The organism is Microbacterium timonense (assembly GCF_900292075.1).
GTDB lineage: Bacteria > Actinomycetota > Actinomycetes > Actinomycetales > Microbacteriaceae > Microbacterium > Microbacterium timonense.
Map to the genome: position 1 here is coordinate 922977 of NZ_OLMV01000001.1, position 56352 is coordinate 979328.

A 56352-nucleotide genomic window follows, 5' to 3' on the forward strand; every position below is an offset into this window, starting at 1 on the left:
AAACGAATATCAAACTGACATCCATGAATTGATCCAAAAACCCCCACCAACCACAAACGTGGCCGACAGAGAAAAAATTGGCATTTGACAAGTGCACGCTGTTGAGTTCTCAAAGATCGGACGCACCAGCCAGCAACGGATCACAGACCCGCGCCCCGGCAGGGCAACTTCACCATCTTATCTCGGCGGAGCCGCTCCGTCAAACCGACCGGAGCCCCATCCGAGTCCCCCACACCGTCCGCGAAGCGGGCGATCCGACGAGCGGATCCGATGTGTTGGGAGGTGGTCCGCTGCTTGAGGGGAGCCAGACCTTCCGGCCTTCCGCTCTACCCTTTGGGGCGAACAACAAGAACATTACGTCAACCCGCGCCCCACGTCGAATCCACCCCGCACCCCGGGCGTGTCGCACCCGATGAGGCCCCGGCTGACGCGTGATTTCGGTGGCCCAGGGGGCGCGCTAGCGTGGAATCCATGACCGAAGAACGCTGGGTATGGGGCGTGGGCCTCGCGACGATCGCCGACGACGGGACCGTGCTGGACACATGGTTCCCCTCCCCCGCGACCGGACGGATCCCGCTCGGCTTCGATCCGCAGATGCCTCCCGATGAGCTGGACCGCCTCGCCGTAGCCGATCCGCGGCGCGCCGTCTCCGTCGAGGTCGTGAGCCTCGAGGCGGATCTCGACGAGCCGCCCGTGTCGACGTCGGACGCCTACCTGCGCCTGCACGCCCTGTCGCACCGACTCGTACGACCGAACGAGGTCAATCTGGACGGCATCTTCACCCACCTGCCGACCGTCGCCTGGACCAACGCGGGCCCGATGCACCCCGATACGCTCACGCGACTGCGGCCGTTCCTCGCGCGGGACGGCATCCAGGTGCAGGGCCTGGACAAGTTCCCGCGCCTTCTGGACTACGTGACACCGCCCGGTGTCCGTATCGCCGATGCATCCCGCGTGCGACTGGGCGCGTACCTGTCCCCGGGAACAACGGTCATGCACGAGGGCTTCGTCAACTTCAACGCCGGCACCCTGGGCCAGAGCATGGTGGAGGGCCGCGTCTCGCAAGGCGTGGTCATCGGCGACGGCAGCGACATCGGCGGCGGCGCGTCGATCATGGGGACGCTCTCGGGCGGAGGCACCCACAAGGTCTCGGTGGGTGCCCGCACCCTGCTGGGCGCCAACGCCGGCATCGGCATCTCGCTGGGCGACGACTGCGTCGTCGAGGCGGGCCTGTACGTCACGGCCGGGACCAAAGTGGTTCTGGTCGACGAGGCCCGACGCGCTGACGGCTCCCTTCCGACGGTCAAGGGTGCCGAACTGTCCGGCGTGTCAGGGCTTCTCTTCCGCCGCAATTCCGTGACCGGCGCCGTCGAGGCGGTCCGTCGTGCAGGCGTCGGCGTGACGCTGAACGAAGCGCTGCACGCCTGACGGCGCGGGCAGTCGTCAGCGTCGGATGGCGTTGATGGCGAGATTCAGAACCCGCTGACGCTGCGCCTCGTCGTCGAAGGAGGCGACGGCGGCGACACCGGAGACGAGTTTGACCACGTCGCCGATCGAGACATCGGGATCGACCTGGCCGGCCGCCTGCGCGCGCTCGAGCAGCGGCTCGCCGGCCGACAGCATGATCGAACGACACTCGGTCAGCACGGGTGATCGACGGTTGAGCCCGTCCAGCAGCGCGTGCTTGGTGCCGACGTAGGTCACGAACCGGTCGAGCCATGCCCGCAGGGCCTCCCACGGCTCCAGATCGCGCACTTCGTCGGCGGCGCGGGCGAGGGCGTCGACCTCATCCAGGTACAGCGTCTCGATGAGGTCGTCGCGCGTCGGGAAGTTGCGATACAGCGTGCCGATCCCCACGCCGGCGCGACGGGCGATGTCTTCGAGGGATGCCGTCGACCCGTCTTCGGCGAAGGCCTCGCGTCCGGCGGCGACGAGCGCGTCGAAGTTCCGCGCGGCATCGGCCCGCTGGGGACGACGTGCGGCCAGCGCGGGCATCCGCTCCACGACGGACATGGCAGGGACCTCCGGGGTTGCGGTGGCCGTCGGACGGCCGACGGCGACTCGTGGTTGCGAAGCGGAGGCATCCTCCGCTAATCTCAAAACCGGAGGCAACCTCCGTTCGGAGACTTCCCTCCACTTTACTCCGCATTCACCGGATCCGCATCCATCGGAAGGCCTGTCGATGCCTACTGTCCCTTTCACTCCTCGCGCAGCGTTTGCGGCGATCGCGATCAGCGTCGCCTCCCTCGCGCTGCTGCAGAACCTCGTGATCCCCGTCATCCCGCTCATCGCCTCAGACTTCGGCGTGACCGCCGACGCGGCATCCTGGACGATCACCGCCTGGCTCATCGCCGCCGCCGTCGCCACTCCCCTGCTGGGCCGGATCGGCGATCTGCGCGGACGCCGCAACACCTTCCTCGCCGTCCTCGGCGTTGTCGCGGTCGGTGACATCGTGGCCTCGTTCGCCCCCAGCCTCGAGGTGCTGATCTTCGCCCGCGTGCTCCAGGGCGTCGGCGGCGCCCTGTTCCCGCTCGCGTTCGGACTGCTGCGTGACGTGATGCCGCGCTACCAGCTCACCGGCGCCATCGGTGCCACCAGCGCCATCATCGGCATCGGGGGCGCGGCGGGAAGCGTGCTGGCGGGACCGCTGGCGCAGCTCCTCGGCTGGCACGGCATCTTCGCCGTTCCCTTCGTCGCGGCCGTCGCGGGCATTCTCCTGACCGTGATGCTGGTGCCGCCGGCGGGCCTGCGCGCGGTCGGACGGGTGAACGTGCTGTCGGCCACGCTCCTGTCGGGGTGGCTCATCGCCCTTCTCGTGCCGCTCAGCTCCGGAGCCCGATGGGGCTGGACCGCGCCGGTCACCCTCGGGCTGTTCGCGGCCGCGGCGGTGCTGATCGTGGCGTGGGTCATCGCGGAGCTGCGCTCCACGGAGCCGCTGGTCGATCTGCGTCTTCTCGCGGGACGCGCCATCTGGCCGGTCAACGCCGCCGCACTACTGATCGGCGCTGCGGCCTTCGGCTTCTGGGGCTACCTGCCGCAGTTCCTGGAGACCCCGGTGGCCTCCGGCTGGGGACTGGGATTGAACGTCCAGGCCGCAGGGCTCGCACTGCTGCCGCTACTCATCGGCATGTCGAGTGTCGGGTTCGCGACCGGTCTGATCGCACGAGTCATCCCGCTGCGGATGATGATGGCGCTCGGCGCGCTGCTCATGGCGGGCGGCGTCGTGTTCGCGGTCTTCGACCATGGCGCGCTGGTGACCCTCGCCATCGCGGGCGGCGTCTTCGGCCTCGGCATCGGCCTGGCGTACGCGGCGGCCGCCAGCATCATCGTCGAGTCCGTGCCCGCCGATCGCACCGGCATCGCCACCGGCGTCAACGCCAACCTGCGCACCATCGGTTCGGCGATCGGCTCGGCGTTCACCACGGCCCTCGTGTTCGGCTCGGTCGCCCCCGGCGCCACGCCGACGCTCGACGGATACGCCGTCGCGTGGCTGACGCTTGCCGCGGCGGCGGTCGTGGCGGCCGTCATCGTGCTCGCCGTGCGGCCCCGCGGCACGGCTGACCGCGACGCGCCGGGCTCGCTGGATGCCGTCGAGGAGCCGGCCGCCCTCGCCGACGTCGCCTGAGCTCCCACACACAGCGGATGCCGCGTCCCTGCGGGGGCGCGGCATCCGTCGTGTGTGCTCCGATCGCGGCGTCGAGCGCCGGCGGCCGTCAGGAGAGACCGGGGTAGTTGCGCTCGGACGCGCCGACGTACAGCTGCTGCGGGCGGCCGATCTTCGTCTGCGGATCGCCGGCCGCCTCACGCCATTGCGCGAGCCAGCCGGGCAGCCGCCCGATCGCGAACAACACGGTGAACATGCGCGTCGGGAAGCCCATCGCCTTGTAGATCACGCCGGTGTAGAAGTCGACGTTCGGATAGAGCCGGCGCTCCTGGAAGTACGAGTCGTTCAGCGCGATCTCTTCCAGCTCCTTCGCGAGATCGAGCAGCGGGTCGCTGACGCCGAGCGCCGAGAGCACCTCGTCGGCGGACTCCTTGACGAGCTTCGCGCGCGGGTCGTAGTTCTTGTAAACCCGGTGCCCGAAGCCCATGAGCTTGACGCCGTCTTCTTTGTTCTTCACCCGCTCGACGAAGCGCTGGACGCTCTCGCCGGACTCGCGGATGCGCGCCAGCATGTCGAGCACGGCCTCGTTCGCGCCGCCGTGCAGCGGGCCGTAGAGCGCGTTGATGCCCGCAGAGATCGACGAGAACTGGTTCGCCCCGGTGGAGCCGACCAGGCGCACCGTCGAGGTGGACGCGTTCTGCTCATGGTCTTCGTGCAGGATGAGCAGCCGCTCGAGCGCCCGCGACATGACCGGGTCGACCTGGTAGACCTCCGACAGCACGCCGAAGTTGAGCTTGAGGAAGTTGTCGACGAACCCCAGCGAATTGTCGGGGTACAGGAACGCCTGGCCGATGCTCTTCTTGTGCGCGTATGCCGCGATCACCGGCAGCTTCGCGAGCATGCGGATCGTGTTCAGCTCGACGTGCTCGGGGTTGTTCGGGTCGGACTGGTGCTCGTAGTAGGTCGACAGCGCCGACACCGCCGACGAGAGCACCGACATCGGGTGAGCGGTGTGCGGCAGCGCGGAGAAGAACCGCTTCAGGTCTTCGTGCAGCAGCGTGTGGCGGCGGATCTTCTCGTCGAACTCGGCGAGCTGGTCGGCGGTCGGAAGCTCGCCGTAGATCAGGAGCCAGGCGACCTCGAGGTACGTGCTGTTCTTCGCCAGCTGCTCGATCGGGTAGCCGCGATAGCGCAGGATCCCCTGGTCGCCGTCGATGTAGGTGATGGCCGACTTGGTGGCCGCCGTGTTGACGAAGCCGTAGTCGAGGGCCGTGTAGCCGGTCTGGCGGGTGAAGGTGGAGATGTCCACGCTCGGCGTGCCGTCGGTCCCCCGCAGCAGCGGGAAGTCGGCGGTCGTGTCACCGATCGTGAGGGTGGCCTTCTCCTGCTGGGTGCCCGCGTCGCTCACGGCGCCTCCTCGCGATTTCTGGTCGTGCCGGGGGTGTCGTCCTGTCCCGCGTCGTCGTGACGACGTCTTCCTCAGGACTCAGAAGCGGGACGGGGATGCCGCGTCGCCGCGTTCCTACAGCCTAGTCCGCCGCCGCGCCTACTGTTGACACGGCCAAAGGGATGCGGCATCGCATAGAGGAATCCTCAGCGGTCGTTCCCGGCCGCTGCCCGCAACCGGGCGGCCGCGGCATCGATGCGCTCGTCGGTCGCCGTCAGCGACAGCCGGATGTGCTGCGGGAAGTGCGTGCCGTAGAAGTGCCCGGGTCCTGTCAGGATGCCGAGCTCGGCCAGACGCGCCACGCTCTCCCACGCGTCGCGCCCCTCGGTTGCCCACAGGTACAGGCCCGCCTCGCTCGCGTCGACGCGGAAGCCCGCCGCCTCCACTGCGGGACGCAGCACTTCGCGACGACGGCGGTAGAGCTCCTTCTGCGCCGCGACGTGCGCGTCGTCGTCGAGGGCGGCGGCCATGGCCGCCTGAACCGGCAGCGGCAGCATCAGACCCAGGTGCTTGCGCGCCGTCAGCAACCGCGCGATGAGTACCGGGTCCCCGGCGATGAACGCCGCACGGTACCCGGCGAGGTTCGACTGCTTGCTGAGGGAGTACACCGAGAGGATGCCGCGCAGGTCGCCGTCGGTCACACGGGGGTCCAGCGCCGAAGGCACCGGCTGGTCGTCCCACGGGGCGTCCCAGCCGAGCTCGGCGTAGCACTCGTCCGAGGCGAGGACGGCGCCGAGGTCCCGTGCGCGCGCCACGGCGGCACGCAGCGCGTCGACGTCGAGGACTCGCCCGTCGGGGTTGCCGGGCGAGTTGACCCAGGCCAGTCGCGTGCCTTCGGGCCAGTGCGCCGGGTCGTCTACGGCGACGGGGGTCGCGCCCACGAGGCGCGCGCCGACCTCATAGGTGGGGTATGCGGCGCGGGGATGCACGACCACGTCGCCGGGGCCGAGGCCGAGCAGGAGAGGCAGCAGCGCCACGAGTTCCTTGGAGCCGACCGTGGGCAGCACGTTCTCGACGCCGAGGCCCGGAACGCCACGTCGCCGCTCGTACCACCGGACGATGGCGGAGCGCAGCGCCGGCGTGCCGATCGTCTGCGGGTAGGCATGGGCATCCGTTGCGGCGCGCAGCGCGTCGGCGACCACCGCGGGGGTGGCATCGACCGGTGACCCGATGGAGAGGTCGACGATCCCGTCGGGGTGGGAACGGGCCTGCGCGGCATAGGGGGCGACGACATCCCAGGGGTAATCGGCGAGGTCGGCGACTCCCACGTCAGTGTTCCTGCGGCGGCAGGGCGCTGATGATCGGGTGGTCCTTGTGGATCACCCCGACCTTGGCCGCACCGCCCGGGGAGCCGATGTCGTCGAAGAACTCGACGTTGGCCTTGTAGTAGTCCTGCCACTCGTCGGGCAGGTCGTCCTCGTAGTAGATCGCCTCGACCGGGCACACCGGCTCGCACGCACCGCAGTCCACGCACTCGTCCGGGTGGATGTACAGCGACCGTTCGCCCTCGTAGATGCAGTCCACCGGGCACTCGTCGATGCAGGCGCGGTCCTTGACGTCCACGCAGGGAAGGGCGATCACGTACGTCACCTCTTCAGTCTAGTTCGCGTGCCGGTGACGCTCGGCCGTGCGACGAGCTCAGTCGGCGCGGTCCGCGGTGCGAGGCATGCGGGGCAGCGACTCCGGCCACGCGATGACGATGACCGCGGCGAGCGGGACGAGGATCGTCCACAGGATGCCCGGGTTGAACGCGCCCTCGGGCGTCTGCGGCACGACGACCGAGCCGCCGGGCCCCGCGCCCGAGAAGACCAGCGTGGCGATCATGACACCCAGTGCCGTCGCCAGCGTCGCCCAGCGATCGCTGGTGAGCAGGCGCACGGCGATGAGGAGCGCGACGACGCCGATGAGCCCCAGGGTCAGCCCGAGCGGGAACCATCCCAGCATGTACGCCTGCGCGACGGTGCCCGCGACGCCGTAGAACGCGCCGACCACGAAGGCCACGACCCAGGCGGCGACGCGCGACCACGAGAACGACACCGGTCCAGTGTAGGCGCCGGCCGGGAGCCGGCCGCGCACGCCGGCGGACCCGGCCGGGCACGCCGGCGGATCAGGCGGCCCAGCCCCACAGGCGCAGCAACGCCGCCACCAGCGCCGCCCCGATGACCACGACGAGGAACGGGGCACGAAGCAGCAGCAGGCCGGCGGCGACGAGCACGGCCGGCACGCGCGCGTCGACCACGACCGCCTGGCCGGCGCCGAGCGTCTGCACGGCGACGAGCGCCGACAGCAGCGCGACGGTGAGCAGGTCGGCGATCCGCATCGGCCGCGGCGCCTCGACCCACCGAGGAGGAATGAGGTACCCCACCGTCTTGAGAGCCACGCACACGATCGACGCCACGAGGACAGCGGTCCACATCGTCACGGCAGCCCCTCTCGCTCGGCCACGTCGTCCGGCTCGGCGGCATCCGCCTCGTCGCCTCTTCCGAGCCAGTTGGTCCACCCGACGATGATCGCCACGACGGCCGCCACGATGACCGGCAGGCCCGGCATCAGCACCGGTGTCAGCACCGTCGCCACGACGGCCGCAGCGATGCCCACCACGATGGGCTGGCGGGCTCGAAGACGCGGCCACAGCAGCGCCAGGAAGGCGGCCGCCGCCGCGGCGTCCAGCCCGTAGGCGCGTGGATCGCCCAGCACGTCGCCGAGGAGCGCCCCGGCCAGCGTGGACAGGTTCCAGCCGATGTAGATGCCGATGCCCGTGACCCAGAACCCGACGGTGCGCGCCCGCGGCGCCTTCTGGGCGAGCGAGACGGCGGTGGACTCGTCGATCGTGAACTGTGCGGCGGCCGCGCGCCGCCAGAATCCCGCGCCGATCACCGGAGACATGCGGATGCCGTAGGCCACGTTGCGCACGCCCAGCAGGGCGGCCGAGGCGATGGCGGCGGGCGCGGCGCCCAGACCGCCCGCACCCACGATCCCCGCGAAGGCGAACTGCGACCCGCCGGTGAACATGACCAGACTCAGCACACAGGTCTGCCACACGTCCAGTCCGGACGCGACCGCGAGGGCACCGAACGAGATGCCGTACGCGCTCGTGGCCAGGGCGACCCCGAGGCCCGCGCGTGCCGCCCGCTTCACCTCGCCCGCGCTGTGCGCATCGGCGAACTGCGGGTCGAGCGTCATCTCGTCATGCTATCCACGGGGGTGCGACATCCCGTCGGCCACCCGAAGGGAGGTGGCCCGGCGGGGACGGCGGTCAGGCGTTGGCGTCCTGGCGCTTCAGGCGCGAAGCGGCGCGGGCGCGCTCGGTCTGATCCAGGATGACCTTGCGGATGCGCACCTTCTCGGGCGTGACCTCGACGCATTCGTCGTCGCGAGCGAACTCGAGGCTCTCCTCGAGCGACAGCTGCCGCGGCGGAGTGAGTCGCTCCAGCTCGTCGGCGGTCGACGAGCGCATGTTGGTGAGCTTCTTCTCCTTGGTGATGTTGACGTCCATGTCGTCGGCGCGGGTGTTCTCGCCGACGACCATGCCCTCGTACACCTCTTCCGTCGGCTGCACGAAGAAGGTCATCCGCTCCTGCAGCGCCATCATCGCGAACGGCGTGGCCACCCCCGCGCGGTCGGCGACGATCGAGCCGTTCTGGCGGGCCTGGATGTGCCCGGCCCAGTCGTCGTAGCCGTGCGAGATGGCGTTGGCGATGCCGGTGCCCCGCGTGATGGAGAGGAATTCGGTGCGGAAGCCGATGAGGCCGCGCGAGGGGACGATGAACTCCATGCGCACCCAGCCGGTGCCGTGGTTGGTCATCGTCTCCATGCGGCCCTTGCGCGCCGCCATCAGCTGTGTGATCGCCCCCAGGTACTCCTCGGGCGCGTCGATGGTGAGGTGCTCGAACGGCTCCTGCACCTGCCCGTTCGGTCCCTTCCGCGTGACGACCTGGGGCTTGCCCACCGTCAGCTCGAAGCCTTCGCGGCGCATGTTCTCCACGAGGATCGCCAGCGCCAGCTCGCCGCGGCCCTGCACCTCCCACGCGTCCGGGCGCCCGATGTCGACGACCTTGAGCGAGACGTTTCCGACGAGCTCGCGGTCGAGGCGATCCTTCACCATGCGCGCGGTCACCTTGTGACCCTTGACCTTGCCCACCAGCGGCGACGTGTTCGTGCCGATCGTCATCGAGATGGCGGGATCGTCGACGGTGATGGCCGGCAGCGGGCGGACGTCCTCGGGGTCGGCGATGGTCTCGCCGATCGTGATGTCCTCGATGCCCGCGATGGCCACGATGTCACCGGGACCCGCCTCTTCGGCGGGGTACCGCTCGAGCGCGCGCGTCTTCAGCAGCTCGGTGATGCGTGCGTTGGAGTGTGTGCCGTCGTGGCGCACCCACGCGACCGTCTGGCCCTTCTTCAGGGTGCCGTTGAAGACGCGCAGCAGCGCGAGGCGCCCGAGGAACGGGCTGGAGTCCAGGTTCGTGACCCAGGCCTGCAGCGGGGCGTCGTCGTCGTAGGAGGGTGCCGGCACGTGCTCGAGGATCGCCGCGAACAGCGGCTCCAGGTCGGGGTTGTCGGGCAGCTCGCCGTTGGCGGGACGATTGCGGGATGCCGCGCCGGCACGCCCGGACGCGTACACCACCGGCACATCGAGGAGGGCGTCGACGTCGAGGTCGGGGACGTCCTCGTGGAGATCCGACGCGAGCCCGAGGAGGAGGTCGTGCGCCTCCTCCTCGACCTCCGCGATACGTGCGTCGGGGCGGTCCGTCTTGTTCACGAGCAGGATCACCGGGAGCTTCGCCTCCAGCGCCTTGCGCAGCACGAACCGCGTCTGCGGCAGCGGGCCCTCGCTCGCGTCGACCAGGAGCACGACTCCGTCGACCATCGACAGCCCGCGCTCGACCTCGCCGCCGAAGTCGGCGTGGCCGGGGGTGTCGATCACGTTGATGGTGACCGGCACGTCGGTGTGCGCGCCGTTGTAGGTGATCGCCGTGTTCTTGGCGAGGATCGTGATGCCCTTCTCGCGCTCCAGATCGTTGGAGTCCATCGCCCGCTCTTCGACGTGCGCGTGCTCGCCGAACGATCCGGTCTGACGGAGCATGGCGTCCACGAGGGTGGTCTTGCCGTGGTCGACGTGGGCGACGATCGCCACGTTGCGGAGGTCCGGTCGGAGGGCGCGCGCCATGAGGGAATCCTTGAAGAAGATGGGGGATGCCGGAGTGCCGGCATCCCCCATTCTATTGGGCGCATCGTCCTGTCGCCTTTCGGCGGCCTGATCAGCCCTCCATGCCGGCCTGCAGCAGCGCCGTGCGCGCCTCGCGGCGCACCCGCTGCTCGTCGGGGTCGGGCACCGGGATGGCAGCGATGAGGCGGCGCGTGTAGTCCTCCTGCGGGGCGCGCAGGATCTGGCCGGTCGCGCCCTGCTCGACGATGTGGCCGTGGTGCATCACGATGATGCGGTCGGCCAGCGAGTCCACGACGGCCAGGTCGTGGCTGATGAACAGGCACGCGAAGCCGAGGTCCTCCTGCAGGCGCCGCAGCAGCTGCAGCACGGTCGCCTGGACCGAGACGTCCAGCGCCGACGTCGGCTCGTCGGCGATGAGCAGCTTGGGCTGGAGCGCCAGCGCACGGGCGATGCCGACGCGCTGCTTCTGACCGCCCGACAGCTCGTGCGGGTAGCGGTTGCGGTACGAGCGGGGCAGCTCGACCGAGTCGAGCAGCTCCTGCACGCGCAGGTCGAGGTCGCGGCCCTTGGCCACCTTGGCCAGCAGCATCGGCTCACCAATCGACTGTCCGATCGGAAGGCGCGGGTTCAGCGAAGACGACGGGTCCTGGAAGACGATGCCGACGTCCTTGTGGACGGTGTGCAGCAGGCGACGGTCCGCCTGGGAGATGTCGTGGCCCACGACCTCGGCGCGACCGTCCGCGATCGGCAGCAGCCCGATCGCCGCCCGGCCGACGGTCGTCTTGCCCGACCCCGACTCGCCCACGAGGCCCGTGACCTCGCCGGGGTAGATCGAGAAGGTGGCGTGCTCGACCGCACGGAAGGCGGGCACCCGCCCGCGCTTGGGATAGTCGATGGCGACGTCCTGGAAGTCGAGCACGGGCGCACCGAGACCCTTGCGCCGCTCCTCGTCCTCACGGGCCGCGACCTCGGCGAGGCGGATCACGGACGTGTCGCCCACGAGAGCCGCGGTGGTGTCGATCGCCTCGCCCGCGGCATCCCCGATCCGCGGGACCGCTGCGAGCAGCTGCTGCGTGTACGGGTGCTGCGGGTTGTTGAACACTCCGTCGACCGTGCCGCGCTCGACGATCTCGCCCTTGCGCATCACGACGATGTCGTCGGCGATGTCGGCCACCACACCCATGTCGTGCGTGATGAGAAGGATCGCCGAGTCGAGGCGATGACGCAGATCCCGCATGAGATCGAGGATCTCGGCCTGCACGGTCACATCCAGCGCCGTCGTCGGCTCGTCGGCGATGAGCAGCTGCGGGTCGCACGAGATCGACTGCGCGATCATGGCGCGCTGTCGCTGCCCGCCAGACAGCTGGTGCGGGTAGGAGTTGAAGGCCTTGAGCGGGTCGGGCAGCTCCACCATGTCGAGCAGCTCGAGCGCGCGCGTGCGCGCCGCGCTGGGAGTCATGCCCTGGTGCACGCGCAGGGTCTCGATGATCTGGAAGCCGACCGTGAAGACGGGGTTCAGGGCCGTCATCGGCTCTTGGAAGATCACCGCGATCTCGCGGCCGCGGACGCGCCGCAGGTCATCCTTGCGCAGTCCCAGGATCTCTCGGCCGCCGAGCTTGACGCTGCCGGTGACACGGGCGTTGGAAGGCAGCAGCCCGAGCATCGCCATCGAGCTCGCACTCTTGCCGGATCCGGATTCACCCACGATCGCCAGCGCCTTGCCCGATTGGACGGAGTACTCGAGCTTCTTGGCCGCGGGCACCCAGTAGTTGTCGACGGCGAAGTCGACGGACAGGCCGCTCACCTCCAGCAGCGGGCTGCCGGAGACCGGGATGGAGGGGGACGCGTTCATGAGAGGGTCCTTGCGGGGTCGGGAGAGACAATGGGGAGGTGACCGATCAGGCGATCCGCATCGACTCCCGTTTCAACCGCATCGCGGCCGTCATCGTCTGGAGTCTTGCGGCACTCGCCGTGGTCACCGCCGTATGGAGCGCGGACGTGCGCCTGGCGTGGGTGTATGCCGCCGCACCGCTGGCCGCTCTTCTCGGCTGGGCCGCCCTGTGGCGTCCGAGCGTCACCGTGTCGGCCACCGGCGTGCGCCTGGAGAACGTCAGTCATGATGTCGACGTGCCCTGGGAAGCCCTCGTGCACGTCGATACGAAGCGTGCCCTCACACTGCACACGCCCTCCGGCGCGTTCACCGCGTGGTCCGCGCCCGCGCCAGGGCTCTTCAGCACCATGATGGGCAACGCGAAGGCCCGGCGCGAGGCCCGGGCCGCCGGCGGTGCGGTCCTCGGAAGCGATCGTCTGGGCACCGACTCCGGCAACGCGGCGCTTGTCGTGCGCGAGACGTGGCGTCGCCGGCTGGACGCCGGCCAGGTGGAGCTCGGAGTGGCCGACGAGACGCCGGTCACGCGCCGCTGGCACGTGGCGCTGCTGACGGCGTGTGCTGTCCTCGCGGCGGCGTCGATCGCGCTGATCATCGCCACGGGCTGAGAGCCGGACAGTCATCATGCGCCGCGCCCGGCGTCAGGAGCGATCTCCTCGTCGAGGACGTCAGAGCCCCGCTGGCTCGTGACGCCCTCCTCCGTCGCCGTCCCGCCGGCGGTGACCAGGGCCCCCTCCGGCACGTCGACCGTCGTGCCGCCCACCAGCACGGCATCCTGCGGCAGCTCCTTCACCTTGCGGAAGACGATGCGCTTCTGACGCGGATCGAACGCGTCGCGCAGGCCGTCGCCCACGAAGTTGACCAGCAGCGACAGGATCACGATGAACGCGGCCGGCCACCAGAACAGGTACGGCCGCGTCTGGAACGCCGACTCGTTCTGTGAGATCAGCAGGCCCAGTGACACGTCGGGAGACCGCACACCGTAGCCGAGGAACGACAGCGACGTCTCGAGGATCACCGCGGCCGCGATGAGGAGCGTCGTGGCCACGATCACGACGCCGATGGCGTTCGGCAGGATGTGCTTGAAGATGATCCGCGCGTCCGAGGCACCCGCCACGCGCGCCGCCTCGACGAACTCGCGCTCGCGCAGTGTGAGGAATTCCGCACGTACGAGTCGGGCGATTCCGGTCCAGGCGACGAAGCCGAGGAACAGTGCCAGGAACAGCGGCCCGAGGCCGCCGACCGCGGAGCCGACCACGGCGCCGATGACGATGACGGGGATCACGATCACGACGTCGGTCAGACGCATCAGCACCGAGTCGACCCAGCCGCGGTAGTAGCCGGCGATGGCGCCGACCACGACACCGATGAAGGCGCCGATGATGCCGATGATGAACATGATGTACGACGAGTTCACGAGGCCGCGCATGACCATCGCGAAGTAGTCCTTGCCCACCGTGTTCTGGCCGAAGGGGTGCTCCCCGAGCGAGAACGGGAACAGCGTCAGCGTCGGCTTGCCGCCGTTGGTGAGCGGGAGGAGCTCTTCGTAATTCCACTTCCACCAGCCGGGGATCGGGCCGATGCCCGTCACCGAGACGGCGAAGCCGATGATGAGGACGAAGAGGATCGCGCTGACCAGCGCAGGCTTGTGCGCGAGGAAGCGCCGCAGCGTGAGCCGCCCCTGGCTGACCCCCCGCTCGTCGGCGGTCTGGACGTGCACGCCGCCGTCGGACGGCGAGGTGGCCGGTTCGAGTGCCGGATCGATCGGGATGGACATTTACTTGACCCTCACTCTCGGGTCGATCGCCGAGTATGCGAGATCGGCGAGGAAGTTGAACGTGATGGCGAACACCGCGATGACGACGAAGTACGCCATGACGGGGTTCGGGTCGGCGTGCTGCAGACCCTGATTGAACAGGGCGCCCATGCCGCTGAAGGCGAAGATCCGCTCCGTGATGATCGCGCCACCGATGAGCGCGCCGACATCGGCCGCGACGATGGTGGTGATGGGGATCAGCGAGTTGCGGAACGCGTGCCGCACGACCACCGTGCGCTCGGGGAGGCCCTTGGCCCGCGCCGTGCGGATGTAGTCCTGGTTCAGCGTCTCGAGCATGCCGCCGCGGGCGTAACGCGTGTACGCCGCGAACGAGATCAGCATGAGGCTGATCGTCGGCAGCAGCAGGTGCGTGAAGGTGTCGATGCTCTGGATCCAGAAGTCGCCCTGCAGGTTCGGCGTGGAGGCGCCGATGGTGGCGATCGGCCGGCCGTTCACCTTCGGGTTGTTGACGTATGCGTTCCAGTTCTGCATGAACTGGTCGAGGATGATCACACCCATCCCGAGCACGCCCGAGAAGACGCCGATGCGGATCGCCTGGCCCTTGTCGTACTCGCCGAGGAACCAGCCTGCCGCCGCGCCCACGAGACCCGCGCCGACGAAGAGCGCGAACACGCCCCAGCCGTTGAACGAGCCGAGGAACGGCTGCAGCACGAAGTACGCGGCGATGAGCACGATCGCGGTGACCCCCGCGGTGCGCCACGCGTAACGGGCACGAGCGCCGGCGATGATCAGCACCATGCCGGCGGCGAAGGCTGCGATGAGCAACGGGGTGAGGATCGGGCCGAGCGAGGGGTTCAGGAACCACGCCGTCACGCTCATGCCGTACAGCATCGCGCCCGTGGTCACGACCGAGGCGGCGAAGACGATCAGGCGGCGCTGCCTGTTCCCGCCGATGATGGCCTGCCAGAAGATGCCGGAGATGAGACTCAGCGCGATGATCCACGGCCATGTGAACACCGGACTGTCGAGCCAGTCGTTGAAGCCGATCGCGAGGAAGACCTTGAGGAGGACACCCATGACGAAGGACGGCAGCGAGTAGAAGAGGAAGCTCGCGAACGTGAAGGAGTAGTCCACGGCGCTGTACTGACGCAGAGCCGAGACGATGCCGACCAGGACGCCGAGGATGATGGCGAGGACGGTCGAGGCGGTCACCAGCTGGAGCGTGGCGCCCATGGCACGGGCGAGGATGATCGTGACCGGCTGGTTCTGGATGGTCACGCCGAGGTCGCAGCCGCCGAAGGGGATGACGCATCGCGCGGCCCCGAGGAGCCAGTTGAACCAGCGCACCGGAATCGGCTGGTCGAGGTTCAGCCAGTCGATGCGCTGAGCGATCAGCGCGTCGCGGTTCGGGCTGTTGGAGGCGTACAGGTCCTCGAGCGGGTCTCTGGCCAGAGCCACGAGGGTGTACATCAGGAAGGATGCGGCGATGAGGATCAGGATCGAGACCCCGATGCGCCGCAGAACAAAGCTAAGCACTGGGCTGGCCCTTCATGCAGAAAAGGTAGCAGGCAGCCGACGACGCCTGGATGGGCCGGGCGTCGGGTCGCCGGCGGTGGACGGGACACACACACGCACGGGGCGCCGGGCTGCGAGAACCCGACGCCCCATGGCGTGGTGTTTCAGTGCGTCAACCGATTTTACTCGGAGACCGTCCACTCCCAGACGTTCCAGAGCGCACCGGTCTGGTTGCCCATGAAGGTCACACCCTGGAGGCGGTCGGTGTGTGCCTCCAGACCCGGCAGCTGGAACAGCGGCAGGCCGTAGGCGTCGCCGAACAGCTCGGTGTCGGCCTCGATCGTCATCTCGTCGATCTTGTCCTTATCGAGCGTCTTCGGGATCGTCTGCGCGATCTCGTCGACCGTGGCGTTGGCGTACTTGTTGAAGTTGCTGCCGCCGAAGCTCGCGAAGATCTGCGGGATGGTGCCGTTGCCCACACCGGGCGAGGTCCAGCCGAAGATGACCGCGTCGTAGATGTCGGAACCGAGCTGGGCGCTCCAGTCCTCACGTCCGACGTCCTCGATGATGAAGCCGGCCTGCGAGGCCGAGGCCTGGATGGCCTCGAACGCCGCAACGCGGTTCGGGTTGTTGATGTTGTACATCAGGCGGATCGTCGGGGTCGCGCCGGCGAGCAGCTCCTTGGCGCCCTCGATGTCGACCTCGTCGTACGCGTCCGAGCCGTTGACGGCGACAGCGTCCTCGTACGGAGCCTGAGCCGGGATGAACAGCTGCGAGTTGAGCACCTCAGCCTCCGGGTTGACCGGCTTGATCAGGGTCTCGACGAGCTGCTGACGCGGGATCGTCTTCAGGAACGCCTCACGGACGTTCTTGTCGGCGAACGGACCCGCGAAGGTCAGGTCGATGTGGTCGTAGTTGAGCGCGTCGCCCTGGAGGACCTCCACGCCGTCGATGCCCTCGAGCGCGGTGAGGGTGTCACCCGTCGCCTGCGGCGCGATGAGGTCGACCTCGCCGTTCTGCAGAGCGGTCACCTGAGCCTGCGAGTCGCCGATGAAGCGGATCACGAGCTCGGAGAACTGCGGCTTGAGGTCACCGGTGTACTTGTCGTTGACCTTCAGCGTCATGGACTGCGTGGGCTCCCACGAGTCGATGACCCACGGGCCGCTGGACAGGTACAGCGACGGGTCGTCCGGCAGCGACGTCATGTCGAAGCCGGTGTTCCAGAAGTCGGCAGCCGCCTTGAGCGTCTCGTTGGGCGCAGCCGGTGCGGCGGCGTCGCCGCGCGGCATCGTCATGATGGTGTCGATGAGCTCGGCCTGGTCCACGCCCGCCTTCTCGGCGACCACGTGCACCGGCTGGTCGATGAGACCGATGATGTCCCAGTCGACGAAGGGCTCGTCGTACTCGAGCGTGAGCGAGAGCTTGTCGTCGGCGACATCCGTGATCTTGGACTTGTTGACACCCTCGGTGCTGCCGGCGTACTGGAAGTAGCGGGTGCCGCTGGCGACCTCACCGGTCTCGGGGTCGAGCGTCGCGTCGTCGAAGACGCCCGAGGTGGCGGCCCAGCCGAAGATCAGGTCGTCGGTCGTGATGGGCTCCCCGTCCGACCACACCAGGCCGTCGTTCAGGGTGTACTTCACCTGAAGCGGGTCCTCGCTGAGGACCTCCATCTTTCCGAACGACTCGTCCGGAACGACCTCGTACTTGTCGTTGACGTAGTAGAACCCGGCGCGGGTCAGGATGTTGACCTTGCCGTTGATGTCGAGGTTGCCGTTGTCGCTGTTCGAGTTCGTACCGGTGAACTCGTTGACCTCGGCGACGGTCACCGCGGTGTCGGTGGTCGTCGGCTCCTCCGACTCCGGCGGGGTCGTCGAGCAGCCGGCAAGGACCAATGCGGCCGCACCGACGCCCGCCGCGACTCCGAGTGCGCGCTTGCGCCACGTCGTCTTGTCAGACACTGTGTCTCCTCCTGTGCAGGGTAGTGCGCGCACGTCTGGCCTCTGACCGGACGGGCGCGCGGATGGGAAAACGATATGCACCGGTAGTGAGATGGTCAAAACGATCGGCGAAAACGTTACAGAGCCTTAACTCAATCGACGCGGAGTGTGACAATCTGACAAGATGACGCCGCCGAACCGGGCCTTCAGGCAGAGGAAGTCCACAGAGCCGATGGCCCCCGGCGCGGCGCTGCCCTCGCCCGGGCGCCTCGCCGACCGCTACGAGCGCCGACGGCTCACATGGGAGGTCTGGATCGTCCTGGCCATCACGGTCGGACAGTCCGCGCTCTATTCGGTCCTCTCCCTGGTGCGCAAGCTCCTCAGCTCGGTGCCGCTGGGCTCGCAGCAGGCGCAGGTGAACCCGTCGCGCGATCTGCAGGTCGTGTGGGATGTCGTGTACCAGGTGCTCGCCGTGTTCTTCGCGCTCGCGCTGGTGGCCCTGGTCGTCTATCTCCTGTGGGAGCCGGGAAGCAATGCGCTCCGGCGCATCGGCCTGGACTTCGCGAGGTTCGGCGGCGACCTCGGCCGCGGCATCCTGCTCGCCGCCGTGATCGGGATTCCGGGTCTGGCGCTCTACGCCGTGGGACGTGCGCTCGGCATCACGGTGACCGTGGTCGCGGCGCCGCTGGATGCCGCCTGGTGGACGGTGCCCCTCCTCGTGCTCTCGGCGCTGCGCGCCGGGCTCACCGAGGAGGTCATCTTCATCGCGTATCTCTTCGACCGGCTTCGCCGCCTCGGCTGGAACGACTGGACGATCATCCTCACCAGCGCCGCGCTCCGCGGGGCGTATCACGCGTACCAGGGCTTCGGCGCGATCGTCGGCAACTTCGTCATGGGCATCGTCTTCGGCTGGTGCTACCGGCGCTGGGGCCGGGTGATGCCCCTCGTCGTGGCCCACACCCTCCTCGACATCGTCGCCTTCGTGGGCTATCCGCTCGCCGCCGCCCTGTGGCCCGGCGTCTTCGCCCCCCTCCCCACGCCGACACCGACGCCGACCGCGACTCCTGCCTGACCTCGGCCGGGCACCGGCCCGGGTGCCGGCCTGGCGCTGGGCTGGCGCTGGGGTGGCGCGCTCTGCGCGATATCCGCGAGACTTCATCGGAGCGCCGAAACTGCGGTGCACCGACGAAGTCTGGGCGCTCCACTGGAGTCTCGCGGACCCGGTGGGCGCGGCCGGCGGCGGGATGCCGCGGTCGGGCCACCGCACTCGCGGGCTCGTGGTTCGTCTCATGCGGGTTCGAGAGGCGCGAGACTTCATCGGAGCGCCGAAACTGCGGTGCACCGACGAAGTCTCGGCGCTCCACTGGAGTCTCGCGGACCTGGGCATCGAGGGCGCGGGACGGCGGCGGGCGGCTCCTCCACAGGGGGCGAGGAGACTGCACTGTCAACAGCGCGCTTGAATTCGAGGCGCGACGTGCGCGGCGACGAGCAGGATGATCGGCATGGTCACTGCGTCGGCCGCCCACGACATCACGGCATCCCCCATCGCCCTCCTCGGACGACGGGATGTCGCGCATCCGGAACGGGCACTGCGCACACGAGAGCTGACCTCGGTCACCCGCGGCATCTACGCCCGCACCGACGAGTGGCTCCTCTTGAAGCCCTGGGAGCGCTACCTCGCGCGCGTGCACGGAGCCGCGATGCGGCATCCCGATGCCGTGTTCGTCCTGGAGTCGGCGGCCGCGCTGCGCGGTGCCGCGGTGATCGGAGAACCGGCCGAGGTCCATGTGGTGGCCTCGCCGGCAACGACGTCGCGCCCGATGGGAGGGGTGCGCGTACACACGGCGCAGCGGATGCCGCAGATCGAGGAGATCGGCGGCCTGCTGGTGGCTGCCCCCGCCGACGTCGCCGTGGACATCGCGCGCAGTCGTCACCATGCGATCGGGATGGCGGTGGCCAGCAGCATCCTGCGCCAGCATCCCCGGCTCAGCGTCGACGAGCTGCGCCTCGTCAACGAGACTCGAGCAAGCTCACGTGGCCGCCGGCACGCGCGATGGGCGTTGGACCGGGCCACCGGCATCCCGGAGTCCACGCTCGAGTGCCTGAGCCTCGTGGCGATCGAGTGGCTGGGATTTCCGCAGCCCGAGCTCCAGGTGTGGGTGCGGGGTGCGTCCCCGGAGGACGACCAGCGGCTGGACTTCTGGTGGCCGATGTCGAGGATCGCGGGAGAGGCCGACGGCGACATCAAGTACGAGGGAATGGACGCGGTCGCGGTCTTCGCCGACCGCCGCGATCGGGACGCCAGGCTGCTCACGAAGGGCGTCTCGGCGACCGTCCACTGGGGGTGGCACGACGTGACTCACGTCACTCCGCTGCGTGCGGCACTCCTGGCCGGCGGCCTGCGCCCCGAGAGCCCGGAAGACACTGCGCAGCTGCGCTCCCTGGCTCGGCTGTTTCGTCCCCTCCCCGCCGGCGGCCACCGAGACTTCATCCGGGCGCCGAGACTTCGCTGACAGGCCGCAGTCTCGGCGCGCCGATGAAGTCTCGCGGTAAGACACCCGGCCGTGCGCGCAGAGCAGGCCGGGGCGCCCGGCACGTGGCCAGGCGCCCCGGCTCAGGCGAACGCCTCGATCGGCGGGCAGGCGCACACCAGGTTGCGGTCGCCGTACGCCTGGTCGATGCGACGGACCGGGGGCCAGTACTTCGTGCGCACGAGGGCATGCACGGGGTACACGGCGGTCTCGCGGCTGTACGGGTGCGGCCACTCCCCGGCGACGACCGACTCGGCCGTGTGCGGGGCGTTGACGAGAGGGTTGTCGTCGGCAGGCCACTCCCCCGCGCCGACACGGTCGGCCTCGGCCTTGATCGCGATCATGGCCTCGATGAAGCGCTCGATCTCGGCGAGGTCCTCCGACTCCGTGGGCTCGACCATGAGCGTGCCCGCCACCGGGAACGACATCGTCGGGGCGTGGAAGCCGTAGTCGATGAGCCGCTTGGCCACGTCGTCGACCGTCACCCCGGTCGCTTCGCGCAGCGGGCGCAGGTCGAGGATGCACTCGTGCGCGACGAGCCCGTCCTCGCCGGTGTAGAGCACCGGGTAGTGCTCTCGCAGGCGCAGCGCGATGTAGTTCGCCGCCAGCACCGCCGACGCGGTCGCTCGGCGCAGCCCCTCCGCGCCCATCATGCGCACATAGGCCCAGGAGATGGGAAGGATGCCGGCAGAGCCATGCGGTGCGGCCGAGATGGGTCCGCCGTCGAACACGCCGCCCGCGTGGTCGCGGCGCTGCGAGAACGGATGGCTGGGGAGGTACGGCGCCAGATGCGCCTTCGCCGCCACCGGGCCCACGCCGGGACCGCCACCCCCGTGCGGGATGGCGAAGGTCTTGTGCAGATTCAGGTGCGACACGTCGCCGCCGAGGTCGCCGAACCGCGCGTAGCCGAGGAGCGCGTTGAGGTTCGCGCCGTCGACGTACACCTGACCTCCGGCATCATGGACGGCCTGCGTGATCTCCAGCACGTCGTGCTCGTACACCCCGTGGGTCGAGGGGTACGTGATCATCAGCGCCGCGAGCTCCTCCGCGTGGGCCGCGATCTTGGCCCGCAGATCGTCGAGGTCGACGTTGCCCTGGTCGTCGCACGCCACCACGACGACCTTCATGCCGGCGAGCACGGCCGAGGCGGCGTTGGTGCCGTGGGCCGATGACGGGATGAGACAGACGGTGCGGCCGACGTCGCCGTTCGCGCGGTGATAGCCGCGGATCGCCATGAGCCCGGCGAGCTCTCCCTGCGATCCCGCGTTGGGCTGCAGCGACACCGCGTCGTAGCCGGTCATCTCGGCCAGCCACACCTCGAGCTGCTCGATCATCGCGAGGTAGCCGCGCACGTCCTCCTCGGGAGCGAACGGGTGGACCCGCGAGAACTCCGGCCACGACACCGCAGCCATCTCGGTGGCGGCATTCAGCTTCATGGTGCACGAGCCGAGCGGGATCATGCCGCGATCCAGCGCGTAGTCCCGATCGGCGAGCTGCTTGAGGTAGCGCATCATCGCCGTCTCGGAGTGGTGGGTGTTGAACACCGGATGCGTCAGGAACTCCTCGACGCGGTGCAGACCCGACGGCACCCCGGCCAGCGGCTGGGCGTCCGCGAACGGCAGCACGCGCTCCCCCTGCTCCCCCGCCCCGAGGAACTCGCCCTCGGGGAGCCCGAACGCCCACGCGACGGCGGCGAGGTCGTCGGCCGTCGTGGTCTCGTCCACCGAGACGCCGACGGTGGCCTCGTCGGCCCAGAACAGCTGAAACCCGCGCTCGCGAGCCCGCTCGATCACGCGACGCGCGGAGCCCGGCGTGGCCACGCGGAGCGTGTCGAAGAAGGAATCCGACCGCAGCGACAGTCCATAGGAGCGCAGGCGCCCGGCGAGGGCTTCCGCCTTCTTGGCGACATCCGTCGCGATCGCGCGGAGACCGTCGGGGCCGTGGTAGACGGCGTACATGGAGGCCATGACCGCCAGCAGCACCTGCGAGGTGCAGATGTTCGAGGTGGCCTTCTCGCGGCGGATGTGCTGTTCGCGCGTCTGCAGCGCGAGCCGGTAGGCCGGGTGCCCTGCGGCGTCCTGCGAGACTCCGACCAGTCGCCCCGGAAGCTGTCGCTCCAGGCCCTGCCGCACTGCCATGTATCCGGCGTGCGGACCGCCGAATCCGAGCGGCACGCCGAAGCGCTGGGTCGTGCCCACCGCGACGTCGGCGCCGAACGAACCGGGCGAGCGGAGCAGGGTGAGGGCCAGGATGTCGGCCGCGACGACGACCAGCGCGCCCGCGACGTGCGCCGCATCGACGACGCCCGACGGGTCCCAGACGTTGCCCGACGCACCGGGATACTGCACCAGCACGCCGAAGGGCTCGACGGGCCGACCGGCCGCGTCCTCGAATGCCGCACCGCGCGCCAGATCGAGCTCGAGCACCTGGATGCCGACGGCGGCGGCGCGGTGGGCCAGCAGCGCCTTCGTCTGGGGGAGCGTGTCGGCGTCCACGACGAAGACGTTCGAGGCCGACTTCGACGCGCGCCGGGCCACCAGCATCCCCTCCACGACCGCGGTGGACTCGTCCAGCATCGACGCGTTGGCCGTCGCCAGCCCCGTCAGGTCGGTCACCATCGTCTGGAAGTTGATGAGCGCCTCGAGGCGGCCCTGCGAGATCTCAGGCTGGTACGGGGTGTAGGCGGTGTACCAGGACGGGTTCTCCAGGACGTTGCGCGCGATCACCGAGGGTGTGAGGGTGTCGGCGTAGCCGAGCCCGATCATCGGGCGCGCGGTGCGGTTCTGCGAGGCGAGGCGGCGGAGCTCCGCGAGCGCCTCGGCCTCCGTCGCCGCGGGCGGGATGTCGCTGGTGGCGCGCGGCTGGGAATGGATGGATGCGGGAACCGCCGCCGTCACGAGCGCGTCGAGGCTGTCGTAGCCCAGGGCGTCCAGCATCGCGCGCTGGGCAGCGGCATCCGTGCCGATGTGACGGTCGGCGAACATGTCGGTCATTCGGCGCCGCCGGTCAGCGAGATGTAGGCGTCGCGATCGAGCAGTCCCTCGACGGCGGCCGCGTCCACCGCGATCTTCACCAGCCAGCCCGCGCCGAACGGGTCGGCGTTGACCAGCGACGGGTCGTCGACGACGGCGTCGTTGACCGCGACGACCTCCCCGGTCAGCGGGGCGTAGAGCTCCCCCACCGACTTGGTGGACTCGATCTCACCGACGACGGTGGCAGCGGTGACGGCGCTGCCGACCTCGGGCAGCTCCACGAACACGACGTCGCCGAGCTTGTCGGCGGCGTACGAGGTGATGCCGACGGTCGCGACATCGCCCTCGAGGGCGACCCACTCGTGCTCGGCGGTGTACTTGAGGGCGGTGAGGTCGGTCATGGGTTCCTCCGGTAGAAGGGCAGGGTGGTCACGGTCGCGGGGATGCGGGTCCCCCGCACGTCGATGAAGAGCACGGTGCCGGGCTCGCTCGCGTCCGGCGCGACGAATGCCATGGCGATCGGATGCCCGAGCGTGGGGCTGAGCGCACCGCTGGTGACCTCGCCCACCGCATCCGCGGCGTCGGGATCGGCGAACACCGGATAGCCGGCGCGGCCCGCCCGCCGCCCCTCGGAGACGAGACCGACGAGCACGGGGGCGTCGGAGGCGGCCGCCAGGAGGCCCGACTTGCCGACGAAGTCCTCCTTGTCGAAGGCGACCACCCTGCCGAGCCCTGCCTGAGCCGGCGAGACATCCAACGAGAGCTCGTGCCCGTACAGCGGCATCCCTGCCTCCAGACGCAGGGTGTCGCGAGCCGCGAGGCCCGCGGGAACGAGCCCGACGGCGTCGCCGGCCTCGAGAATCCGATCCCAGAGCTCGCCGGCTGCGTCGTTGTCGACGAGCAGCTCGTACCCGTCCTCGCCGGTGTAGCCCGTTCGCGCGATGAAAACGGGGGTGTGGCCGAACACCCCTTCCGCCCACGCGTAGTAGCCCAGTTCATCGAGAGCCGGCTCGATGCCGTCGAGGTCGGTTGTCATCTTCAGGACGACCCGGGCTGCGGGGCCCTGTACCGCGATGAGCGACATGTCATCGGTGTCGTCGGCGACCTCGACCTCGTACCCGCCGGCGCGCTCGGACAGCGCCGTCGCGACGGCATCCCGGTTCCCGGCGTTGGCGATCACCAGGAAACGGGCGTCCTCGATCCGGTAGACGATGACGTCGTCGACGATGCCGCCGGACTCGGCGAGCACGAGGGAGTACTTCGCCTTCCCCACGCGCATCGCCGAGATCACCCCGGCGAGCGCGTAGTCCAGGAAGGATGCCGCGTCCGGGCCGGTCAGCGTGAACTCCGCCATGTGCGAGATGTCGAACAGGCCTGCCGCCGTACGCACGGCGTGGTGCTCGGCGAGGTCGGAGCTGTAGCGCACCGGCATGAGCCAGCCGCCGAAGTCGGTGAAGGAGGCGCCGAGCGTGCGGTGGCGATCGTGCAGGGCGGTCACCCGGCCGGCAGGCGCCGCGCTCTCGTGCGGCGCAGTGGGTTCGGTCATGAGTTCTCCCGGTCGTGGGCGGGCGGACGTCGATCGACGCCCGTGAACTCCCCCTCTGTCATGGGCCTGAGAGTTTCACCGGATGCGGGCATCCGGGTTTCACCGTCGGCGGATTTGCGAGCGATCACGGGCAGCCGCGTAGCGGTTGTCTCCCGTGAGAGGTTTCGATGCGGCGCCGGGGCGCCGTACTCAACCCGATTTCTCGCTTCGCTCGAAATCGCTTTCCAGAGTCGGCCTGCCCGAACGGTACGCGTACCTGAGAGATTGGCGGGGAGGCTTGCTCCTTCGGTGCTCGGCGATGGCGCTGCCGAGGCTCTCCCGCCCGGGTCGTGGGCCGGTATTGACTTGCGCAGCCAGCATAGCGGTCGCGGCCGCTCAGTCGACGCACGAGCCCGACGAGACCGTGTCGCGCAGCGACGGCGCCCGCGCGGCGACGGGCGTCAGCTCTGCCATGGTCATCGCATAGCCGAGGTCCTCATCGTTCTCGGCGCGCGCGAACACCACCCCGGCGACCGCACCGTCGGCCGTCAGCAAGGGCCCACCGGAGTTGCCGGGCCGCACGGTCGCCTGCAGCGCGTAGATCTCTCGAGGATTCCATGAGCGGTCGTACACGTCGGGCACGGTGGCGGTGCCGACCGACTGCACACCGGCGCTGACCATCGTGAACGGGCCGCCATACGGGTATCCCTGCACAACGGCGGCGTCTCCGGCCGCCAGCGTGGGCGAGAAGGGCAGCACCGCGGCGCCCAGGTCGTCGACCGCGATCACGGCGAGGTCGTCGACGGGGTCGAAGTACACCACCCGTCCCTCGCGGGCGGTGACACCCGGCAGTTCGACGATCGGCGTGTCCACCCCGGCGACCACATGGGCGTTGGTGACGACGCGATCCTCAGCGATGACGAAGCCGGTTCCCGACGATCCCCGCCCGCAGGCGTACGCGTTGCCCGAGACGCGGGCGACGGATGCCGCGGCGCGCTCCAGGTCGGGATCGTCCAAGGCCACCGGCGGCGCGGGATCGGCCGTCCCCGGACCCAGCAGCACCCCCAGGCCCGGCAGGCCGTCGTCCAGCACGGCGCCGCGCAGCTGCGCGAGCGCCGCGGCCACGGGATCGGGGGTGGCTGATTCGATCCCGCGCAGCAGGGCGGAAGACGCCACGGCCGACGACACCACGGGGATCCCGGCGCCGATGATGGTCGGGGCCACAAGGGCGAGCGCGAGGATGGCGGCCACCACCGACGCGATGCCTCCCAGGAACCGTTCGACACCGCGCAGCTTGAGCCGGTCGGCGCCGGAGCGCAGCAGCCCGCCGATCGCCGCACCCACCGCCGCCCCGCCGACCACCAGGCCCAGCGCGGTGATCAGCACGACAGGGCCGCGCCAGGGCGGCGAGGGCACCCACGCGCTCACCAGCGGCGTGAGCCAGAACGCGGCGAAGGCGCCCGCCGCAAGGCCCGCGAGGCTCCCGATGCTCGCGAAGAAGCCGCGCCGCACGCCGGCTACGAGCGCGGCCACGAGAAGCAGGACGATCAGCACGTCGACGACGACCATGCGATTTCCTCCCCCGGTCGCGGATTCGTTCGGACAGGCTATGCACCCAGCCTGGGAGACCACCTCGATGTGTCCGTGACGACACGCGTTTGGCTTCTGGTCACGATGACACTATGATCGGAACCGGAGTTATTGTCATGATGACCAGAACAGCGCCCGCGCAGAGAGCGGCGCACCCGTCAGCCGATGCGACGCGCGTCGCGGTGTCGACCGTCATCTTCACGCTGCGCCGGGTGCCCGCCGGCGACGTCATGCAGGTCGTCATCCCGCTGGTGCGTCGCACCCGGGACCCTCACGAAGGCCAATGGGCGCTCCCCGGCGGCTGGCTGGACATCACCGAGGACCTGGAGGCCGCGGCATCCCGCACCCTCGCCGAGACGACAGGGCTCGCACCGAGCTATCTCGAGCAGCTGTACGCCTTCGGGGCCGTCGACCGCTCCCCCACCCGCGTCGTCTCGATCGTGTACTGGGCACTGCTGCGAGCCGACGAGATCCCCGACGAGACGGTCGAGAACGTTCGCTGGTTCGACGCGGCCGACCTGCCGCGCCTCGCCTTCGATCACAACGAGATCGTCGACTACGCACTGTGGCGTCTGCGCAACAAGGTCGGCTACTCGCGCATCGCTCACGGGCTCCTGGCGGACGAGTTCACGCTCGCCGATCTGCGCGAGGTGTACGAGGCCATCCTCGGCAGGCGCCTGGACCCCGCCAACTTCCGCCGACAGGTGGAGAACTCCGGCACCCTCATCCCCACCGACCGATTCCGCACCGGCAGCCACCGACCCGCGCGACTGTACCGGTACAACAAGGACGTCGAGCTGGCCGACCGCGGCCCGCTCGGCGGTCGAGACTGATCCACCCGAACGAAAGCGCACACCATGTCCGCCGTCAACATCACCCTCCAGCCCCGCCCCCAGCTCGACGCGTCGGTGGATCACGCCATCCAGGCGATCGTGTCCGGCGCCACCACCGGGCAGACGTGCAACACCGACCTCGCCGCCGGTCCCTGGGACTTCGACATCCGCCCCGGCTACGGCCCCGGCTCGTCGATGGGCGACGTCATCCCGACCGGGGCGCCCCGCCAGGGAGAACTGCCGCGCGAGTACCGCGAGGCGTCCGAGGACGAGCTGGCCGGGCGGATCCGCGCCGCCAAGGCCGCCCTCGGCGAGCGCGTCGTGGTGCTCGGCCACTTCTACCAGCGGGAGGAGGTCGTAACCCACGCCGATTACGTGGGTGATTCCTTCCAGCTGGCGAACGCGGCGCTGGAGCACCCGGATGCCGAGGCGATCGTGTTCTGCGGCGTGCACTTCATGGCAGAGACCGCCGACCTGCTGTCGCGACCCGAGCAGGCGGTGATCCTTCCGAACCTCGCGGCCGGCTGCTCGATGGCCGACATGGCCGACATCGATCAGGTCGAGGAGTGCTGGGAGCAGCTGTCCGAGATCTACGGCGACATGGACGCGGAGGATGCCGAGGGCCTGGTGCCCGTCATCCCCGTGACCTACATGAACTCCTCCGCCGCCATCAAGGGCTTCGTCGGACGTCACGGCGGGATCGTCTGCACATCGTCGAACGCCCGCACCGTGCTGGAGTGGGCGTTCCAGCGAGGGCGCCGGGTGCTGTTCTTCCCCGACCAGCACCTCGGCCGCAACACCGCCAAGGCGATGGGCGTGCCGCTGGAGCAGATGCCGATGTGGAATCCGCGACGACCACTGGGCGGCGCATCCGTCGACGCGCTGGAAGACGCGCGCGTCATCCTCTGGCACGGCTTCTGCTCGGTGCACCGGCGCTTCTCGGTCGATCAGATCGAGCAGGCGCGCGCAGAGCACCCGGGCGTGCGGGTCATCGTGCACCCCGAGTGCCCGATGGAGGTCGTCGATGCCGCCGATGAGGCCGGCTCCACCGACTACATCCGCAAGGCGATCGAGGCGGCCACCGAGCCGACCACGTTCGCCATCGGCACCGAGGTGAACCTCGTGCAGCGCCTGGCAGCCGAGCACCCGCAGCACACCATCTTCTGCCTGGATCCCGTGGTGTGCCCGTGCTCGACGATGTACCGCATCCACCCCGGCTATCTGGCGTGGGTGCTCGAGGGCCTTGTCGACGGCGAGGTGCGCAACCGCATCACCGTGCCGGCCGACGTGGCCGAGCCCGCGCGGGTCGCACTGGAGCGCATGCTGGCCGCCAAGCCACCCGCGGCGCCGGTCGCGGACTGGGAGAACGCGTCATGACCTCCGGGCAGGACAAAGTCCCCGCCGGCGTCGCGAGGGTCGAGCCCGCCGGCTTCCACGCCGTGGTGGTGGGCTCGGGGATCGCGGGGCTTCTCACCGCCCTGCACGCCGTCGCGGGCGGCTGCCGCGTCACCCTGGTGACCAAGGATGTTCTCGAGCACGCCAACACCCGGTACGCGCAGGGCGGGATCGCAGGCGTGATGTTCGACGACGATCGCCCGGAGGACCACGTCCGCGACACTCTCGTCGCCGGCGCCGGACTCGGCGACCCCGCTGCCGTGCGGGTGCTCGTCGACGAGGGCCCGGCCCGGATCCGCGAGCTCATCGCGCTCGGGGTGGCGTTCGACCGGGATTCCGGCGGCGGCTTCGTCAAGGGGCTCGAGGCCGCCCATTCGTATCCCCGCATCCTCCACGCCGGCGGTGACGCGACCGGCACGGCGATCGAGCGCGCGCTGGTCGCGCGCCTGCGCGCCAGCGACGTCGAGGTCATCGAGCACGCGTTCCTCGTCGGCCTGGTGCAAGCGGCATCCGCCTCCACCGCCCCCGCAGCGGCGGGCCGGGTCACGGGCGTCGAACTGCTGATCGGCGAGCGCACCGCCGGCGAGTCGGATGCCGGTTCACCGGCGAGCGCCGGGACGCGCGCCGTGATCGCCGCCGACGCCGTCGTCCTCGCCACCGGCGGCGCGGGCGAGCTGTTCGCCCACTCGACCAATCCGGCGGTCGCCACCGGTGATGGGATCGCCGCGGCGATCCGTGCCGGTGCAGCCGTCGCGGACCTCGAGTTCTTCCAGTTCCATCCGACCGTTCTCGCGGTCGGGGACTCCTTCCTGGTGTCGGAGGCCGTGCGCGGCGAAGGCGCGACCCTCGTGGATGAGAGCGGTCGCCGGTTCGCGTTCGACGCGCACCCCGACGGCGAGCTTGCGCCCCGCGACGTCGTGGCGCGCGCCATTGCACGGCAGATGGACGCGCAGGACGGGCGCCCCGTCTTCCTCGACGCCACGCGCGTCCACTCCGACGACGCAGAGGAACGCGAGTCCTTCCTCGCACACCGGTTCCCGACGATCGATCGTGCCGTCCGCGAGCGTGGGCTGGACTGGGCCCGCGAGCCGGTCCCGGTCACACCGGCCGCGCATTACCTCATGGGCGGCGTCGTCACCGATCTGTCCGGGCGCACAACGCTCCCCGGCCTGTACGCGGTGGGCGAGGTCGCGCGCACCGGCGTCCACGGCGCGAACCGTCTCGCGTCCAACTCGCTGCTGGAGGGGGCCGTCTTCGGGGCACGTGCCGGGGATGTGATCGCCCAGGACGCGGCATCCGGATCCTGGCCCGTCGTCCCGGCCGGCTCCCCCGCGGCGGATGCGGCCGCTGTCGCGTCCTCGCCGCGCCCGGAACGACACCGTCGTGCCCTCGAGCACGAGCCCGCGTTCTCGCGCGCCGCGCTGCAGCAGCTCATGTGGGAGCACGCCGGGCTCGTGCGGGACGAGGCAGGCCTCGGGTACGCGGCATCCGTCATCGCCGCCTGGCGTGCGCAGCCCCGCATCCCGGCCACGGAACACGACCTCGAGGACGAGAACCTGCTGCTGGTGGCGGCCTGCCTGGTGGCTGCCGCTCGCGCCCGCACCGAGTCGGTCGGCGCCCACTTCCGCAGCGACGCCGCGGCCGAAACTCCTCAAGGATCCGCGATCGACGCCGCTGCGGCCGACCTGACACCCGCGACGGCACCGACCTTGAGGAGTTCGGGCACCGCCCGCCGCACCCGGAAGGAGGCGCTGGCATGCTGAGTCGCGCCCACATCGACCGCGTGGTCGCCGCGGCCCTCGAGGAGGATGCCCCGTGGGGCGACCTCACGAGCCAGGCGCTCATCCCCGAGAACGTGGTCGCCCGCGCCGACCTCGTCGCCCGCGAGCGCGGTGTCTTCTCGGGCGGGGACGTGTTCGCGGCGGCCTTCCGGCTCACCGACCCGGCCATCGAGGTCGAGCTCGTCGTGGAAGACGGCGAGTGGTTCGAACCGGGTTCGGTGCTCGCCGTCGTCACCGGCGCCGCGCGCGGGGTGCTCACCGCCGAGCGGGTCGGGCTCAACTTCGTGCAGCGCATGTCGGGCATCGCGACGCTCACCGGCGCCTATGTCGCCGAGGTCGCCCACACCGGCGCCCGCATCGCCGACACCCGCAAGACCACTCCGGGGCTGCGCGCGTTCGAGCGCAAGGCGGTGCGCGACGGCGGCGGGCGCAACCACCGGCATTCGCTCTCGGACGCGGTGATGGCCAAGGACAACCACCTCGCCGTGCTGGCTCACAAGGGCGTCTCACCGACCGCCGCCCTGCAGGCCGCCAAGGACCTCCTCCCCCACACGACGCACATCGAGGTCGAGGTCGACCGGCTCGACCAGATCGAGCCCGTCCTCGCCGCCGGCGTCGGCACGATCATGCTCGACAACTTCACGCTCGAGCAGCTGCGCGAAGGCGTCGCCCAGGTCGCCGGGCGTGCGACGGTCGAGGCATCGGGCGGTGTGTCGCTGGACACGGTCCGCGCGATCGCCGAGACCGGCGTCGACGTCATCTCGGTCGGCGCTCTCACCCATTCGGCCCGTGCGCTGGACCTCGGACTTGACGTGCGCATCGACGCGCCCTGAGACGTCACGATGACCATGCTGTACCTCGACAACGCCGCCACCACGCCGGTGCGCCCCGAAGTGCTCGACGCGATGATGCCGTACCTCACCCGCTGGTACGGCAACCCGTCGAGCCATCACACCGTGGGCGAGGCGGCCGCCGACGCGCTCGCCGACGCGCGGGCCCGGGTCGCGCGCGTGCTCGGGATGCGCGCCGGCGACATCGTCTTCACGTCGGGCGGCACCGAGGCGGACAACCTCGCGATCAAGGGCATCGCCATCGCGGCGGCGCAGCGGCGGGCTGACCGGCGCGCGCACGTGGTGACGACCCCGGTCGAGCACGAGGCGGTGCTCGAGTCGGTCGCGTACCTGGAGCGCGTGCACGGCTTCAGCGCCACGCTCGTGCCCGTCGATGCGGATGCGCGGGTCGCGGTGGATGCCGTGACCGACGCCCTGCGCGAAGACACGGCGCTCGTGACGATCGGCTACGCCAACAACGAGGTGGGGACGAGTCAGGATGTCGCGGCCCTGGCTTCGGCGCTGCGCGAGCGTCACGTGCCGCTGCACGTGGATGCTGTGCAGGCGGCCGGGTGGCTCCCGCTGTCGGCCGAGGAGCTCGGCTACGACGCCATCTCGCTCGCCGGCCACAAGCTCGGCGCGCCGAAGGGAACCGGCGTGCTCGCGGTGCGGGGACGGATCCCCCTGGAGCCGCTGCTGCACGGCGGCGGGCAGGAGCGCGGACGCCGCAGCGGCACCGAGGACGTCGCCGGCGCGGTCGGCTTCGCGACGGCGCTGGAGCTGGCCGAGAGCGAACGGGTCGAGGCATCCGCTCGCGTGTCGGCCATCCGCGACCGGTTCATCGCGCGGGTGCGGGAGCGGGTCCCGAGCGCGAGGCTGACCGGCGACCCCGTACACCGGCTGCCCGGCACCGCGAGCTTCACGTTCGCCGGGACGAGCGGTGAGGCGGTCCTGCTCGAGCTCGAGCGGCGGGGCGTGGTGTCCTCGAGTGGCTCGGCGTGCGCCGCGGGCAGCGACGAGCCGTCGCATGTGCTGGTGGCGATGGGAATCGCCCCCGAGGTCGCGCAGACGGCCGTGCGCTTCACGTTCCCCCGGTGGCTCAACGCGCCGTTGGATGCCGTGGCCGACGCGGTGGCCGCGTCGGTGTCGGCGGTGGCCGACGCCGGAGGGTGAGCGGCGCCCATAGGATCGGACGGGTGACCGCCGCCGTGACCGTGATCGTGCCGGGCTACGACGTGGCCGCGTATGCTGCCGAGGCACTCGACTCGCTGCGCGCGCAGACCCGCACCGACTGGGTCGCTGTGCTCGTCGACGACGCGTCGACCGACCGCACCGGAGCGCTGTTCGACGCCGCAGCCGCCGACGACGACCGCTTCCAGGTCGTCCACCACTCCGACCGGCGCGGACTGGGAGCGGCGCGCAACACCGCGCTCGACCTCGTGCGCACGCCGTTCGTGGGGTTCCTCGACGCCGACGACCGCCTCACTCCGCGGGCGCTGGAACGCCTGGTCGGGACGGTCTCCGACAGCGGCAGCGACTTCGCACTGGGTGCGTACGTGAGGCTTCGCCCCGACACCGCGGGCGGGTACGAGGCCGGGAGCGTCCAGCCCTGGGTCGCCGCGGCCACCCAGCCGGCGCGCGTGGGCACCACGCTCGCGCAGCACCCCGACGCGTCCGGCAACATCGTGGCGTGGTCGAAGGTGAGCCGCACCGATCTCTGGCGCCGCGGCGGTCTGCGCTTCCCCGAAGGCAAGGCCTATGAGGACCAGATCGTCGCCCAGCAGATGTACACCCGCGCCCGGGCCTTCGACGTCATCCCCGACGTCGTCGTCGAATGGCGTGAGCGCGCGGACGGCTCGTCGATCACGCAGCACAAGGGAGAGCTGCCGGTGCTGCGGGACTACCTGGAGGCGCTGACGGGCGGGCTTTCGGTGCTGGATGCCGCGGGCCAGACGCGGGCCGCGGCGGCCCGCGTGCGCCTCATCCTGTCGATGGACCTCCCCCCGCTCGTCGACATCGCGCGGGACCACCCCGAGGACGCCTACCGGCGAGAGCTCGGCTCCTTCACCAGGACCCTGTGGGACCGCGCGGACGGGCTGGTGCTGCCCCAGCCGGTGGCGACGGCGGTCGCCGCGGCGCGGCTGTGGTGATCGCCGCAGCTCAGTCGCGGGCGGCGCCCGAGTCGCCGGCGTGGGGACGGCCGGCGGCCAGCACCTGTTCGGCGGACGCCGCGGGCGTGTCGGGAGCGCTGTCGGCGCGCCGGTCGGGATGGTCCGCGGGCGGCTCCGCGTCGTCGGCCTCCGCCTCGGCCTCGAGGATGCGGGTGGTGGCCAGCTGCTGCGCGGCGAGCTCGGCGTAGAGACCCCCCGACGCCAGGAGCGAGGAGTGCGTGCCGGACTCGACGATCCGGCCCGCCTCGACGACGTGGATCACGTCGGCCGAGATGACCGTGGAGAGCCGGTGCGCGATGGTGAGCGTGGTGCGGCCCCGGGCTGCAGCGTCCAGCGCCTCTTGCACCACACGTTCGGACACGGTGTCCAGCGCCGAGGTCGCCTCGTCCAGGAGCAGCACCGGCGGGTCCTTCAGCAGCACGCGCGCGATGGCGATGCGCTGCTTCTCACCGCCGGACAAGCGGTAACCCCGCTCGCCGACGACGGTGTCGTAGCCGTCCTCGAAACCGTCGATCACGTGGTGGATGTTGGCCGCGCGACACGCCGCCTCGATCTCGGCATCCGTCGCTTCCGGCTTGGCGTATCGCAGGTTCTCGCGGATCGTGGCGTGGAACAGGTAGGTCTCCTGCGAGACGATGCCGACGTTGTCGATGATGGACTCGTGGCGCAGCCGCCGCACGTCCTCCCCGGCGAACAGCACGGTGCCCTCGGACGCCTCGTACAGCCGGGGCGTGAGGTACAGGATCGTCGTCTTCCCCGCACCGGAGGGGCCGACGAACGCGACGTGCTGGCCGGGCTCCGCGGCGAACGACACGCCGCGCAGCGTGGCGCGGGCATCCGGAGCCGAGTCCGGATAGCGGAAGACGACGTCGCGGAACTCGATGCGCCCCAGCGGCCCCGGCGCAGCGGAGACCTCGAGCGCATCGGCGGAGTCGCGGATCGCGGGCACCAGGTCGAGGTACTCGAAGATGCGCGCGAACAGTGCGGAGGAGGTCTGCAGGTCGAGGGAGACCCGCATGAGTCCCATCAGCGGCATGAGCAGCCGCGCCTGCACGGTGGTGAACGCGACGATCGTCCCTGCGGTGATGGCATCGGTGCCGCCGCCGATGAGATAGCCCGAGACGAGGTAGATGACCGCGGGGACGCTCGCCATGATCACCTGGACCACCGCGAAGAACCCCTGGCCGCTCATCGCGCGCCGCACCTGCAGGCGTACCTGATTGCGGTTCTCGTCGGCGTAGCGCGACGACTCGGTGCGCTGCCGGTTGAAGGACTTCGACAGCAGGATCCCCGAGACGCTCAGCGTCTCCTGGGTGATCGCGGTCAGCTCCGACAGCGACTCCTGCGTCTGGCCGGCGATGCGCGCGCGCACCTGACCCACCCGCCGCTGCACGAGCACCAGGAAGGGCATCAGCACCACGGCGATGATCGTGAGCCGCCAGTCGATGAGGATCATCGCCACGAGCGATGCGACGACTGTCACGGTGTTGCCGAGGATGCTCGTCACGGTGTTCGTCAGGACACCGGACACCCCGCCGACGTCGTTCTGCAGCCGCGACTGGATGACGCCGGTCTTGGTGCGGGTGAAGAAGCCCAGCTCCATCGACTGGAGGTGGTCGAAGAGCTTCGTGCGCAGGTCTCCGGTGACCCGGTTGCCCACCGTGGAGGTGAACCACGTCTGGACCACGCCGACGATCGCCGACAGCAGGAACAGCCCGATCATCGCCAGCACGAGTGTCGACAGCAGGCTCAGGTCGGGACCAGCCGCACCCGGCGGGAACAGCGCGTCGTCGAACACCCGCTCCACGAGCAGGGGCGGGATGACGGCGATGCCGGCGCCGGCGACCACGAGCACCACCGTGATCGCGATGGGCCATGCGTAGGGGCGGAACAGCGTGACGACGCGCCGCCCCAGATGAGGGATCTGCGGCGCGTCGGCATTGGCCCGGCGCTGCGCCTCGGTGTCGACGGGCCGGAATCCGGGATGCCCTCCCCCGCCGCCACCGCCCCGCATGCTCATCTGGCCAGCCTAATCAGCACCGCCGACGCTAGGCTCGACGCATGACGACGACTGGCGACCGCCCCGAACACGACGGCAGCGACCTGGCAGAGCTTCGCGAGGAGATCGACGCGCTCAAGGCCATCCCCCACGAGGAGGTCGTCAACCCGCTGCCCAAGATCGTCGAGGACCGCGAGCCGGAGCCCGAGCCGACCGACGCGATCGGCTCGGAGAAGTGGGACGACGGACCCGCCCCGTCGCACCACTGATCCCCCGCGGTCCCGCGATCGTCGACATCCGTTCCTTCGATGGGGAATGGGATGTCGGAACCTGTGGTTAAGTTGGAGGCTTGCCATCCCTCGGATGGCACCTCGCCGTCCATCCGAGCCTCGAGGAGACGACCCATGGCCGCCATCGAAACAACCCCGGGCACCGGAAGCATCCCCGCCGCTTCGCCCGGCGCCGCGCACAGCGACGCCCCACGACTGCGCCCCGAAGAGAGCCGCGTCGTGTGGCTGCTCCTGGCCGCCGCGTTCGTCGCCATCCTCAACGAGACGACGATGGGTGTCGCGATCCCGCACCTCATCACCGATCTCGGCATCACCGCGCTGTCGGCCCAGTGGCTGACGACCGCGTTCATGCTGACGATGGCTGTCATCATCCCGATCACCGGCTTCCTTCTGCGGCGGTTCACCACCCGCACGATGTTCGTCGCTGCGATGGGGCTGTTCTCGACCGGCACGCTCATCGCGTTCCTGGCCCCGGGCTTCCCGGTGCTGCTCGTCGCCCGCGTCGTGCAGGCCTCGGGAACCGCCATCATGATGCCGCTGCTGATGACCACGCTGATGACGGTGGTGCCTCCGGCGATCCGCGGCCGCATGATGGGCCGCGTCAGCATCGTGATGTCGCTGGCCCCGGCGATCGGGCCGACCCTGGCGGGCGCGATCCTCAACAACTTCGAGTGGCGATGGATCTTCGGCATCGTCCTGCCGATCGCCGTGGTGGCGCTCGTCGTCGGGGCGCGGTGGATCCACAACCTCGGTGAGACCACGCGTGCGCCGATCGACGTGCTCTCGGTGATCCTCTCGGCCTTCGGCTTCGGCGGCCTGGTGTTCGGCCTCAGCCAGCTGGGCGCCGGTGGCCACGGGAGCGGAGCGGATGCCGCGGCCGCGAGCGCCGCGTCCTCCACGATGCTCGTCGTGGCGCTGGCGGTCGGCGCGGTCGCGCTGGGTCTGTTCGGCTGGCGCCAGGTCGTGCTGCAGCGCAAGGACGACGCCCTGCTTGATCTGCGCGTCTTCCGCAGCGCGAACTTCTCGCTGTCGATGGGACAGATGGTGATCATGTCGATGGCGTTCTTCGGCGCGATCACCGTGGTTCCGCTCTACCTGCAGGACGTGCTGGGGGTCGACCCGCTCACCACCGGTCTGGTCGTGCTGCCCGGTGCCTTGGCGATGGGCTTGGCCGGTCCGGTCATCGGCCGCATCTACGACCGCTGGGGCACGACCGTGCTGCTGGTTCCGGGCGCGGTCATCACGAGCGCCATGCTGTGGGTGTACGCGACCTTCGGTGTCGGCACGCCCGTCTGGCTGGTCGCTGTCGTCCAGACCGTGCTGTCCTTCGGCCTCGCCCTGTCGTTCACGCCGCTGTTCACGGCGTCGCTCGCCTCGCTCCAGCCGAAGTTCTACTCGTACGGTTCCGCCGTCGTGGGCACCGCGCAGCAGGTCGCCGGCGCCGCAGGCATCGCGCTGATGTTCGGCGTCATGGCGGCCGCCACGTCCGCGGCCACCGAATCCGGCGCAGGTGAGCTCGCTGCAGGCGCGGCCGGCACGCACGCCGCCTTCCTCACCGCCGCGATCCTGTCGCTGCCGCTGCTGGTGGGCGCCTTCCTCATCCGCAAGCCCGCGGACCAGCCCATGGGCGCGCCGGTCGGCCACTGACCGGCGGGCGGTCCCCCCGTCGTATCAGACGGATGCCTCACCCCTCGACAGGGGGTGGGGCATCCGTCATTGTGGGGTGCGCCAGGATTCGCAGGAAGGCCGCACCATGATCATCAGCACTCCCGACACCGGCGATGCAGAGGGCCTCGTGGCCCAGATGTACGACGACGACATCCGCGAAGACGGCTTCGTGTACGCGATCACGCGTGCCATGGCGGTGAACCCCGCGGCGTACGAGGCCTTCGAAGCGCTCCTCACCGCTGTCACGCCGTCGATCGGCCTGCGGACCTATGAGCTCGTGACGCTGGCCGCTGCGCGGGCGATCGGATCCGAGCACTGCCTGCTCGCGCACGGCCGCAAGTCGCTGCGAGCCGGCCTGTTCGACGAGGATCAGCTGGCGCAGATCATCACCGACCCGGCCGATGCCGGACTCGACGACGCCGGGCTGGCCGCCATGGCGTACGCAGCGACGCTGTCGACCGCCGCCGCGACGATGACGGACGCCGACACGCAGCGTCTGCGCGACGCCGGCTACACCGATCGCCAGATCGTCGACATCACCCTTGCGGCGGCCGCCCGGAACTTCTTCAGCAGAGCCCTGCAGGCCCTGGCGGTGCCCGTCGATGACATACCGGGCCTCAGCCCTGGGATCACCGCGACTCTGCGCGCGCGAGCACGCGCCGTCAGTGGTGGATGATCGCCTTCAGCAGGATGAGAACGCCACCGAAGGCGGCGGTGACCACAGCGCTGAGAAGCCGCGGCACCCAGTGTGTGCTCCAGCGGGCGACGGCGATCCAGCCGAGCGCGCCCAGCAGCACCGTGTCGGCGATGAGCGCCGACCACAGTGCGGTGCTGTCCTCGATGACCGCGGTCGTGCCCAGCAGCAGGATGCCCAGCGGCGGGACCGAGGCGAGCAGCATGCCGCTGGACTGCCGAGCAGATGCCCTGAGGCTGGCTCGAAGGCCGGCGTGACCGTCCGTGGCCGCGAGCCGACCCAGCGTGCCCGCGAACAGGTGCGCGGCGAAGAAGACGAGCACTGTCACGGTGACCGTGATGAACGCGTCGAGGGAAGAGCCGTGCGCCGTGCCGCTGACGACGATCATCCCCGACACCAGGATCAGGCCGTAGATCGCCTCCTCCGACATGAGGACGCGCCCCAGCCGCGGAGTGATGTGCAGCTGCTCGTCGGTCATCGCCGGCGCAGATGCGATCGCTCGTGGATTCGTTCAGCCGATGCTGCAGCTGCCGCCGCAGCAGGAGTCGCCGGACGACACGACAGTGAGGAGGTTCTTCTCGTCGGGGACCGGCGCGAGCGTCACCGGAGCGGGCTGAGGGGAAGTCGTCATGTCGACCATGCTACCCACGCGTGGCGGGGTACGGGCGGCGCGGCAGCGGGTCGGTCACAGCGGCACTCCCCCGTTCTGGCACGTCGGGCAGTACTGCGCCGACGTACCCGAGAAGGTCAGGTCGCGGATGGTGTCGCCGCAGACGGGGCACGGTTCGCCGGTGCGGCCATGCACGCGCATCGCCGCGACCTTCTGAGCCTTCAGCTCATCGATCGGCACGCCACGGCGCGCCGCAACGGCATCACGCACCGTCGACACGGTCGCGGAGAACAGTCGGTCTGTCTCGTCGGCGGCCAACCGGGCCGCGTGGACCACCGGCGACACCCGTGCGAGATGAAGGATTTCGTCGGAGTAGGCGTTTCCGATGCCGGCGATCGACTCTTGTTCCTGCAGGATCGCCTTCACCTGCTTGCGCCGCCCACCCAATGCCGCGTCGAAATCGCTCCGGCTGAAGGACGGATCGGCCGGATCCGGGCCGAGCTTGGCCACGGCGGGGACGTCGAACGGGTCTGCCACCACGAACAGTCCCAGCGACACCCATGTACCGGCATCCGTCGCTTCCAGCCTGCTGTCATCCGACAGTCCGAACTCCGCCAGTGCCGGCGGCGCATCGGGTGCGGCCGGGCTCTGCGCGGCATCGAACCACCGCATCCAGCCATGACGACCGAGGGAGACGACGAGGCTGCCGTCGTCGAGGACGAGCTCGATGTGCTTGCCGTGGCGCCTCGCGCCGGCGACGGTGCGGCCCACGATGGTCTCGGGCGGTGCACCGCGCGTCTTGATCGTGCGGAACTCCAACACGTCGGCGTGCCGGATCACCCGACCGGTCGCGCGTTCCGCGAGGAACCCGGCCAGGGCGTCCACCTCCGGCGACTCAGGCATGCGCCCATACTGCCACCGACCGGCGACACCGGGTCAGGCGTGGGCCGGAGGACGGTGCGGGATCGGCGCGGGCTTGAGCGCGCCCAGACTGCGGCATTGCTCGAGCATCTGGACGGCGGCGCGGAACAGACCCTCCAGCGTGGTGAAACGGGCTGACCCCAACCCGACAGAGACCCACACCGCCTCGTATGTGCCGTCGTCGAGCAATTCCACGTAGGCCACCACACTCGTGGCCTCCGTGCGCGCGACTCCCTGGTCGCACAGCCGCCAGCAGCGGTCGGCCAGGGGGAGCAGGACCAGCTGGTGGATGTCGGTGCGCGGCATGATGCCCTCCGTCTCATTCATGACGGTCCGCGGGCCCGTCTCCACCGGCATCGTCGCGCGGTCTGTCGTGGGTCATCGGGAGCCTCTCTGCTGCGGCCGTCTCCGCAAGCATGACGCGCACCCGCGGCAGCACCGAGGGGCTTGACAGCCCCGACGCCGGATGCCTACCTCACCGACTCGTCGCCGAGTCGGTCTGCCGGACGCGCTCGAGCAGCCCGTTGGCGGCGCGCCGCAAGAAGGCATCCTGGTCGGGTCCGACCTCGTGCAGGAAGAGCTCGTCGGCGCCGGCGGCGACCAGGGCCCCCAGCCGCTCGACGGTCTCGCCGTCATCCGCCGAGATCAGCACGCCGCGCTCCAGCCCCGCCCGATCGTCGGGCTGGGAGAGCCGGTCGAAGTCCTCCGGCTGCATGAGGTCCCACATCAGCTCCGGTGGCACGGTGCAGTGGCGCCACTGGTCCCGGGCGATCCGCACCGCCTCGGCGTCGGTGTCGGCCAGGCTCACGTGCACCTGGACCGCGCACGGGCCGCGACCGCCGGCATCACGGTAGGCCGCCAGGGTCCGCTCGATCGTCGCGGGGTCATGGCCGACGGTGATGAGTCCGTCCGCCCAGCCGGCGGCCCACGCCGCGGTGCGTTCGGAGACGGCCGCCGCCCGCAGCGCCGGCGGGTGAGCAGGACGAGACCAGATCCGTGCGTCATGAACGCGCACGAGGCCGTCGTGATCGACACGGTCCCCGGCATGCAGCCGCCGCACGATGTCGACGACCTCGACCAGCCGCTGCTCCCGCTGCTCCTTCGGCGGCCAGGGATCTCCCGTCACGTGCTCGTTGAGCGCTTCGCCGCTCCCGAGGGCCGCCCAGAACCGCTCCGGGAACATCTCGGCGAGCGTGGCCAGAATCTGCGCCGCGATGGCCGGGTGATACCGCTGACCGGGCGCCGTGACCACTCCGAGTGAGAACGACGTCGTCGCCAGCGCGGCACCCAGCCAGCTGAATGCGTGACCGGACTCGCCCTGGCGCAGACCCCAGGGGGCGAAGTGATCCGAGCACATCGCACCGTCGAAGCCGGCCCGTTCCGCACCCTGCACCGCGCGCAGGAGGCGGGACGGAGGCAGTTGCTCGTGGGAGGCATGGAATCCGATGAACACCATGGACCCAGCCTCGGTGATCGAGCCTTCCCGCGGCACCGCGTTGCGGGGTCAGCGGGAGCGTGCTATCGGCCGCTCGTTTCTGCCCTCCGCGCTCACGCGGCGGGCTGCGCCTGCTGGGGCGGAACGCCGCCGGCACCGACGGCGTGCCGAACTCGCAGCTGCTGCGGCACGCCCTCGCGCAGATCGAGCACCAGACCGCCGTTCGAGTTGGCGGCCGCGGCCAGCCGCGTCAGCAGCGCGTGGTCGAGAGCGGGTGCTTCCGGATCGTCGAAGGTGAAGAACAGCGGGATGGCGGGCTGCAGCCATACCGCCGAGCGCCCCGAGTCGTCCGCATGCCGCCATGTCATCAGGAAGCTCTCATTCCGGCGCAGCTTGGCCGTCAGGACGACCTTGAGGTGCGCGAGGAGCTCTTCGGGAATCTGAATCGGCTCACCCTCCGCTCCATAGACGAGTTGCGCCATGGCCACCTTCTTTCCTCGCCTCCAGGATACTTCGATACCGAACATTTTGATAATGAGAATTCCGTGAGTGTACTTCCCAGGAGCTTTCCCTTCGTGATCCAATGGGACGAGAGTCGTTCGGCATAATGGCTTCCCGGGGAAGACGGACCGAAAGGACCGAACCGTGCGCGAGAACGCGACGTCGTCCATGTCGATATCGGGCAAGCGACCCGACGTCGCCGGCATCCTGGAGCGCCTTCGACTGGCAGAGGCGCGGCTGGCCCGCCAACGCGAGCAGACCGGACTGAACGAGACCGACCGCGCCGCGATGCGCTACCTGCTGGAACGCGTCGACACGGAAGAGGTCACGCCGGGCCGTATCTCTCGGGCGCTGCACCTCTCCCCCGCCTCGGGCACGGCGCTCATCGATCGTCTCGTCGACCGGGGTCTGGTCGTGGTGGACGCGCACCCGCACGACCGCCGCAAGAAGATCGTGCGTCCGTTCGACCGCAACGTCGACCCCGATCACCTCGACCCGCTCACGACGAGGCTGCGCACCCTCGCGGCGGATCTTCCGGTCCACGACGCGCGAGTCGTGGCGGACTTCCTCGAAGAGGTGCTGGCGACGGTGAGCCACGCGGCCGCGACCGCCTAGTCCTCACCCCGGCGTCGGGCAGGGACGATCGGTCCTACGGGATGGGGGCGGCGAGTCTCAGCGAAATCTGGTCGAGTGCCTCACGAAGCGAAGCGAACTCGCGCACGCCACCGGACCCCGTCACCCACAGCAGGTAGACGCGCTCGTCCTTGCATTCCAGATAGGCCACCACGCGATGAGGATCGCTCGGGTCGACGGCGGGATCGCACGCGACCCAGCCGCCCGAACCGACCCACAGCAGCTCCGGACGACGAACCTGATCCTCGGCGGTCGTTGTCGCGAGCATGGCACCCTCCCGGAACGGCGGCTTCACGCGCATCTGCGTGGCCATCACGATGGCTGCGGGCACGGATGCCCCACGAGGGGCTTGACGCCGGCACCGGGATCTGACATCTTTCGCCGTGAGCCGCGGTGATCGCCGAACAAAGCACTGTCGGCGCCGCCGCGAGGCGGCCGATGGCGTCATAGGCTGAGGCGGATGCGCGAGTTCGGACGAGGTGTGGCGGCCCTGGGCGGAGGGTTCGCCTTCTGGCGGCGCCGACCCGGCACGATGGCGCTCGGCATCCTTCCGGCGGCCATCGTGGGCCTTCTGTTCCTCGCGGGCCTGGTCACTCTCGGCGCCTACCTCCCGGCCATCACCGAAGCCGTGACGCCGTTCGCCGACGCATGGCCGGGCGTGTGGGCCGGTCTTCTGCGGTTCACCGTCGGGACCGCCGTGTTCGGGGCCGCACTGGTCGTGGTGGCGGTCACCTTCACCGCCGTCACGCTCGTCGTGGGCGAACCGTTCTACGAGCGGATCTGGCGGACGGTCGAGGCCGACCTCGGTCGCACCGATGAGGACGGACGCTACGGATTCTGGCGTTCGGTCGTCGACGCGCTGTCGCTCATCGCCCGAGGCGTCGGCGTGGCGGTGCTGTCGGTGCTCATCGCACTGATTCCCGTCGTCGGCGGGGTGTGCAGCACCCTCGTGGGCGTGGCCTTCACCGGCTGGCTGCTTGCCGACGAGCTGACCTCTCGCGCGTTCACGGCTCGCGGCATGACGCGCCGCGAGCGCGGGCGGGTGCTGGCCGCGCACCGTTTGCAGGTGCTTGGGTTCGGTATCGCGACGCAGCTGTGCTTCCTCGTGCCCCTCGGGGCGGTCGTGACGATGCCCGCCGCTGTCGCCGGGTCCACGCTGCTCGCGCGCGCGCTCCTGGAGCCGGCCGGCTCCGGGGATCAGTCCCAGTCGAGGTAATCCTCGATCGGCCACGACGTCGCGCCGACGTGCGTGACCGGGAAGAGGTGGCCGGCACCATCGACCTGTACGACACTCACCCGGTCGGGCGCGGACGCGCGGAGCCGCTCGCCGTTCACGGGCGGGGTGAGACGGTCTTCGGAGCCCTGGATGACCAGCACCGGCACGGCGGGCGCGAGCGAGGACCATTCCACCTCGGGTGCGGCGTCCTGCGCGGCACGCTGCATGGAGTCGACGGCGGCGTCGCGGGCCTGCTCCGGGATCTCGGAGTCCGCACCCGCGGCGAGCTCGTCGGTCTGCTCCGCGCCCTCGACACCGAGCAGCAGGACGCCGGCCACGCGCTCCGGGTGGTCGAGGGACACGGTGCGGGCCACCGTGCCGCCGAAGGCGTGACCGCCGATCCAGGCCCCGGCGAGTCCGATATGGTCCATGACGTCGACGACGTCCCGCGCAAGGTCGTGCAGTGAGACGGCCGCGTCCGAGGCGGTGGACGGATGCCGCGGACCGATCCGGACGATGCGGAAGTCCTCTTCCACCAGGGCGTGCGCCAGCGGGCCGAGGTAGCTGATGTTGAGCCCTCGCGCGGGCAGCAGCACGACGGCCGGACCGCTGCTCCCGTCGTCGGCGTAGGGGATGGCGCGGCCGTCGGGCTCGAAGATCTGGGTGTCGGTCATGAAGTCGTCCTCTCGGGCGGGAATGGGCTCAGACGTTGAAGCGGAACTCGACCACGTCGCCGTCCTGCATGACGTAGTCCTTGCCCTCCAGGCGGGCCTTGCCCCGCGCTCGCGCCTCGACGACCGACCCCGCCGCGACGAGGTCGTCGAAGGAGATCACCTCCGCTTTGATGAAGCCCTTCTCGAAATCGGTGTGGATCACCCCCGCGGCCTGAGGCGCCTTCCATCCCTTTCCGATGGTCCAGGCGCGCGCCTCCTTCGGCCCGGCGGTGAGGTAGGTCTGAAGGCCGAGGGTGTCGAAGCCGATCCGCGCGAGCTGGTCGAGGCCCGATTCCTCCTGGCCGGTGGACGCCAGCAGCTCGGCGGCGTCCTCCGGATCGAGATCGATCAGCTCGGACTCGATCTTCGCGTCCAGGAACACCGCCTTGGCAGGCGCGACGAGAGCTTCCAGCTCCGCCTTGCGCGCGGCATCCGTCAGCACCGCCTCGTCGACGTTGAAGACGAAGATGAAGGGCTTCGCGGTGAGAAGGCCCAGCTCGCGGATCGGCGACAGGTCGATTCCCGACGCCGACAGCAGCTCGCCGCGCTGCAGGGCCTCCTGGGCCTTCACGGCGGTCTCGAGGACGACGGGATCGGTCTTCTTGCCGCGGACTTCCTTCTCGTACCGGGCGATCGCCTTCTCGAGGGTCTGTAGGTCGGCCAGCTGCAGCTCGGCGTTGATCGTCTCCATGTCGCTCTGCGGGTTCACCGCACCCTCGACGTGCACGACGTCGTCGTCGCTGAACCCGCGCACCACCTGAGCGATCGCGTCCGCCTCGCGGATGTTGGCGAGGAACTGGTTGCCCAGCCCCTCCCCTTCGCTGGCTCCGCGGACGATGCCGGCGATGTCGACGAAGGACACCGCGGCGGGAAGGATCCGCTCGGAGTGGAAGATCTCGGCGAGCTTGTCCAGCCGCGCGTCGGGCAGGTTGACCACGCCCACGTTCGGCTCGATCGTCGCGAACGGGTAGTTCGCCGCGAGCACCTGGTTCTTGGTGAGGGCGTTGAAGAGGGTCGACTTGCCCACGTTGGGGAGGCCGACGATTCCGATGGTGAGAGCCACGGGCATCCAGTCTAGATGGCCACGGATTCCGCGCCCCGCGGCATCCGCCGTCTGCGACTCACACGGGGTCGACGCGCCACCGCATCAGGACGTTGCCCGACTCCTCCCACGTCCGCGTCTCGAGGAGCTTGAGAGCCGCCGCGGGCCGGGCATCGAACAGCGGCACACCGGTGCCGGCGATGAGCGGGAAGGTCACGAGATGCAACTCGTCGACCAGACCCGCGTGCATGAGGTCGTTCCACATCAGGCGACCGAGCAGGACGAGGATGCCGCGCCCGTCGCCCCGCTTGAGACTGGCGACCTCTGCCCGCGCACCGGCAACCGGCACGATGCGGATGTTCTCGTACGGCGCGACATCATCGGCGGTGAGCGTATCGGAGACGACCACCTTCTCGACCCCGAGGATGAGCTCGGCGAACTCACGACGGATCGCCGTCGCATCCGGGTCCCTCTGCACTCCCGTCCAGTAGCGGAGGTTTCCGAGCGCCGAGCGGCGCCCCGACAGCAGCAGCGTGCCGGATTCCCGCAACAGCGCCGTCGTGTAGTGGTCGAACGTGTCGGCGCCCCGGTAATCGGGATGCTGGTGTTCGAAGAACGAGGCGATGTCGTGGTCGTCGTCCTCGTAGCGGCCGTCGACGGTGACGAAGTTGCAGACGGTGAGAGTGCGCACGGGCGACACCCTACGCCGCGGCGCCGACACCCCGCGGCGAGCGCCGTCAGGGACGGATGCCGCGATACGCGTGCGTCACGTAGGGCAGGTCGAGGACCTCGTCCCCGGTCGCCTCGGTGACGCGGCGCTCGTCGAACAGCGCGTTCACCGCCCCGAGGATCCGCGTCCGGTCGCTCTCGGACGCGGTGATGACGTAACTGCGCGAGGCCGCCATGTCCAGCAGCGCCGACCGCGTGAGGGAGCGGGTCCAGGTCCACGTCCTCGCCTCGAGCACCGGGAACGGGTCGGCGACACGGGGTCCCTCACGCTGGAGCATCTCCTCCGCGTGGCTCCCGTGCATCGCGGCTGTCAGCCGCGCCACCCACGGGTCCGCGTCGTCGCGGATGTTCCACACCAGACCCAGCACGCCGCCGGCTCGGAGCACCCGGCCGGCTTCGGCCGACGCGGCCACCGGATCCACCCAGTGCCACGCCTGTCCGAGGAGCACCGCATCGACCGATGCGTCCGGCAACGGCATCCGCTCGGCCGTGCCGACGAATGTCGGCACACCATGGACGTGCTCGCGCAGGGCGGCCAGCATGACGCTGTCGGGGTCGATCGCGACCACCTCGGCGCCGGCTTCGACCATCGTGCGGGTGAGCTTGCCGGTGCCGGCGCCCACGTCGGCAGCACGCAGGGCCCGGTCGTGCTGGCGCACGGGCGCGAGCATCCACTCCACCGCCTCCCGCGGATAGTCCGGTCGCCCGGACTCGTACGCGCCGGCGGCCGCGCCGAACGACAGCGACATCTCCTCACGACTGGCCATGGCCCGAGCCTATGCCGCGATCGCCGGCCGAACGCCGCCCGCGCGGCGCGCCTTCCGTCGACGGGCTCTCGCCCGGGTGAGTCTGGGGAGGTGCCACTGGACTTCACCGCCATCGACTTCGAGACGGCGAACTCCAGCAACGCGTCGGCCTGCGCGGTCGGACTGGTCCGCGTACGCGACGGCGAGATCGTGGACAGGACGGGCTGGCTGATCCGGCCGCCGGCGGGGCACGATGTGTTCTTCGAGCTCAACGTGCGCATCCACGGCATCCGCCCCGAAGACGTCGCCGGCGCCGCGGCATGGACCGACCAGCTCGCCGACATCGTCGCGTTCGCGGGCGACGACATCCTGGTCGCGCACAACGCCGGCTTCGACATGGCGGTGCTCAAGCGCGCGTGCGACGCGACGGGCGACGAGTGCCCTCCCTACCGGTACGCCTGCAGCCTGCAGGTCGCCCGACGGGTCTATCGACTCGAGTCGTACCGTCTGCCCTTCGTGGCCGCCGAGGCCGGCTTCGCGGACTTCGCCCACCACAACGCCACGGCGGATGCGATGGCCTGCGCGCATGTGATGATCGACGCCGCCCGGCGCGTCGGTGCCGCCGACATCCCGGGCCTCGCCGACGCGGTCGGCGTCCGCGTGTCGCAGATCGCGATCGCCGAGATGCCCGCGGTCTCGTTCGCCGTCGCCTGAGCCACGCAACGACGCCCCTCGCGGCGGCAGCTGACCTCGAGTCGACACGTCCCGGCCCAAACGACACGCTTCACGCGTCCGGAACACCGCGACTCGAGCGAATCGTGTCGACTCGCGTGCGGGGATGACGGGATGCTGCGGCGCGGGCGATCCGGGATGTCGGCGGCCTGGGGCACCCTGGAGCCATGGATGCAGTGGTGATCAGCGCCGTGGTGATCGTCTGCCTCGTCGCGGGCGCGGCGGCCGGCTGGGCGGCGGGACTCGCGCGAGCGGCTCGTGAGCGCGCCGACCTGGCCGCGCGAGCCGCGGCGTCCGAGGCGGCACGGCAGGGCGTGCAGGCGCAGCTCGAGCACCAGCAGCTGCTCTACCGGGAGCTCGCGAGCCAGACGCGTCACGACCAGGCGGCGCGCGAGGAGCGCGAGCGGCGCGAGCAATCGGTGCTGCGCGCCCTGGCACCCGTGCAAGAGACGCTGGCCGCGATGCACATGAAGGTCGACGAGCTCGAGCGTGATCGGCACACGCAGTTCGGCACCCTGGCCGAGCAGCTGCGGCGCGCGCACGAGTCCGACGAGGCGCTGCGCGCGACCACCGAATCCCTCGCCGGGGCGCTGCGGTCCGGCAGCACCCGAGGCGTCTGGGGCGAGACGCAGCTGCGGCGCGTCGTGGAGGCGGCCGGGCTCACCCGCCACGTCGACTTCGACCTCCAGGCCTCCATCACGACGGATGCGGGCGCCGGGCGCCCCGACATGGTCATCCGCCTCCCCGGCGACAAGGCGATCGCCGTCGACGCGAAGGTGCCGCTGGACGCGTTCCTGGAGGCCAGCGCCATCCCCTTCACCGCCCAGGGAGCCGAAGCCGCGCGTCGCCGGAGTCTGCTCGATAAGCACGTCAAGGCCGTGCGCTCGCACGTGGATGCTCTGGCACGCAAGACGTACTGGGCGGGCCTTTCGTCCAGTCCCGAGTTCGTCGTCTGCTTCGTCCCGAGCGAGTCGCTCTTGGCGGCAGCCCTCGAGGAGGATCCGTCGCTCCTCGACTACGCCTTCGGCAAGCGGGTCGCCCTGGCGTCACCGGTGAATCTGTGGGCGGTGCTGAAGACCGTCGCCTACACCTGGACCCAGCAGGACGTCTCGCAGGAGGCGAGGGCGCTGTTCGACCTGGGCAACCAGCTGTACGAGCGTCTCGGATCGCTCGCGTCGCACGCGGACGACCTGCGACGGGCCATCGAGCGGACGGTCGACAGCTACAACCGCTTCGCGGGATCGCTCGAGACGCGCGTGCTGGTGACTGCGCGCAAGTTCCCGGGCATCGACGCGACCAAGCTCGACGCCGTCGCCGAGCCCGCGGTCATCGAGAAGAGCCCGCGGCGTCTCACGGCGCCGGAGCTGCTGGAGCAGCCCGACGAGGGCGCGCCCGCCGTGACCGCGGAACTGGGCGAGGTGCGAGCGCGCATCGGGCTGCCCGGCGACTGAGGGCCGCGGCATCCCGCGTGGCGAGCGGTCAGTGACCGCCTGGCACGAAGCTCAGCAGCCCGATGACGGCCGCCGACACGCCGACGAAAGCGCCGATCATCCACCACGCGCTGATCTCGTGGCCCTCGTCCCGGCGAACGCGCAGCAGCACGTCGGGCCGGCGGGCGGGATCGATCGCGTTGGCGACCACCGCGTGCGCGCCCGTCTGGGGCGACGACGATTCACCGGTCTGCTGCGTGGCCATCGTCAACTCCTCGCGTCGGAAACACTGTCGCGTCGCCGTCGACACCTCTTCGATTCTGCCAGAGATCGCGTGGAACCCGGGTCACGAACCAGTCACAGCGGAGACCCGCCTGCCGCAGCAGCCCCTCTGTTTCAGAGCCACTTCGAGACGAGGTGCTCCGACGAGATGCGACGCAGCGTGCCCGACGCTCCCCGGAGCACGACGCTCTCGGTGTAGACGTAGCCTCCCTCGCGCCGCACGCCGGCCACGAGCGCGCCGTCCGTCACGCCGGTCGCGACGAAGATCGTGTTCTTCCCCTTGACCAGGTCGTCGGCCTCGTAGACGTGACCGTCGAGCTTCAGGCCTGCGTCGATGCCACGCTGCTTCTCGTCGTCGTCCCGCGGCCAGAGCCGACCCTGGATGTGTCCACCCAAGGCCTTGATCGCGCACGCGGTGACGATGCCCTCGGGGCTGCCGCCGATTCCCACGCACATGTCGGTGCGGGCGTTGTGCCGCGCGGCGTTGATGCCGCCCGCGACGTCCCCGTCGCTCATCAGGCGCGTGCCGGCGCCGGCCTCGCGGATCTCCTGGATGAGGCGTTCGTGGCGCGGCCGGTGCAGGACGGACACGACGATCTCGTCCACCGGCTTGCCGAGCGCCTTGGCGAGCCGGCGGATGTTCTCCCCGATCGGCAGCCGGATGTCGACCACGCCGACGCCCGCCGGACCGGTCACGAGCTTGTCCATGTAGAAGACGCTCGACGCGTCGAGCATCGTGCCGTGGTCGGAGACGGCGATGACCGACAGCGCGTTGTTGCGCCCTGCCGCCGTCAGCGACGTCCCGTCGATGGGATCGACGGCGACGTCGGCCTGCGGGCCACGGCCGTTGCCGACGCGCTCGCCGTTGTAGAGCATGGGCGCTTCATCCTTCTCACCCTCGCCGATCACGATGGTGCCGTCGAAGTTCACGGTGGTGAAGAAGGCGCGCATCGCGTCGACCGCCGCCCCATCGGCCGCCTCCTTCGCGCCGCGCCCGATGAAGGGCACCGCCCGGATCGCCGCCGCCTCGGTCGCGCGCACCAGCTCCAGTGCGAGATTGCGATCGGGCTGGAGGGGACTCATATCCGCGGTCAGGCTCACCATGCGGTCAGCCTAGCCAGCGCACGTCGTCGGTTCTGGCGAATTTCACCCTGCGGCTGGCGAAGGAATCTCGATTCTTTACAGGAAGAGACAGAGCCGGCGTTTCCGTCACCGCCTTCTCGCGCCTCGCGGGCCGTCGGAGCGCGCCTTCGCTAGAGTTCTCGGTGACGCCCGCATCGATCAGAGCCGTGAGCTCGGAGGGCCGCAGCCCCCGAGAACCCGAAGAACAAGGAGCCCCCATGCCCGTCGCCACCCCCGACCAGTACGCCGACATGCTGGACCGCGCGAAGGCCGGCGGCTTCGCGTACCCCGCCATCAACGTCTCCAGCTCGCAGACGATCAACGCCGTCCTGCAGGGTCTGACCGAGGCAGGGTCAGACGGCATCCTCCAGGTCACCACGGGGGGCGCGGACTACTTCGCCGGGCAGACCGTCAAGGCGCGCGCTGCCGGCGCTCTGGCGTTCGCGAAGTTCGCCACCGAGGTCGCCAAGAACTACCCCATCACCGTCGCGCTGCACACCGACCACTGCCCCAAAGAGGCGCTGCCCGGATTCGTCCTGCCGCTGCTGGAGGCATCCGAAGAAGAGGTCAAGGCCGGTCGCAACCCGATCTTCCAGTCGCACATGTGGGACGGCTCGGCTGTTCCGCTGGATGAGAACATCGAGATCGCGAAGGAGTTGCTCCCGCGGCTCAAGAACATCAGCGCGATCCTCGAGGTCGAGATCGGCGTGGTCGGCGGCGAGGAGGACGGGGTCAAGCACGAGGGCTCCAACGAGGCCCTCTACACCACGGTGGCCGACGTCACCAAGGCGGTCGAAGCCCTCGGTCTCGGCGAGAACGGCCGGTACATCTCGGCGCTCACCTTCGGCAACGTGCACGGCGTCTACAAGCCGGGCAACGTCAAGCTCCGCCCCGAACTGCTGGGTGAGATCCAGGAGGGCATCGCCTCGCGCTTCGGCACCGGCCCCAAGCCCCTCGACCTCGTCTTCCACGGCGGCAGCGGCTCGACCGATGAGGAGATCGCGCTGGCGGTCGCCAACGGCGTGGTCAAGATGAACATCGACACCGACACGCAGTACGCCTTCACGCGCTCCATCGCCGGTTACATGTTCTCCCACTACGACGGCGTGCTGAAGGTGGACGGCGAGGTCGGCAACAAGAAGGCGTACGACCCGCGGGCGTGGGGCAAGATCGCCGAGTCGGCGATGGCCGCCCGCGTCGTCGAGGCGACGCAGCAGCTCGGTTCGCACGGCAAGAGCCTCGCCGCGTAGCACCGCGAACGGCATCCGGATGCCCCGGTGCGGGTCCACGCGGACTCGTGCCGGGGCATCCGCACATCCGGGTCCGGGCGTCACTCCGGGTCGATGTACCGGTCGAGCAGGCCCGGCGCATCGTCGGGCCGGTGGACGACGACGATCTCGTCGCCTGCCCGCACCCGTCCGACGCGGACCACGCGGAGGTACGGTCCGAGCCGGCGCTCGGCCGAGAACCGCTTGACCCACCCGCGGGCGTCGTCACCACCCACCCAGCGGGCGAACGTCTGACAGGGGGTGCGGGGCATGGTCACCTCGACCTCCACGCGCTCGCCGATCCGCCATCGCTCACCGATCCGCGCCGCGTTGACATCCAGCCCGGCCACGCGGAGGTTCTCCCCGAACCATCCCGGAGGCAGCCGGCGCCCCAGCTGCTCCTCCCAGAATGCGGCATCCTCCTCGGCATAGGCGTACAGCGCCTTGTCGAGGCCGCCGTGATGCTTCCGGTCCGCCTGCACGTCGGCGTAGACGCCATACGGTCCCACACGGACGGGCCCTTCGACCGGGCCCTTGTCGATCGCCGTCACGCCGACGGCGCCGGCGTCAGGGCGCAGCCGCCGCACGGCGCACACGGCGAGCAAGCGTGGCATGCCGTCATCTTCGCACGGCGCACGTCAGTCGCCGTCGGGCGACCCGCGCAACAGCACACGGTCGTCCGTGAGCGAGCGCACCTCGATGGAGGCGATCTCGCCCGCATCCAGCGCGGTGCCCGCCTCCAGGCGCGCCGTCGACCCCGGACCGGCCCGCCACGTCGACAGCTCGCTCGTCGTCCCGTCGGTGGCGGTCACCACCAGCACATACGGCCACTCCCGCCGGGGTGCATCGGGGTCGGCGCTGCGGGGGTAGTCGCACACCATGTCCAGCCGCGTGCCCCACGCGACGGAGGTCAGCTCCACCGTCGCGCTCAGCGGCACATCCGTCACCGGCTCCAGCGCCACGACCTGTCCCGCGGGGACCGGGTCTGTGAGCGCCGTCGTCACGCCGACGATGGCGACGATCGCGAGGACGGCAGCGGCCGCTGCCGCACCGGCCCATGCCAGCACGCGTCTCCGGTGCCGATCTCGCCTCCCCCGTGCCACCAGCCGGTCACGGCCGTCCGCGCGCGGTCCGGCCTGGGCGGCGAGGTCCAGGAGTGACTGCGCGCGCTCGGAGGGCACGCGCGCCAGCAGCCCGAGCGTGGGCGCCAGCTCTCCGACCGCTTGACGGCACAGCGGGCACTCGTCCAGATGCGCCTCGTAGCGGCGGCGATCGGCGGAGTCGAGGGCGCGGATGACGTACGCCGCGTCCCAATCGGCGTAGCGGACGTGATCCTGGTTCATCGCGTCACCCCTCTCTCCTGCAGCGCGAGCCGCAGCGCCCGCAGTCCGTAGTGGAGACGGGACTTCACGGTGCCTTCCGGGATGTCGAGCTCGGCAGCCATCTCGGCCACCGACAGGCCCCGGTAGTACGCGTGGATCACGACTGCGCGGTGATCGGCGGTCAAAGAGGCGAGCGCCTCCTCCACGATGATCGCCTCGAACAGGGCATCCGTCGCGTCCGGCACGGTCCGCTCGGGCAGCTCAGCGACGTCGATCTCACGCCGCCGCCGCGCGCTGCGGACATCGTCGATGACGAGATGACGAGCCACCGTGAACATCCAGGACCGCGTCGTCGACGGGTCCTGCTCGAGGATCCGCGGCGTGCGCCACGCCCGCAGCAGTGTCTCTTGCACGATGTCGTCCGCTCCCGCACGATCGCCGGTCAGGTGCACGACGTAGCGCCAGATGGGCGCCGCGTGGGCGTCGTACAGGGCCGACAGGCGCACCGCGTCGCGGCTCTCGGCGCCGTCGCGGCGGTCCACGCTGTCGTGCGGCATCCATCACCTCCCGCTGGGGAAACGAGACTGGCCGCCGGCCGGTTCACCGGGCGCGCAATGCGACCACGTCGTCACCGTCGAGTATGGCCTCGCACGGTGATCCGCGGACGGCGGTTGCGCCCGCGAGCCCTCGTGGCTAGCGCGCGCCGCCCGCGCTGTCGACGACCGCCTGCCAGACGACGGGATCGCCCATCAGCGGCACCACCATGAGGATGCCCGCCGCGAAGGTGAACACGACGCCGGCCACCAGCGGAATCCACCACGTCAGCCGCCCGCGACGCAGGTTCCACAGCGACACCACGGCGGTCGCGCACCAGCCGACGATGAGCACGAGCGCCGCGGCGATCGCCCAGCCGTGTCCGGCACCGGGGTCGGAGAGGGTCGCATCCACGCCCAGCAGACCGAGCATGGTCTCGGCGTACGCACCGTAGTCGAGGAAGGCCGGAACCGAGGTGAGCACGTTCACCAGCCCGTACGCGAGCAGTGCGAACGTGACGATGCGGTCGACGGGCCGGACCTTCGGCGCCGTGGCGGCCGCGGGCGCCGCCGGCACACCGGCCGCCGGCGCAGGCACGACGGCCGGCTCTGCGGCCGCCGCCTGCCACGGCGCCGGCTCACGGATGCGCGCCCGCTGCTCCTCCGGCGTCGCGTATTGACCGTATCGCGGCGCCGGGCGCGATGATCCGCCGTCGCGCGGATCAGGGGCGGAAGCAGCCGCGGGGTCGCTCATGACCGACTCCGGCCCCCAAGTGCGCGATCGTCGCGCTTGCCGGCGGCATCCTGTCGCAGCTCCTTCGGCAGCGAGAACATGAGGTCCTCCTCCGCCGTGCGCACCTCTTGCACGTCGCGGTATCCCGCAGCGGCGAGATCGTCGAGCACCTGCTGCACGAGCACCTCCGGCACCGAGGCGCCGCTGGTGACGCCGACGGTCTCGACGCCCTCCAGCCAGGCCTGCTCGACCTCGTCGGCGTAATCCACTCGGTATGCCGCCTTCGCGCCGTACTCCAGCGCGACTTCCACCAGGCGGACGCTGTTCGAGGAGTTCGCCGAGCCGACCACGATGACGAGATCCGCATCCTTGGCGACCTTCTTGATCGCCACCTGGCGGTTCTGAGTCGCGTAGCAGATGTCGTCCGAGGGCGGGTCCTGAAGCTCGGGGAACCGCACCCGGAGCCGGCGCACGGTCTCCATGGTCTCGTCCACCGACAGCGTGGTCTGCGACAGCCAGACGACCTTCGACGGGTCGCGCACCTCGATGGTGTCGGCTTCCTCCGGCGAGTTGACGATCGTGACGTGGTCGGGCGCCTCTCCGGCGGTCCCTTCCACCTCCTCGTGACCGACGTGGCCGATCAGCAGGATCTCGTAGTCGTCGCGCGCGAAGCGCACCGCCTCGCGGTGCACCTTCGTCACGAGCGGGCACGTGGCGTCGATGGCACGCAGACCCCGGTCGGACGCGGCGTTCACCACGGCCGGAGACACCCCGTGTGCACTGAAGACGACGTGGGCCCCGGGGGGCACCTCGTCGACCTCCTCGACGAAGACCGCGCCCTTCTTCTCGAGCTCGGTGACGACGTGGATGTTGTGGACGATCTGCTTGCGCACGTACACCGGCGCACCGAACCGCTCGAGCGCCTTCTCGACCGCGATGACCGCCCGGTCGACCCCGGCGCAGTAGCCGCGGGGAGATGCCAGCAGCACCCGCTTCTGTCCGGAGCCGGGGATATCCTGGAGCGGTTCGCGCCGCCGCGGAACTCGCGGAACGGGCATGCTCACAGGGGCCCGGCTCGTTGCGGTCTGGCCCACGGTGCTGATGCTCACTCCTCGATTCTACGGGCGGCCTCCTGAGCGGGGCCTCCGCGCGCACCGCCCGGCACCCGGTCACGAAAGGACCGCATGACGACGTTCCAGCCGGCCACCGTCCCCGGCGAGCCGCCGCCACCGGACTCGGTGCGCCCGCGCGATTCCACCCCCCAGGCCCCGACGTCGGTCGCCCGGCTGAACGACACCATCCGCGGCTTCGTGCAGACCTGGGGTTCGGTATGGGTCGAGGGCGAGATCACGGCGTTCAACCTGCGCGGTGGAAACGTGTTCGGTCGCCTCAAGGACCTCGTCACCGATGCCACCATCTCGTTCCGCATCTGGTCGTCCACCCGCGACCGGCTGCCCGGCGACCTCAAGGTCGGCGATCATGTCGTGGCCTGCGTCAAGGCCGACTACTTCGTCAAGAACGGTGATTTCGGCTTCAGCGTGTCGGCGATGCGGCACGTGGGGCTGGGAGACCAGCTCGAGCGTCTGGAGCGCCTGCGGGTGCAGCTGCGGGCCGAGGGACTGTCCGACCCCTCCCGCAAGAAGCCCATCCCCTTCCTGCCGCGCCTCATCGGGCTCATCACCGGCGAGAACTCGGATGCCGAGAAGGACGTGCACCGCAACGCCGAGCTGCGCTGGCCCCAGGTGCAGTTCCGCACCAAGTACGCGGCGGTGCAGGGCGATCGCTGCGTCCCCGAGACGATCGCGGCGCTGAAGGCCCTCGATGCGGCGCCCGACGTCGACGTCATCGTGATCGCGCGCGGCGGCGGCGATCCGCAGACCCTCCTCGGCTTCAGCGACGAGCGGCTGCTGCGCGCGGTGGCCGCGGCATCCACTCCCGTCGTCAGCGCGATCGGGCACGAGAACGACCACCCGCTGCTGGACGACGTCGCCGACCTGCGCGCCTCCACCCCCACCGATGCGGCCAAGCGGCTCGTCCCTGATGTCGCGGAACAGCGCGCGCTGGTCGCGCAGTTGCGAGCGCGCCTGACCTCTCGGCTCACGCAGCGCGTCACCCACGACATCGCCCAGCTCGAGCAGCTGCGGTCGCGGCCGGTGCTGCGCACGCCCGAGACGCTGCTGCGCACGCGTGCGCACGAGGTCGAGCTGCTCGCCGCCCGAGGCAGGGAGCGCGTCGACCGTGCGCTGCAGACGCAGGAACGACGCACCGCGGAACTGCGCGCGACGCTGCGCGCCCTCTCCCCTGCCTCGACCCTCGCCCGCGGCTACGCGATCGCGCACCTGGCCGACGGCGTCATCGTGCGTGACGCGGCGCAAGCTCCGGCATCCACCCCCGTCGTCGTGACGGTGGGACGCGGATCGTTCGCCGCGCAGTCCGAGGGCGAGGTCGCCGAGGACGTCAGAGCGGTGACCGAGGCGGCTTCGGACGGGGACGGGACGCGTCCCGCCGCCAACTAGACTGGGGGCATGACCGAGTCCAGCGGCGCCCAGAGCGACGTCGCGACCCTCTCGTTCGAGCAGGCGCGCGATGAGCTGGTGCGCGTCGTCGCCGAACTGGAGCAGGGTGCGCCGACCCTCGAGCACTCCCTGGCGCTGTGGGAGCGCGGCGAGGCCCTCGCGGCCCGGTGCGAGGAATGGCTGCTCGGCGCCAAGCGTCGCCTCGACGCGGCACGCGCCTCCGCCGACGGCGTCCGGCCCGCCGACGGGAG

At 70.3% G+C, this 56352-nt stretch carries 55 protein-coding genes and 1 riboswitch (1 of these 56 cut by a window edge); of the genes, 21 read left to right on the forward strand and 34 right to left on the reverse strand.

Translation table 11 applies throughout. The features are described 5' to 3' along the window. Positions 1-471 precede the first annotated feature (471 nt). Positions 472-1428, forward strand: coding sequence for a 2,3,4,5-tetrahydropyridine-2,6-dicarboxylate N-succinyltransferase (gene dapD, locus C9992_RS04435; RefSeq protein ID WP_106814319.1), 957 nt, complete (start codon positions 472-474; stop codon positions 1426-1428). A 15-nt stretch (positions 1429-1443) separates the two neighbouring features. Here the strand turns inward: dapD and C9992_RS04440 are convergent, their stop codons facing one another. Next, positions 1444-2013, reverse strand: coding sequence for a TetR/AcrR family transcriptional regulator (locus C9992_RS04440; RefSeq protein WP_106814320.1), 570 nt, complete (start codon positions 2011-2013; stop codon positions 1444-1446). A gap of 169 nt (positions 2014-2182) precedes the next feature. Here C9992_RS04440 and C9992_RS04445 point away from each other — a divergent pair, with 169 nt between their 5' ends. Further along, complete coding sequence (locus C9992_RS04445; RefSeq protein WP_106814321.1) at positions 2183-3625, forward strand: MFS transporter; 1443 nt, start codon at positions 2183-2185, stop codon at positions 3623-3625. Positions 3626-3713: 88 nt separating this feature from the next. Here the strand turns inward: C9992_RS04445 and C9992_RS04450 are convergent, their stop codons facing one another. From C9992_RS04450 to C9992_RS04485, 8 genes are all read right to left on the reverse strand, one after another. Then, positions 3714-5012: a citrate synthase gene (locus C9992_RS04450; protein WP_106814322.1), complete on the reverse strand. Its 1299-nt coding sequence runs from the start codon at positions 5010-5012 to the stop codon at positions 3714-3716. 185 nt (positions 5013-5197) lie between these two features. Then, the gene (dapC, locus tag C9992_RS04455) at positions 5198-6319 is read right to left on the reverse strand and encodes a succinyldiaminopimelate transaminase (RefSeq protein ID WP_106814323.1); all 1122 of its coding nucleotides are present in this window, start codon (positions 6317-6319) and stop codon (positions 5198-5200) included. 1 nt (position 6320) lies between these two features. Then, positions 6321-6641 carry a ferredoxin gene (gene fdxA / locus C9992_RS04460; protein WP_106814324.1) on the reverse strand — a complete coding sequence of 107 codons (321 nt, stop codon included), beginning with the start codon at positions 6639-6641 and terminating at the stop codon, positions 6321-6323. 48 nt (positions 6642-6689) lie between these two features. Beyond that, the gene (locus C9992_RS04465) at positions 6690-7088 is read right to left on the reverse strand and encodes a DUF6113 family protein (RefSeq protein WP_106814325.1); all 399 of its coding nucleotides are present in this window, start codon (positions 7086-7088) and stop codon (positions 6690-6692) included. Between the two features lie 70 nt (positions 7089-7158). After that, entirely contained in the window at positions 7159-7473 is a 315-nt protein-coding gene (locus tag C9992_RS04470) for an AzlD domain-containing protein (protein WP_106814326.1), read from the reverse strand. Continuing rightward, positions 7470-8234, reverse strand: coding sequence for an AzlC family ABC transporter permease (locus C9992_RS04475; RefSeq protein ID WP_106814327.1), 765 nt, complete (start codon positions 8232-8234; stop codon positions 7470-7472). Before C9992_RS04475 ends, C9992_RS04470 begins: the two co-directional genes overlap by 4 nt. A 73-nt stretch (positions 8235-8307) precedes the next feature. Continuing rightward, positions 8308-10221 (reverse strand): translational GTPase TypA, encoded by a 1914-nt coding sequence (gene typA, locus C9992_RS04480; protein WP_106814640.1) that lies wholly within the window; start codon positions 10219-10221, stop codon positions 8308-8310. Positions 10222-10312: 91 nt separating this feature from the next. Next, positions 10313-12073 carry an ABC transporter ATP-binding protein gene (locus C9992_RS04485; RefSeq protein WP_106814328.1) on the reverse strand — a complete coding sequence of 587 codons (1761 nt, stop codon included), beginning with the start codon at positions 12071-12073 and terminating at the stop codon, positions 10313-10315. Positions 12074-12111: 38 nt separating this feature from the next. On the opposite strand from C9992_RS04485, the gene C9992_RS04490 reads away from it, so the two are divergent. Continuing rightward, entirely contained in the window at positions 12112-12717 is a 606-nt protein-coding gene (locus C9992_RS04490; RefSeq protein ID WP_106814329.1) for a PH domain-containing protein, read from the forward strand. Between the two features lie 14 nt (positions 12718-12731). On the opposite strand, the gene C9992_RS04495 is transcribed toward C9992_RS04490, so the two are convergent. From C9992_RS04495 to C9992_RS04505, 3 genes are all read right to left on the reverse strand, one after another. Further along, complete coding sequence (locus tag C9992_RS04495) at positions 12732-13886, reverse strand: ABC transporter permease (RefSeq protein WP_106814330.1); 1155 nt, start codon at positions 13884-13886, stop codon at positions 12732-12734. Then, complete coding sequence (locus tag C9992_RS04500; RefSeq protein WP_106814331.1) at positions 13887-15422, reverse strand: ABC transporter permease; 1536 nt, start codon at positions 15420-15422, stop codon at positions 13887-13889. It lies immediately after the preceding gene. A 161-nt stretch (positions 15423-15583) separates the two neighbouring features. Further along, positions 15584-17359, reverse strand: coding sequence for an ABC transporter family substrate-binding protein (locus C9992_RS04505; RefSeq protein ID WP_106814332.1), 1776 nt, complete (start codon positions 17357-17359; stop codon positions 15584-15586). A gap of 211 nt (positions 17360-17570) precedes the next feature. On the opposite strand from C9992_RS04505, the gene C9992_RS04510 reads away from it, so the two are divergent. After that, positions 17571-18410, forward strand: a complete 840-nt coding sequence (locus C9992_RS04510; protein ID WP_106814333.1) for a CPBP family intramembrane glutamic endopeptidase — start codon at positions 17571-17573, stop codon at positions 18408-18410. 430 nt (positions 18411-18840) lie between these two features. Further along, positions 18841-19851 carry a hypothetical protein gene (locus C9992_RS04515; RefSeq protein WP_146145294.1) on the forward strand — a complete coding sequence of 337 codons (1011 nt, stop codon included), beginning with the start codon at positions 18841-18843 and terminating at the stop codon, positions 19849-19851. A gap of 101 nt (positions 19852-19952) precedes the next feature. On the opposite strand, the gene gcvP is transcribed toward C9992_RS04515, so the two are convergent. The 4 genes from gcvP to C9992_RS04535 all read right to left on the reverse strand — a co-directional run bounded on the left by gcvP (position 19953) and on the right by C9992_RS04535 (position 25935). After that, complete coding sequence (gene gcvP / locus C9992_RS04520; RefSeq protein ID WP_106814335.1) at positions 19953-22862, reverse strand: aminomethyl-transferring glycine dehydrogenase; 2910 nt, start codon at positions 22860-22862, stop codon at positions 19953-19955. Beyond that, on the reverse strand, positions 22859-23242 hold the full coding sequence (gene gcvH, locus C9992_RS04525; protein WP_106814336.1) for a glycine cleavage system protein GcvH: 384 nt from the start codon (positions 23240-23242) through the stop codon (positions 22859-22861). Before gcvH ends, gcvP begins: the two co-directional genes overlap by 4 nt. After that, on the reverse strand, positions 23239-24387 hold the full coding sequence (gcvT, locus tag C9992_RS04530) for a glycine cleavage system aminomethyltransferase GcvT (RefSeq protein ID WP_106814337.1): 1149 nt from the start codon (positions 24385-24387) through the stop codon (positions 23239-23241). The genes gcvH and gcvT overlap by 4 nt, the downstream gene beginning before the upstream one ends. A gap of 234 nt (positions 24388-24621) precedes the next feature. Then, positions 24622-24718: riboswitch (glycine riboswitch) on the reverse strand. Between the two features lie 44 nt (positions 24719-24762). Continuing rightward, positions 24763-25935, reverse strand: coding sequence for a MarP family serine protease (locus C9992_RS04535; protein WP_106814338.1), 1173 nt, complete (start codon positions 25933-25935; stop codon positions 24763-24765). 140 nt (positions 25936-26075) lie between these two features. Between C9992_RS04535 and C9992_RS04540 the strand changes: the two genes are divergently transcribed. From C9992_RS04540 to C9992_RS04565, 6 genes are read left to right on the forward strand one after another with little or no spacing between them, the layout of a single operon-like run. Further along, a complete protein-coding gene (locus C9992_RS04540; protein ID WP_106814641.1) occupies positions 26076-26789 on the forward strand; it encodes an NUDIX hydrolase in 714 nt (237 codons plus the stop codon). A gap of 24 nt (positions 26790-26813) precedes the next feature. Next, on the forward strand, positions 26814-28166 hold the full coding sequence (gene nadA, locus C9992_RS04545) for a quinolinate synthase NadA (RefSeq protein WP_106814339.1): 1353 nt from the start codon (positions 26814-26816) through the stop codon (positions 28164-28166). After that, complete coding sequence (gene nadB, locus C9992_RS04550; RefSeq protein ID WP_106814340.1) at positions 28163-29947, forward strand: L-aspartate oxidase; 1785 nt, start codon at positions 28163-28165, stop codon at positions 29945-29947. Before nadA ends, nadB begins: the two co-directional genes overlap by 4 nt. Next, positions 29941-30798: a carboxylating nicotinate-nucleotide diphosphorylase gene (gene nadC / locus C9992_RS04555; protein ID WP_106814341.1), complete on the forward strand. Its 858-nt coding sequence runs from the start codon at positions 29941-29943 to the stop codon at positions 30796-30798. Before nadB ends, nadC begins: the two co-directional genes overlap by 7 nt. 15 nt (positions 30799-30813) lie before the next feature. After that, positions 30814-31968 carry a cysteine desulfurase family protein gene (locus C9992_RS04560; RefSeq protein ID WP_106814642.1) on the forward strand — a complete coding sequence of 385 codons (1155 nt, stop codon included), beginning with the start codon at positions 30814-30816 and terminating at the stop codon, positions 31966-31968. Positions 31969-31991: 23 nt separating this feature from the next. Continuing rightward, a complete protein-coding gene (locus C9992_RS04565) occupies positions 31992-32945 on the forward strand; it encodes a glycosyltransferase family 2 protein (RefSeq protein ID WP_106814342.1) in 954 nt (317 codons plus the stop codon). A gap of 10 nt (positions 32946-32955) precedes the next feature. Here the strand turns inward: C9992_RS04565 and C9992_RS04570 are convergent, their stop codons facing one another. Continuing rightward, positions 32956-34980: an ABC transporter ATP-binding protein gene (locus tag C9992_RS04570; RefSeq protein ID WP_106814643.1), complete on the reverse strand. Its 2025-nt coding sequence runs from the start codon at positions 34978-34980 to the stop codon at positions 32956-32958. Positions 34981-35027: 47 nt separating this feature from the next. Here C9992_RS04570 and C9992_RS04575 point away from each other — a divergent pair, with 47 nt between their 5' ends. The 3 genes from C9992_RS04575 (at position 35028) to C9992_RS04585 (ending at position 37599) form a co-directional block, all read left to right on the forward strand. Next, complete coding sequence (locus C9992_RS04575; protein WP_106814343.1) at positions 35028-35234, forward strand: hypothetical protein; 207 nt, start codon at positions 35028-35030, stop codon at positions 35232-35234. Positions 35235-35369: 135 nt separating this feature from the next. Next, the gene (locus C9992_RS04580; RefSeq protein WP_106814344.1) at positions 35370-36902 is read left to right on the forward strand and encodes an MDR family MFS transporter; all 1533 of its coding nucleotides are present in this window, start codon (positions 35370-35372) and stop codon (positions 36900-36902) included. Positions 36903-37008: 106 nt separating this feature from the next. After that, the gene (locus C9992_RS04585) at positions 37009-37599 is read left to right on the forward strand and encodes a carboxymuconolactone decarboxylase family protein (RefSeq protein ID WP_106814345.1); all 591 of its coding nucleotides are present in this window, start codon (positions 37009-37011) and stop codon (positions 37597-37599) included. On the opposite strand, the gene C9992_RS04590 is transcribed toward C9992_RS04585, so the two are convergent. The 5 genes from C9992_RS04590 to C9992_RS04610 form a co-directional block, all read right to left on the reverse strand. Further along, on the reverse strand, positions 37586-38095 hold the full coding sequence (locus C9992_RS04590; RefSeq protein ID WP_106814346.1) for a hypothetical protein: 510 nt from the start codon (positions 38093-38095) through the stop codon (positions 37586-37588). The genes C9992_RS04585 and C9992_RS04590 overlap by 14 nt on opposite strands. Positions 38096-38302: 207 nt before the next feature. Continuing rightward, on the reverse strand, positions 38303-39130 hold the full coding sequence (locus C9992_RS04595; RefSeq protein ID WP_106814347.1) for a DNA-formamidopyrimidine glycosylase family protein: 828 nt from the start codon (positions 39128-39130) through the stop codon (positions 38303-38305). 33 nt (positions 39131-39163) lie between these two features. Next, positions 39164-39454 (reverse strand): hypothetical protein, encoded by a 291-nt coding sequence (locus tag C9992_RS04600; protein ID WP_106814644.1) that lies wholly within the window; start codon positions 39452-39454, stop codon positions 39164-39166. Between the two features lie 169 nt (positions 39455-39623). After that, the gene (locus C9992_RS04605) at positions 39624-40604 is read right to left on the reverse strand and encodes a TIGR03885 family FMN-dependent LLM class oxidoreductase (protein WP_106814348.1); all 981 of its coding nucleotides are present in this window, start codon (positions 40602-40604) and stop codon (positions 39624-39626) included. A 92-nt stretch (positions 40605-40696) separates the two neighbouring features. Next, a complete protein-coding gene (locus C9992_RS04610) occupies positions 40697-41065 on the reverse strand; it encodes a DUF7882 family protein (protein WP_235007983.1) in 369 nt (122 codons plus the stop codon). A gap of 163 nt (positions 41066-41228) precedes the next feature. On the opposite strand from C9992_RS04610, the gene C9992_RS04615 reads away from it, so the two are divergent. Continuing rightward, positions 41229-41699 carry a MarR family winged helix-turn-helix transcriptional regulator gene (locus C9992_RS04615; protein WP_106814349.1) on the forward strand — a complete coding sequence of 157 codons (471 nt, stop codon included), beginning with the start codon at positions 41229-41231 and terminating at the stop codon, positions 41697-41699. A 34-nt stretch (positions 41700-41733) separates the two neighbouring features. On the opposite strand, the gene C9992_RS04620 is transcribed toward C9992_RS04615, so the two are convergent. Next, positions 41734-42048: a hypothetical protein gene (locus C9992_RS04620; RefSeq protein ID WP_106814350.1), complete on the reverse strand. Its 315-nt coding sequence runs from the start codon at positions 42046-42048 to the stop codon at positions 41734-41736. Between the two features lie 129 nt (positions 42049-42177). Here C9992_RS04620 and C9992_RS04625 point away from each other — a divergent pair, with 129 nt between their 5' ends. Next, positions 42178-42933 (forward strand): EI24 domain-containing protein, encoded by a 756-nt coding sequence (locus C9992_RS04625; protein WP_106814351.1) that lies wholly within the window; start codon positions 42178-42180, stop codon positions 42931-42933. On the opposite strand, the gene C9992_RS04630 is transcribed toward C9992_RS04625, so the two are convergent. Genes C9992_RS04630 through C9992_RS04645 form a run of 4 tightly spaced genes read right to left on the reverse strand, consistent with a single transcriptional unit; the run spans position 42915 to position 46184 of the window. Further along, the gene (locus C9992_RS04630) at positions 42915-43607 is read right to left on the reverse strand and encodes an alpha/beta fold hydrolase (RefSeq protein WP_106814352.1); all 693 of its coding nucleotides are present in this window, start codon (positions 43605-43607) and stop codon (positions 42915-42917) included. The two genes, C9992_RS04625 and C9992_RS04630, sit on opposite strands and share 19 nt — an antisense overlap. A 28-nt stretch (positions 43608-43635) precedes the next feature. Beyond that, a complete protein-coding gene (gene ychF, locus C9992_RS04635; protein WP_106814645.1) occupies positions 43636-44709 on the reverse strand; it encodes a redox-regulated ATPase YchF in 1074 nt (357 codons plus the stop codon). Between the two features lie 58 nt (positions 44710-44767). Continuing rightward, positions 44768-45379: a dihydrofolate reductase family protein gene (locus tag C9992_RS04640; protein ID WP_106814353.1), complete on the reverse strand. Its 612-nt coding sequence runs from the start codon at positions 45377-45379 to the stop codon at positions 44768-44770. A gap of 46 nt (positions 45380-45425) precedes the next feature. After that, positions 45426-46184 (reverse strand): class I SAM-dependent methyltransferase, encoded by a 759-nt coding sequence (locus C9992_RS04645; RefSeq protein WP_106814354.1) that lies wholly within the window; start codon positions 46182-46184, stop codon positions 45426-45428. Between the two features lie 90 nt (positions 46185-46274). Here C9992_RS04645 and C9992_RS04650 point away from each other — a divergent pair, with 90 nt between their 5' ends. Then, a complete protein-coding gene (locus C9992_RS04650; RefSeq protein ID WP_106814355.1) occupies positions 46275-46877 on the forward strand; it encodes a 3'-5' exonuclease in 603 nt (200 codons plus the stop codon). A gap of 185 nt (positions 46878-47062) precedes the next feature. Beyond that, positions 47063-48346, forward strand: coding sequence for a DNA recombination protein RmuC (locus C9992_RS04655; protein WP_106814356.1), 1284 nt, complete (start codon positions 47063-47065; stop codon positions 48344-48346). A 28-nt stretch (positions 48347-48374) separates the two neighbouring features. Here the strand turns inward: C9992_RS04655 and C9992_RS04660 are convergent, their stop codons facing one another. After that, positions 48375-48590, reverse strand: a complete 216-nt coding sequence (locus C9992_RS04660) for a UDP-N-acetylmuramyl pentapeptide phosphotransferase (protein ID WP_106814357.1) — start codon at positions 48588-48590, stop codon at positions 48375-48377. A gap of 131 nt (positions 48591-48721) precedes the next feature. Beyond that, positions 48722-49711: a class II fructose-bisphosphatase gene (gene glpX / locus C9992_RS04665; RefSeq protein WP_106814358.1), complete on the reverse strand. Its 990-nt coding sequence runs from the start codon at positions 49709-49711 to the stop codon at positions 48722-48724. 236 nt (positions 49712-49947) lie between these two features. Between glpX and fbaA the strand changes: the two genes are divergently transcribed. Beyond that, positions 49948-50979: a class II fructose-bisphosphate aldolase gene (gene fbaA, locus C9992_RS04670; RefSeq protein ID WP_106814359.1), complete on the forward strand. Its 1032-nt coding sequence runs from the start codon at positions 49948-49950 to the stop codon at positions 50977-50979. Between the two features lie 80 nt (positions 50980-51059). Here the strand turns inward: fbaA and C9992_RS04675 are convergent, their stop codons facing one another. The 5 genes from C9992_RS04675 to C9992_RS04695 all read right to left on the reverse strand — a co-directional run bounded on the left by C9992_RS04675 (position 51060) and on the right by C9992_RS04695 (position 54643). Further along, positions 51060-51611, reverse strand: coding sequence for an MOSC domain-containing protein (locus C9992_RS04675; RefSeq protein WP_106814360.1), 552 nt, complete (start codon positions 51609-51611; stop codon positions 51060-51062). Positions 51612-51635: 24 nt separating this feature from the next. Next, the gene (locus C9992_RS04680) at positions 51636-52340 is read right to left on the reverse strand and encodes an anti-sigma factor family protein (RefSeq protein ID WP_106814361.1); all 705 of its coding nucleotides are present in this window, start codon (positions 52338-52340) and stop codon (positions 51636-51638) included. Beyond that, on the reverse strand, positions 52337-52876 hold the full coding sequence (locus C9992_RS04685) for a sigma-70 family RNA polymerase sigma factor (RefSeq protein WP_106814362.1): 540 nt from the start codon (positions 52874-52876) through the stop codon (positions 52337-52339). Before C9992_RS04685 ends, C9992_RS04680 begins: the two co-directional genes overlap by 4 nt. A 136-nt stretch (positions 52877-53012) precedes the next feature. Then, the gene (locus tag C9992_RS04690) at positions 53013-53606 is read right to left on the reverse strand and encodes a DUF6264 family protein (RefSeq protein ID WP_106814363.1); all 594 of its coding nucleotides are present in this window, start codon (positions 53604-53606) and stop codon (positions 53013-53015) included. Then, positions 53603-54643: a 4-hydroxy-3-methylbut-2-enyl diphosphate reductase gene (locus C9992_RS04695; RefSeq protein WP_106814646.1), complete on the reverse strand. Its 1041-nt coding sequence runs from the start codon at positions 54641-54643 to the stop codon at positions 53603-53605. Before C9992_RS04695 ends, C9992_RS04690 begins: the two co-directional genes overlap by 4 nt. 126 nt (positions 54644-54769) lie before the next feature. Between C9992_RS04695 and xseA the strand changes: the two genes are divergently transcribed. Both xseA and C9992_RS04705 read left to right on the forward strand, forming a co-directional pair. After that, positions 54770-56101 carry an exodeoxyribonuclease VII large subunit gene (xseA, locus tag C9992_RS04700; RefSeq protein WP_106814364.1) on the forward strand — a complete coding sequence of 444 codons (1332 nt, stop codon included), beginning with the start codon at positions 54770-54772 and terminating at the stop codon, positions 56099-56101. A 9-nt stretch (positions 56102-56110) separates the two neighbouring features. Continuing rightward, on the forward strand, positions 56111-56352 hold the 5' portion of the coding sequence (locus C9992_RS04705; RefSeq protein WP_106814365.1) for an exodeoxyribonuclease VII small subunit. 13 nt of this gene lie beyond the right edge of the window; 242 of the gene's 255 nt are visible here — the first part of the coding sequence; the start codon lies at positions 56111-56113; its stop codon lies off the right edge, out of view.

Coding starts and splice junctions, on each gene's coding strand:
- dapD (WP_106814319.1), top strand. CDS start 472: ATGACCGAAGAACGCTGGGTATGGGGCGTGGGCCTCGCGACGATCGCC.
- C9992_RS04440 (WP_106814320.1), bottom strand. CDS start 2,013: ATGTCCGTCGTGGAGCGGATGCCCGCGCTGGCCGCACGTCGTCCCCAG.
- C9992_RS04445 (WP_106814321.1), top strand. CDS start 2,183: ATGCCTACTGTCCCTTTCACTCCTCGCGCAGCGTTTGCGGCGATCGCG.
- C9992_RS04475 (WP_106814327.1), bottom strand. CDS start 8,234: ATGACGCTCGACCCGCAGTTCGCCGATGCGCACAGCGCGGGCGAGGTG.
- typA (WP_106814640.1), bottom strand. CDS start 10,221: ATGGCGCGCGCCCTCCGACCGGACCTCCGCAACGTGGCGATCGTCGCC.
- C9992_RS04485 (WP_106814328.1), bottom strand. CDS start 12,073: ATGAACGCGTCCCCCTCCATCCCGGTCTCCGGCAGCCCGCTGCTGGAG.
- C9992_RS04495 (WP_106814330.1), bottom strand. CDS start 13,886: ATGTCCATCCCGATCGATCCGGCACTCGAACCGGCCACCTCGCCGTCC.
- C9992_RS04510 (WP_106814333.1), top strand. CDS start 17,571: ATGGCCCCCGGCGCGGCGCTGCCCTCGCCCGGGCGCCTCGCCGACCGC.
- C9992_RS04515 (WP_146145294.1), top strand. CDS start 18,841: ATGGTCACTGCGTCGGCCGCCCACGACATCACGGCATCCCCCATCGCC.
- gcvP (WP_106814335.1), bottom strand. CDS start 22,862: ATGACCGACATGTTCGCCGACCGTCACATCGGCACGGATGCCGCTGCC.
- gcvH (WP_106814336.1), bottom strand. CDS start 23,242: ATGACCGACCTCACCGCCCTCAAGTACACCGCCGAGCACGAGTGGGTC.
- gcvT (WP_106814337.1), bottom strand. CDS start 24,387: ATGACCGAACCCACTGCGCCGCACGAGAGCGCGGCGCCTGCCGGCCGG.
- C9992_RS04535 (WP_106814338.1), bottom strand. CDS start 25,935: ATGGTCGTCGTCGACGTGCTGATCGTCCTGCTTCTCGTGGCCGCGCTC.
- C9992_RS04540 (WP_106814641.1), top strand. CDS start 26,076: ATGACCAGAACAGCGCCCGCGCAGAGAGCGGCGCACCCGTCAGCCGAT.
- nadA (WP_106814339.1), top strand. CDS start 26,814: ATGTCCGCCGTCAACATCACCCTCCAGCCCCGCCCCCAGCTCGACGCG.
- nadB (WP_106814340.1), top strand. CDS start 28,163: ATGACCTCCGGGCAGGACAAAGTCCCCGCCGGCGTCGCGAGGGTCGAG.
- nadC (WP_106814341.1), top strand. CDS start 29,941: ATGCTGAGTCGCGCCCACATCGACCGCGTGGTCGCCGCGGCCCTCGAG.
- C9992_RS04560 (WP_106814642.1), top strand. CDS start 30,814: ATGCTGTACCTCGACAACGCCGCCACCACGCCGGTGCGCCCCGAAGTG.
- C9992_RS04570 (WP_106814643.1), bottom strand. CDS start 34,980: ATGCGGGGCGGTGGCGGCGGGGGAGGGCATCCCGGATTCCGGCCCGTC.
- C9992_RS04575 (WP_106814343.1), top strand. CDS start 35,028: ATGACGACGACTGGCGACCGCCCCGAACACGACGGCAGCGACCTGGCA.
- C9992_RS04580 (WP_106814344.1), top strand. CDS start 35,370: ATGGCCGCCATCGAAACAACCCCGGGCACCGGAAGCATCCCCGCCGCT.
- C9992_RS04585 (WP_106814345.1), top strand. CDS start 37,009: ATGATCATCAGCACTCCCGACACCGGCGATGCAGAGGGCCTCGTGGCC.
- C9992_RS04590 (WP_106814346.1), bottom strand. CDS start 38,095: ATGACCGACGAGCAGCTGCACATCACTCCGCGGCTGGGGCGCGTCCTC.
- C9992_RS04595 (WP_106814347.1), bottom strand. CDS start 39,130: ATGCCTGAGTCGCCGGAGGTGGACGCCCTGGCCGGGTTCCTCGCGGAA.
- C9992_RS04600 (WP_106814644.1), bottom strand. CDS start 39,454: ATGCCGCGCACCGACATCCACCAGCTGGTCCTGCTCCCCCTGGCCGAC.
- C9992_RS04605 (WP_106814348.1), bottom strand. CDS start 40,604: ATGGTGTTCATCGGATTCCATGCCTCCCACGAGCAACTGCCTCCGTCC.
- C9992_RS04610 (WP_235007983.1), bottom strand. CDS start 41,065: ATGGCGCAACTCGTCTATGGAGCGGAGGGTGAGCCGATTCAGATTCCC.
- C9992_RS04625 (WP_106814351.1), top strand. CDS start 42,178: ATGCGCGAGTTCGGACGAGGTGTGGCGGCCCTGGGCGGAGGGTTCGCC.
- C9992_RS04630 (WP_106814352.1), bottom strand. CDS start 43,607: ATGACCGACACCCAGATCTTCGAGCCCGACGGCCGCGCCATCCCCTAC.
- C9992_RS04645 (WP_106814354.1), bottom strand. CDS start 46,184: ATGGCCAGTCGTGAGGAGATGTCGCTGTCGTTCGGCGCGGCCGCCGGC.
- C9992_RS04655 (WP_106814356.1), top strand. CDS start 47,063: ATGGATGCAGTGGTGATCAGCGCCGTGGTGATCGTCTGCCTCGTCGCG.
- C9992_RS04660 (WP_106814357.1), bottom strand. CDS start 48,590: ATGGCCACGCAGCAGACCGGTGAATCGTCGTCGCCCCAGACGGGCGCG.
- glpX (WP_106814358.1), bottom strand. CDS start 49,711: ATGGTGAGCCTGACCGCGGATATGAGTCCCCTCCAGCCCGATCGCAAT.
- fbaA (WP_106814359.1), top strand. CDS start 49,948: ATGCCCGTCGCCACCCCCGACCAGTACGCCGACATGCTGGACCGCGCG.
- C9992_RS04675 (WP_106814360.1), bottom strand. CDS start 51,611: ATGCCACGCTTGCTCGCCGTGTGCGCCGTGCGGCGGCTGCGCCCTGAC.
- C9992_RS04680 (WP_106814361.1), bottom strand. CDS start 52,340: ATGAACCAGGATCACGTCCGCTACGCCGATTGGGACGCGGCGTACGTC.
- C9992_RS04685 (WP_106814362.1), bottom strand. CDS start 52,876: ATGCCGCACGACAGCGTGGACCGCCGCGACGGCGCCGAGAGCCGCGAC.
- C9992_RS04690 (WP_106814363.1), bottom strand. CDS start 53,606: ATGAGCGACCCCGCGGCTGCTTCCGCCCCTGATCCGCGCGACGGCGGA.
- C9992_RS04695 (WP_106814646.1), bottom strand. CDS start 54,643: ATGCCCGTTCCGCGAGTTCCGCGGCGGCGCGAACCGCTCCAGGATATC.
- xseA (WP_106814364.1), top strand. CDS start 54,770: ATGACGACGTTCCAGCCGGCCACCGTCCCCGGCGAGCCGCCGCCACCG.